We start from the raw sequence: 53,638 nt of genomic DNA on the forward strand, positions 1-53,638 counted from the left end.
TATGGACACTCAGTATATGCAGAGAATTGCTGAGGAATTTAAGCAATTTGAGACAATCTTCCTGAGACAAATTGGAGAGAAGCATTTTCGCGCTAGAATATTTACAGTAGAAGAGGAATTGGACTTTGCTGGACATCCGATTTTGGGAGCGGTATCAATCATTCATGAAGAACTGTGTTCAGATGAAAGTAGCATAACCGCAGTCTTTGAGTTAAACAATAAAACACTGCAAGCAGAATCGATAAAAAAAGGTGACTATTTCCAAGCCACGATGAATCAGGGCGTTCCTGAGTTTTTGGGGTCTGTTGAGGGTGAATTGAGGAACATATTCTTGCAGGCGTTGAATCTTACAGTCGACAATCTTCATTCAACGTTACCAATAGAGGTTGTTTCAACAGGGTTGCCGTATTTGATTGTCCCTCTCGCTTCGGGGTTGGAACAGGCAAAGATCAGCGTCAGAAACTTAGAGGAACAGCTAAACAAAATTCAAGCGAAGTTTGTTTATTTGTTTGATGTAGACAGAATGGAAGGTCGCACTTGGGACAATTTTGGAGCTGTAGAAGATGTGGCAACCGGCAGCGCCGCCGGACCGACTGGAGCTTATCTTTACAAATGGAATATCTGCAAAGAAACAGGGGAAATCATTATTAATCAAGGCGGTTTTGTGGGAAGACCCAGCAAGATAAAAGTTTTTACGGACCCATCCACAAGAGAGATTAAAGTGGCGGGAGACGTTAAGATAATTGCAAAAGGGCTGCTTTTAATATAAAGGTGAAAACCCCTGTTTAAGGAAAAAACTCCTTTTACAACCACTTCTAGTACGTTATAATACAATTATCAGACAGCTTGATCCACTTATCAAAAGATACATATTGATATTGGAGGTATGGTCATGGTCAATCGCAATAGAAAAATGATTTTCACAGCCCTCAGCACAGCTCTAGTCGTGACTATGTTGCTTGTAAGCAGCACAGTCTATGCCCAAAGTGCTGAGCCGAAGACAGCAGGAGATAAGAAGGTTGAAGTTATTAAAGGTTAATGAAATAACATACTATCTGCGAAGACAGCATTGAGTCTTACAATTGTGAAGTGCATCCAGTAATGGCTGTTCATTTGAATGAGGAATAAGAAAAAGAGAAACGGCTGAAGTCCTTGATAAAAAGGGTTTTAGCCGTTTCTGTTAATGAAGGGAGTGTCAAACCATGAATGTAGAATTGGTCATGCAGGAGCTTGAAGCTCTCGGCAAGGTACGACTCAAGAAAATGTACTTGTCTAACGGAGCGCACGAACCGCTTTTTGGCGTGGCGACAGGCGCTATGAAGCCAATTGCCAAGAAAATCAAAATCAATCAACCTTTGGCTGAGCAGCTTTACGCCACAGGAAACTACGACGCCATGTACTTTGCTGGCATCATTGCAGATCCGAAAGCGATGACCGAGGCGGATTATGAGCGGTGGATGGATGGGGCTTATTTTTATATGCTATCCGACTACGTGGTTGCGGTAACTTTGGCGGAATCCGATATTGCGCAAGAAGTTGCCGATAAATGGATCGCAAGCGGCGAAGAGCTCAGAATGTCAGCGGGATGGAGTTGTTATTGTTGGCTTTTGGGCAGTCGGAAGGACGTTGAGTTTGCCGAAAGCAAAATCGCTAACATGTTGGAGATTGTGCAAAAGACGATTCACAATTCTCCCGAACGAACGAAATCTTCGATGAATAATTTTATGTACACAGTAGGGGTATCCTATCTGCCGCTCCATGATAAGGCAGTCGAGACCGCAAAGGCAGTAGGCCAAGTAGAAGTTAAACGGGACAAGAAAAAAAGCAGTATCTTACACGCTTCCGAAAGTATTCAAAAGGCGGTTGAAAAAGAGCAACTCGGTTTCAAACGAAAATATGTAAGATGTTAGACGTTTTACTTGAACTGGACAACCAGGCATACTAAGATGCACAGGTTCATAACAAATCGGATTATGTAGCAGCCCGAACGTCTTTAGCGTTTGGTTTTTTTCTGTATTTGTGTGATATTTTGCATTGCAATCAAGAATTGTTCCCACTTTGTACACAAATTTTGGCGTCTTTTGTAAATATTTATCAAAAAGTCTGGTAAATTAGTGTAAAATACCGTAACATAGTGGGGGCTATTTTTTTGGGGAATTTTCATTCACAAGGTTATTAAGGTGGGAATACTGAATTTTCATAATACATATAAGGGAGAGAATTAATTAACAATGAAAAAGATATTAACATTTGTACTAGCTATTTCTATGGTTGCTATCCTTGCGGCATGTGGTGGGAGTGACAAATTAACAGATTATAAGAGTAAAGACAGCAAGTTTCAAGTAAGTGCCACTAGTGGTTGGAAAGATTCGAAAGGCCAATTACATCCAGAGAGTGACCTTGAAATCTATAATCCTCAAAAAGAAAAATATTTCATGACACTACTCGAATCAAAAGAGGATTTCAAAGATGGTTCACTACAAAAGTATTATGATTTAGTTACCCCAGATTTCGTTTCTTCAATAGACGCTCCAAAACAAGGAGATGTAAAAGAAGTTACGATTAATGGTAATAAGGCGCTACAATTTACGCTTGAAGGTACTTCAGGCGGTGTAAATGTTGCTTATTTAATCACAATCATCGAAACACCTACACATTATGGACAATTGATGGCTTGGACGCTTAAGAGCAATTGGGATAAATATAAAGACGAATATACGACTTTAGTCAACAGTTTTAAAGAAGCAAATTAATCCTTGACCTTTTGACCTGTATAGTTTAGAAATACCCCATTAGCAAGACACGTAATTATTAATAATAGCCTTTATTTAGGGGCTGTCCTATACGTCACTAAAAAATAAAAGCAGGTGGAGATAAACGCACGTTTAAACTCCATCTGCTTTTTTGTTTTTTGGGGTAATTGAAAGTAGTTAGGCGGATGTCCGCTGCTTATAATAGATTGTGGGCTAATTTACTATGGCAGCTATATATTTGGCTTGAACAATATGTTTGCGTTTAATGGGCAGTGTAGTAAAGCGAATGCAGTTAAGATACCCACAAAGTGAATAGATGATGAAAATTTTGGTATAAAAAAGACGCTAAAAACAGCCAGATTCAGGGTACTCATCCAAAAGTGTTCAACAGTCCTCACTCAACACATGTGGAATCGGTGGCTTTGTTGGAGAGGGATGGTACAGAGCGGTAAAAATCTAGTAGTGGAGCGAGTTTGGGGAGTAGTACAGATGAAATGTAAATGTGAAACGGAAGCGTGAAAATGGTAGAGTTGACTGATTGTTGACAAATTAAATAGATTAATAGTGAGATTCCTGATTCTTGAATCGAGTTCAATATTAGGACAGGGGTTCGCCCCCCTCATCTCCCTAAGTATTGTGAGAGAGAGCATCCATAAGGGTACTTTTTGTTATATATCTGGAGTTATTGTAGGGTTCGTTGTGGTTATAACACATTGATATGGCTGATCTTATGGTATAAACTGTTAACAAATGGCGAGGTCCGAAAATAAGTCTGGGAGAAGGCTTTCGGACACTTGGGTACATTGTGGGACATGCCGTATACCACACTGGCAGAGATGAGGAATGATATAGAAAGGTTGGTCGTATTAGGTGGCATCAAAAAAAAACGGGAGGAAGGCTAAAGAAAACATTCAGAAAACAAATAACACTGAATACATTTCTTTAACGATAACAGGTTTGTCAGCGTTTTTTGCACTTTTGGCGGTTATAATATCGATTTGGAGCTGGAATGTTTCTGAAAGAAGCTACAGGCTAGCTGAGAAACAAGATCTAGAAAAAAAGACTGCAATATGGATTGGGGAATACTATAAAGACAAAAAGGAAATCAAGTTCACCTCATCTGCCGATGAGATTAAGCTGCAGATTGGGAATGTAATTTTCCCTAAGGAAATGGAAAAAGGCAAGAGCTACATTCAGCCGCCCAATTTTACATATCCAACAACACTACTTGAGGTTTCATTGTCCGATTATGTGAACAAGAGCGTGCCACGAAGTCCAGATCACATTAGTGTCGCGGAAATGCACATACCGTTAGTTGTTCAATCACAATATATCGCTGCAGGTAATACTTATAGTGTTCAATCAATATATCGATTAATTTTTTTGTCCACAGTGTCTCATCAAGAATTTAAAATGCCTACAGTGGAAATACAAGGCATTATTTTTAATAGACATTTAGACATTAACGAGGATGCAGCTAAGGTGTTAGAGTTGGAATGGAAACGTATTAAGTCCGAAGCAAAATAAGTTCATCTAATATAGTCATTCGGGTGACAACTGTGGCTACACCCATAGGAACCTATGTGGTGTTATCTTCGGACAGGGGTTCGACTCAGTTATTATCGGTAGTAGGGAACATTCCAAAATATTTACATGTCCTTTACCTTTTGATAAGAAGGTTGTAAATAAACTTAAGTCATTAAATATTAATTGGGATAGAGTTGAAAGGGGAGAACAATCTGCACTTAAAACAATATCTGATTCTACAAGAACACACCGTGAAATCACATCAGAAGAGGTTGAATGGCTCTTATCAGTGTGTCAGAATAGAGGGTAAATAAAAAGCATCTCTTGAAGAAAGAGATGCTTTTTATTTGATAGTGATTGTATAAACATTATAAATTCTACTTGAAAACTTCTACCTTTAGGAAATCTGTTTATTTGCAAATTGAACCATATTAAACGGTGATTAATGAAAACAACGTTTGTATATCAAATATAATACTTAACCCGTTATAAATGAGTACAAAAAAATACCCCCATCCATCATCCTTAATATCGCCCAGCATTTCCACTAATGATTTGAAAAATCCAAAGAATTTACCGATGAAATATGAAAGATAAAACCCAATTAGAGTAAATCCAATTGACATGAGCCGTGTTATTGCATTTTTAGCCTCATCAAGTAAATGTGTTAAACCTACCATCGAAAGGGCTTCTCTTTTTTCCGCTGAGAATAGAGAGGAGGAGTTAATTGTATTTAAAGCTTCATTCAATTTTTGCGAAAGACTCACTGATAACGTGATATTAGTTACTGTAAATAAAATACACAATACAAGGATAAATTTAGTAGCACCTGAAAGATTTTCAAACCATCTTCTTAGATTTTCGTACCAGCTTCTTAGAGTTTCCATAGTCCACCTTATTAGTTTTGGTTTTTTTGAATGTGCCTTACCTGCTGCCGGCGCATAGTGGCATTTTTGACGACTCCAAGAAGTATCTAACCCGAGCCGAATGGTTGAGATGAAAATACCATTTGGTAAAGTTTCTTGTTTGACCGTTCTGTAATCCTCATCTGTAAGGAGTTCTTTGGTCAACTTCTTCAACCGGAAATTTTCCAATGATTCTATCTAAATAAAAATCAAAATATTGATTTTTAAAATCTTCTATTTTTTTCTTTATGATTTAAGTGGTTTAAACTTAATTTCGATACATTAGCATTAATTTGATATCCTGAATTTTGACCAATGAATAAGATAATATTCTTTTCATCAGGTTTCATTAAAGGGTTCAGGTAACTGAAAATCATTTATATCATATGAATGTATTTTTATCTCCTTTCCATTTCTTTTTTGTGTTTTTACCTTTTTATATAATTCTGTCATCTGAGATTTGTATAGGTGTTCGTTCTTATTTTTTACTATTCTTAATTTCGTTGATAAACTTAATTGTTTTGTCATAAATTGTAAGAAATCGATTTAAGGGCTTCTATCTTCGCTTGCATTTTCTTCTCCTTACTTTAGTGTTTTTTTCAGTATTAAAATATAAATTCTCTAAATTATAAGTATTATCCTCTACAATATCTTTGTTCAAATTGCAGGAAGCGTACCAGTTTTTAGATAGTTTTTTAATGCGGTGGCAACAATAGGTTCTTTTAAATTAATAAATTCATTGTTGCGTTTATTGTATGACTGTACATACTCATTTAAAAATAGATTAATTTTATGCATTGTTTGAGGTGTTCTTGCGGTTACTGATTTTTGTGATTGAAGAAACAAGGAATAGATACTGCTTAGAAATTCAACTATATGTTCACCGTCCTTATAGTGAACATTTTTTTGTACCCAGTATCCTTCAACAAACAAGAGGTTTATTAAATTAGATTTTAGTGCCGACAATATTTCTTTTTTTCTTTCAATATTGTAATTCAGCCATGTGACGATAACTGCAGTAAGTTTCTCAATTTGATTATTCAAAATGATATTTAAATGTTCATCACTTATTTCACCTAAAATGCATTGGAGTCCATGATACTGTTTTAATATTTCTGAAATTGAAATGATGAAATCATGAATTCTATTAACCTCTATTGTTGCAAATACTTCATCAAATATTTGAAAGATTTCTAAATACTGAACCACTAAGGAATGTACTTCTTCAGACTTGCGATTTGTTTCAAAGAAATCTCTTTTATTTTAACTCCTTTTCATCATGTAAGTGTTTCCAACATTTATCTTCATTATCATAACGAAAGTAGAATGGAATACCTTCTCCATCGTTTATGTTATGAAAATATTGTTCATCAGTTTTCTTCAAAACACTCCCCTCGCCTCCATAAATCAAAACCACAACCTCAAGGTGGTTTTTTGCTGTTCTACCTATTTAAAATCGAAGAGGAATATATGAAAAAGCGCTACTCCACAGAATATATGGCTCGAAATTGAAGAGCTTTCAGATGGTTTCGACGTATTGTTTGAGAAGATGTTCTTATTCAAAATCAAACCCGTCATGGTTAAAGACTACGTAAAGTCCAGAAATTATGAGTGGGACTCCGTAGCTGGATCCTGAAGGAAGGAATCGTTTTTTTTTTGGAGAGGGTCAGGATATGTACTTCTCGCTTCACCTCGACTTTGAACTCTCTCAGCTCCTTTCCACGCTTGCATATTGCCCTGTTTATATTTCTAAAACAGTTCATCCTGAAATTGTCCCAATCTACTTCTTTAGCCTCTTCTCAGGCTTGATCAAGGCATTTCGATCTCTCCTCAATCCTCTATCCTATCGTTTCCCCTCCCTCCAGCGGCAAACTATAATTACTTTTTTGGCTCTGATTATCCCCGTCTAAGCTTCTTTTTTTGTCCTGTTCTTGTGTAAACTTTAATTGCTAAAAAATTGGCGAAATGGGGGAGGATGGACTTAGAATCCTTGTGTCTGTAAGGCGGTTGGAGGTAAGGGAAGGGTGACATGTGTGGGACGACTAATTTGGACTTTGACACCTATGACTTGATTCTACGTCGACAGGAGCATGGTGTAAACCTATTAAGTTGTGAACTATAACAGTCAATAAGTTAAGTTCAGATCGATGCTTCAGAGGTAAGATCTCCATTACCAAGCGCCTTTCGGATTAATCCGAAAGACGCTTCTTTTGCATTCAAAACGCAAATTTCTCCTAGCAACGAGGGAACGCCGACAGAGGTAATTGCAGATCTGGGGGTACTTCTCGTCATATAGCCTATTGCAATTTAGACCATTAAAATACAAACGATCGTTTGTTTATTGCCGGAGACATTTCTTTTACTGTTAATACAAGAAGTTGCAGGGGGGATTACTTATGAAGAAAGGCACGATTAGCTACGAATTCGGAGTCAATGTTCATAGGATAAGGACCGAAGTTATGGACCTGACTCAGGAAAAACTAGCTGAACTAAGCGGGTTAAGCTCCGTTTACATCGGTGAGATAGAACGTGGGATGAGGAACGTAAGCTTGGAAATTGCAGAGAAGATTGCTGATGGACTTTCCATCGATCTATGTGAGCTTATAAAGTATGATAGACCAAATCAGGAGGACGATGAATGATTCCATTTAAGAATCCAGAGAAAGTTGATGATGTATTTTGCAAGGTGCTCACACCGAACGATGATAGCGGTCGCCATGGTGTTCTGATTCCTGTGTTTGCGTATCGTCTATTCCCTGATTTTATTGGATATGATCCACTGAGTGCTACCAACTACGAAGCATCTATTACAACTCACTGGGATGAATCTGAAGGATGGTCTCAGAAGGACAGCAAATGGAAACATTATCATCGCTACCCAGAACGGCGAATGACATCATTGTCGCCTGAGTTGCTCAATACCAAGCCTAAAAATTCATTGCTAATAGTTGGTAAATACAAGGATTTGTACGAGTATGAATGCATAATCATTCATCCAACGGATCCTTGGTATCTTCCAATTGGAACAGGATTATTCCATTTTGACCTTGATCAGGAGAAGGTCAGCGGCTTATCCGCAATCTTCCCCTACAGTGAGCTTGTTGGCAAAATAGATGGACCATCGGTACTGGATGAATTAGTCGCCAAGGTGAAGGAGATTTCCAATCGAGGATTTGTTCCTTCCATGAGATCCGGTGATACAGGGGTCGGTTTCACGTTTGAGTCACTACTGGGGATCAAAGCGAACTCTGGAAAGGAACCCGATTACAATGGCATTGAAATCAAGTGCTCACGTTCTAATAAACCAAAGAATAAACGAACAGCCCAAACGGGTAAACAAACGCTGTTCGCACTTGTCCCTAATTGGGGAGTAGCAGGGGATCGAAAAGGTCTTGTACAGAGCTATGGTTACTGGGACGAAAGCAGAGAAAGAACTGCGCTTTACTGTACAATAAAAATTGCTGAGAACAACTTAGGCTGGAAGCTTGAGGTTGTAGAATCCGAGGGTAAGATCTACGTATGTAAACACGGTGAACGTATTGTCCAATATGAGATGTCGGACCTAGAAGCTGCATTGGAAAGCAAACATAAGGAAAGTATCTTTATAACTGCCCATGCGACGAAACTAGCATCAGGTGAAGAAGCATTCCATTACGATAGCCTCGTTCACGCTAAGGAGGTCTTGTTCAAGGAATTCATTGCATTGATAAAAGAAAACGTCATTGGTTTAGACTTTGCTATCCATATGAAAGAAGGTAAAGCTAGGGACCATGGATTCCTCTGGCGTCTAGAAAATAAAAAACATCTCCTACGACTTTTCAAGTATGTAGTTGAGCTGTATTAAAAACAGGGGAGCGTTGGTATTACACCAGTTGAGCCCTTTGAAATATTATGATAGCTCGTCTGATCTCAGCGGCGAAAGTTACGATGTGGTTCATGAACTGAGAAAGCAGTTGTCGCAGAGATTTTCTGTGATTCCTGCTTTTCACTTTATTTAAGCATCTCTACGATTCAGTATCAACTTCATCAAGAGGATTTAATATCAAATTTTATAAATGAATCTAAAATATCACTCGATTGGACTAACGGATCTTAAAATTGTGAATACCCCCTTCAATCACTTTAGCGGTGAGAAGGGGGTGTTTTATTAATTATGTTGTTGACAGTTGGAGGGCAGTTTCATTTAATTGTATTGCTTTCATTATCTCTAGTGCAATTGCTCTAGCTAATAAAGGCGGGACAGCATTACCAACTTGGGTATATTGCGGAACCTCTACTTTTCTTCTTGGACCACCAGTAGTTCTCTTGCCAAGAAAAATAAAACTATCATCAAATGACTGGATTCTAGCCATCTCCCTAACAGTTGGGATTCGATGTTCAAATGGAGTTAAGAAATCGTCAGGTAATGTGACCATAGTAGGTGCAACGCTATATCTATTCAATCTGAATCTGTTGCTTTTTTTAGTTAATAATGCATCTAGAAACTCATCGCTGATATTACCAGTTTTAAATAGATCGATAATTTGTTGTGCTGTATAATCAGTTAGCTTTCTTTCACATTCTTTTAATAATGAAGGATATTGTCTAAGATCTATTCCTTCGCTTTTAATCCTTTTGACTAGTACCGCAGAAGATTCTCCTTCTCTAAAAAGAGAAAACCTCTCCGTAATTAATTCATTATGTCTTGATTGATCATGATTATATATCTCACCATTGTAGTCAACTGACTTTCCGGAAAATGTTTTTGTACGGCCTCTATGAGATTCAGTTTGATATTTTGATAATTTGTTTAAATTAAGTTTACTGTTCTGATTAACAATCAGATCACTTATAGCATCCAATACAGTGACCTTTTCTGTTTCATTGGGTGTAGTTGACGTGGGATAGGTTGGTGGTTTAACTGTATTTAGATATCCAATAAAAATTACCCTACGTCTTCTTTGCGGTACTCCGAAGTCAGAGGAATCTAACACTTGGGGAGGAAGAGTATTGTACCCAATTTTAGAGAATTCGTTTCTTAGTATTTCGGGAACTAAACTGTTATCAGGATATGCTGTACCTTTTACTCCAACAAAACCATCTAATCTGCTATCGTTAAAGCCCTCCACATTCTCCATAACAACATAGCTTGGTCTCAAATCATTAATAATTCTTAAATACTCTTTAAATAGTGTATTGCGAGGATCATCCTTTTTTCGTAGCCCAGCGCGGCTAAACCCTTGACATGGAGGGCCGCCAAAAATTGCGTCTATTTTTGGGAAGGGTTTATTTTGAAACATTTTAAGGTTTTGAATTGATTTTATTATTTCGCTTGATGGGAGTTCACGAATATCAGTTCTTTTAAAGAAAGTGTTTACACCTTGGATAAGACCAAGTTGATCGTGTCTATTTCTATAAGTTCTTTCAACATCTTCATTAATATCACTGGAAAATAGGATATGAAATCCTGCTTGTAAAATGCCTTCGCTCATCCCTCCAGCACCACAAAATAAATCTATAGCAAATGGTTTCATACAGTGCACCTCTTCATTCAAAACTAGGTTATCTTTATTATGACTGAATCTTAAATAAAAGTCCAGGTGTTCATTACGAATATATGTTCTATTATATAGCATTGAATATATCAATGGATAGAGTTATTGCAAAAATTATTGAACGATGTCGTAAATAGGCATTATAGGTGCTAATATAGATCAAATACAACAGGAAAAATAAGGTAATCCTAATGAATTCATACTGTTTACCTATGAGGAAGAGCAAATAAAAATTCAAATGATATTCAGTAGTATTGTAGGAATGAATTTACCTGAATCAGAATGAATGACTTTAACAATGCCAGAAATAAGCATCATTGATACCTCGGGTCTCTTAAGAACGATCTTAAAAGAAAATGATATCGTTAACTATGATATTTTGCTTCAGGGAACTGAATACAAAATTTTGAAGGATTCTCATGTATTATTGAACTCTAATATAGTAAATATGAATAGGAGCGTTTATAGGCAAAATATAAAAACTTGGTGATTCGAGAATCTGGATATATGAATTTAAAAAGTATATTCATCCGGTACATTGATATATTTGCTGCATTTCAAGGAAATCTTGTGGTTGTCCAGCTTATCACGAGAAAATATGCAATTGATGTGGATGGAGACGAAGTAAAGGTTACCACTGATCCGGATGGTAGTAAGCTTACTATTTCGGATGATGGTGAGGGTATGGGTGTAAAGATATAAGAAAAAAATAGGTGGTCATTGGGACATATGACAAATGGGTTAATAATTCAACAGATAAGGACCGACCATTGAACTACTGAAGGTTAGATGACATAATTTTTTTTGAAAGACATTAATATACAAATGATGACAAATGATAATTAATGTGAGAAGATAATATTGTAGAAGTCCTTGAACTCCGCGCAAGAAAATGTAAATTTCTTGTGGACTCTTAAATGGGTACTATTCTAGTTAAATGGTGTTACAATGCCACTAAAGACCTGCATGCAGGTATTATTATTACTCTTCGAGGACTTCTACAAATTATTCCTTTATATGAGGTCTTTCATGTCATTATTTGAATTATTCAAAGTAAAAATGGATAAAGATAACTTGAAAATTTTTTATAATACCAAAATTGCACATAAAGCAAGTGCTGGGATTGATAAGATTAATAGAACTACTTTTGAAAGAGAAAACATATTTAATGAAAATATTGACATAATACATAGGAAATCTCTAAAAGGAACCTATAAATTTTCTCCGTATATGGAGAAACTCATTTTGAAAGGTAGAGATAAGAATCCTAGAGTTATATCTATTCCTACAATCAGAGATAAAATTACATTAGGAATATTAAAAGATATATTATCATTTAAATACTCTTCCGAATTATCAAACAAACTTACACACAGTATTGTTGAGGATATAAAGAACGCTGTTTCAAACAAGAACTATCAATATTTTATAAAACTTGATATTAAAGGTTTTTACGATCACATAAATCGTACTATATTGTTAGATAAAATCAAAAAAAAGATAAAGAGAAAAGAGTTACTCCAATTACTACAAGATGCAATCGAAAATCCAACAAAAGCTAATCTGGCAAAGCAAAAGGCAGTTAGTACTAAACTCGGTATCCCTCAGGGTATTTCTATTTCCAATATCCTAGCTAATATCTATTTAAATAGTTTGGATAAAAAATTTGAAAGATTTAAAAACATATCATATTTCAGATATGTAGATGATATATTAATCCTTTGTAATAGAAATAACGTTGAAAGAATTTATCGATTGATAGATATGGAATTGATCGATAAATTACAATTGGGTTTAAATGAGAAAGAGGATAAAGGAGATATTAAGTCCGGATTTGATTATCTTGGATATAGATTTACTTTAATCAATAAAACCAAAATGAAGTATGGATTTACTGTTCAAGATAAGAATAGAATGAAACTAGAGAACTCATTAATTCGCATATTTTCTGAATATAAGGGGAATGAAAATAGCGAAGTTTTTATATGGAAAATTAATCTTAGAATCACAGGTTTTATTATTGATCAAAATAAATATGGATGGCTCTTCTTTTATTCTCAGATAGATGATATTTCAGTTTTATATCATCTGGATAGTTTGATTGAGAAATTGTGTGTGAAACATAATATTCACGAAGAGCTTCAAAAAAATATTAAGAAGTTTGTAAAAGCATATCATGAAATAATAAAAACAAGAGGGAATTCTAGTTATATTCCTAAAGCTAGAGACTTTACAGCCGCTGAACAGAGAAGGATATTACAAAATATATTTGGCTATAAACAGCAATTAATTGATCAAATGAATGATGAGGAAATTCTAAAACTATTCAGAACTAAACTGTTTCTATCAGTAAAAGACCTTGAAAAAGATGTTCAAACATTCTCTTAATAAATGAGGTAGAGACATGGATGATATTTTAAAAAATGAAATAGATTATCTGTTAAAAGAGCGAGTATGGAAAACAAAGAAATCAAGGATGGAAGCTGAAGCAAGACTAATTCAAAATAATTTAATTGCAGATATTTTAGTGAATTATTATACTTTCGCAGTGATAGTGTATTCTATATTAGCGTTAGTTCTTGATTCAGGAAATAGTTATTCAAAGAATATAACAATAAGTACACTAGTTTTATCGATTGGTTTATTTGGAATAACATTATTTTTATCATCTGTAGGATTTAAGCAAAAAGCAACTCAATTTAAAGATTCTTATCATAAACTCGATTTATTAGAAATTGACATAAATCATTTGTTACGATCTGCCCAATTTAAAAGCAAGAAACAAATAATAGATGAATTGTATGTACTTGAGCAAAAATATATATACATACTATCTTTAACAGATAATCATCACACTATTGATCATGATAGAATAGTAATTATGAGAAAGTTAAAAGGACTTTCACAGTATCTCAAGAATAAATTTTATGCAAAGAAAATATTAAAATGGTTATTAATTGTCTTTCTTTTTATATTTCCATTTTTATTAGCTTTAATAGTAGAACTATTTTAAATGAACTTTAAAAAATAATAAAAAAATTTGCGCGAAGCACTCGCAAACAGTTGAGTTATACTTTTCTGTTTGTAAGCTGCTTTTTTTTAGGAGGAGATTAATAGTGAGATATCAAAAGGTTAGTACTATTGAACAATTAGAAAGTTGCATGAGAAATCAAATTGATGTGGATGTTTGGTTTGGAGGGGAGATAGATTTAACATCAAAAATATTAAGTTTTAATGAGTATTCAATTACCTTTAAAGAAGGCATATATTTGAGAAATAATATTGATTTAAGAGCTAGAGGCAATTATTTCTTATTGATATAAATAATTGTAAACTAATTAGTGGTTATCAAAGTAAATATATAGATTATTTTAAGGATTTTGTTTTAATTTGTTTGAAAGATGACATTGAGTCTATGTGGTGAAGTAGATTTTGATGAAATTTATAAAATTTTGAAGGTAATTATCGGGTGATGTTGAATACTCATAATTATAGTTCATTTAAATAAATTGTGGGTGCTAAATGGAACAAAATATTAATGATTTTTTTGATGTTGTTGTTGTGTCAACAGAGAAATTTGCGAGTTATTGCAAGAATCAGGGATATTAAATTGAGATTAGAGAAGTATTAGAAACCGTTGTTGATTTTAATGTTACTTCTAAAGGTAAGAGTGTGACTTTTCAATTTTTTACACAGAATTCTAAGGATGATACTTTAGATATCAGTCTTGAAATTAAAGTAATAACCTCATCTGGTTCTAATGATTTGGCCAATTTACTTACAGAAAATTTACGAACAATGATGGTGGTTTGAAAATTAAATTATAAAATCACTCAAAAAAAAGCACTCCTATGGAATAAACTTCTTAGGTAAGTGCTTTTTATTATATTTGAAGGATAGGTGAATTGGTGATTTAAGCGTGAGAGTAAAAGATTGGTATTATAATCGTAACAACTTCATTTTTATATTGTTTGATGAAGGTAGTTGGTCACTGTTTCGACTTCCTTTTGTAACCCACTTGCATTGATTTCAACATGGTATTGGAACTCCTTACCATTAATAAATACGGTCGGCACCATCTTCGCCTGACGTTTAACGGGCTTCTGCAATAATTTTTATACTTAAGTCAATGTTATCTGGTTGTTCTTGTAAACCATACTCTTCGGTTAACATTTTTTTAATCGAATGGCTGCCGGATTCGTGCCACTGGCTTTGTTTGGCGAATAAATCCTTCATCAGCACGTAGACTTGCTGTGGATTCTTATAGTCTAAAAATGCGTTCGCTAGTGTGCCATATAATAGCATTTCGCGCGGTTTGTCATAATGTTTAATCACGTATTGAACTTGCCCGTTCTTAATATAAGGGGGCAATGATTCATCAGCTGCTTCAAAGAATGTTGCACAATACGGGCACACCAGGTTCAAAAAAACTTCTACTTTTACAGGCGCATTGTCCTTGCCATAGCTTAAAAATGCATTTTCGATTACTGTGTCGTGTTCAATCCTCCCTTACTTGATGTTGTTTGGAATAATGGATTTAATAGCAGCTGTTTCATCGTCCGGAAGACAAGATTGAGTTAAAGCGGATGGTTCGCAAATCAGAATGAGATGTGATAGTATTGCTACAAAGTAAAGCACGAAAGCTGATCGTATAATTCAAAGAGGTGTTCCTTAGTGACAAATAGTAAAGTAAATCCGTTGGCACCAGAACAACGTGAAGAACTACTCAGAGCATTGAAAGCCCGTTTTGAGAAAAACATGAACCGACATGATGGTCTAGAATGGGCTAAAGTACAAGAAAAACTAGAAGCTAGCACCGAAAAACTGTGGTCACTCAATGAAATGGATAGAACCGGCGGTGAACCGGATGTTGTTGGCTATGATCATAAGACGGACGAGTACATTTTTTATGATTGCTCTGTGGAAAGTCCTAAAGGCCGTAGAAGTATTTGCTACGACCATGAAGCGTTGGAGTCAAGGAAAGCGCATAAACCGGACAATAGCGCTATGAATATGGCTGCTACCATGGGCATTGAACTTTTAACTGAAGAACAATATAGGGAGCTGCAGAAACTAGGACATTTCGATACGAAAACATCAAGCTGGATAAAAACACCTTCCGAGATTAGAAAACTCGGCGGTGCCATCTTTGCTGATTATCGTTATGGCAGTATTTTCGTATATCATAACGGTGCGGAATCTTACTATGGTGCAAGAGGGTTCCGTGGCTCGCTACGTGTCTAAATTTTGAATATAAATAGAATTACGGTCAAGGAAGTGTTAAAGAATGAATTTTGAAATGGTTATGCAGGAACTTGAAGCTCTCGGAAAGGAACGAACCAAGAAAATTTACATATCCAATGGCGCGCACGAACCCCTTTTTGGCGTAGCTACAGGCTCAATGAAGCCCATTTTCAGAAAAACCAAAATCAATCAATCTTTGGCTGAGGAGCTTTACGCTACAGGGAACTACGACGCCATGTACTTTGCCGGAATCATTGCAGATCCCAAAGCGATGACTCAAGCGGATTTTGAGCGTTGGATCGATGCGGCTTATTTTTATATGCTGTCCGATTATGTGGTTGCAGTAACCTTGGCAGAAGCAGATATTGCACAAGAAGTGGCTGATAAATGGATCGCAAGCGGTGAAGAACTGAGAATGTCAGCGGGTTGGAGCTGTTATTGCTGGCTTTTGGGGAATCGCCCGGACAGTGAATTCTCCGAAACCAAAATTGCCAGTATGCTTGAAAAAGTGAAAAATACGATTCATAACTCTCCCGAACGAGCGAAATATGCGATGAGTAATTTTATTTACACAGTGGGAGTATCCTATTGTCCGCTGCATGATAAGGCGGTCGAGATCGCGAAGACAGTAGGCCCGGTAGAAGTCAAAAAGGACTCGAAGAAGAGCAGTTTCCTACGAGCTTCCGAAAATATCCAAAAGGCAGTAGAAAAAGGGCAGATTGGTTTCAAACGCAAACATGTAAGATGTTAGAAGTAAGGTTGCGCAAATAAACAAACGCTTGGGCTATGATGTGCCCAAGCGTTTGTTGTTTCACGAAAACACATGCAGCTCCGCCATTTTAGATAAGTAAAGCTTCATATTTTGCCGAATTTCTTCAAGCTCTGAGAAAGATACATTGAGATCGGTGTGATAGTTGAAAGTAGGGAATGTTTCACGGAAAATAAAATAACGTTCAGGCTGTTTAACATTTACTTGTCCGTTCCATTCAGCGGCACTTTTGAGACTCGGAAGACTTAGTGTATTTTGTCTCAATTTAAGCTGTACTTCGTGAGAAAGCATGTAGTCAATAAATGTTTGTGCAGCTTGCTTATGCTTGGAGTTCTTATTAATCGCAAGTCCGATAACAATTACTAATGTTTTAGGTGATCCATGATACGGCAGAGGTGAAATATCATATGAGAAATCAACATCTTCGATCATATTCAACAGAAAGTACGATGTTATAATCATAGATACCTTTTGTTGACGAAACAGCATATCTACATCTTGATCATTTTCGGACAGAAATGGCGGAAACACTTCTTCACTTAGATCAATTAGCGTCTGGAAGCTATCTTTAAGTGTTGTTTTATCAAGCTCCAGACTGATGTTAGTCTCTTTGCCGCGATTGAAAACTACATTGTTCTGCAATAAGAAGATAGGCCAACGATTATCGGATAGCAAATGGAAGAAGAAACCATATCTATCACTGCCTGTTGCTAAACGATGAGCAGCCTTTTTGACGGTATCCCATGTCCAACTGCTGTCTGGCTCTGGAACATTATTTTCAGAAAAATGCTTTTTATTGTAGCAAAGAATAACCGGAGAGAACATGAAAGGCTGTACGTATAAATCCCCATCATGCATAAATGGCTCAGTTAATTTTGGATAAACGCCTTCTTTTATAACTTGGGGATCTAGTATGCTTGGCGGCGCTTTAAAGTTCGTGAATAGCTCGATGTTCTGATTATTTATGGTCATGACATCGATGTTATCGGATTCCATGTAGTCTTTCATCGTAGGATTTGTATGAGAATAAGGCATAGGTATCATATTGATCCGTATAAGAGGATGTTGTTTGTGAAATTCATCAACTAAATCGTTAATTTGTGCCTCTTTGATCATGGATGGGTAGTAACCAAATTTAATTGTGATCCCTGCTGGGGATTTTAGAATACGATTTCCTACTCGTGGAATTTTTTCTATAAAGTTTTCAGAAGCTAATAGCTCCAATCCTTTGCGGACTGAATTTTTACTTAGCTCAAACCGATCAGCAAGATCAGACTCGGACGGCAAAAAGCTTCCTTCTTCCCATATATTTGTTATGATTTCGTTTCTTAAAGTGATCATCATATCCTCGTAGCGACTCCGGAAAGTAGAACGCTTCGGTCTAGAATTCATTTCCAAACACCTCAATTGAAAAATAATCCTTCAATGGTTAATTATATCATATGTAATTCATAACGATGGAAATATTAATATAAACATCAGACAACTTGAAAGCGCGTTCATTTTGCATTGACAGTATTTTCCTGACTAGATTATAATCAGTTATGAACTAGATATGCAACACAATATATGAATAATGTCCTGAAAAAATCGATTATTTTGCTAATTTGATGTAAAAAGGAGGGAAATGTCGATATTTATAATTTTTTGGAAGAAATCTTAATTGCTTATCTAGGTCATTGCAAAATGAAATGAGTTGGTATGTTGATGTTTGCAGAATGGAATATAGATGGGAAATTTGAGTAGAAAGAAGGGAATTTAAACAATGAAATTTAAGCGTCTAATAATACCCGTTCTCATTATGTGTCTCTTATTAAACGTTCCTATGTATGCGCTTGCAAAGGAAGATACTGAGACAAAATTAGCAACAATCCAATTAGAATATAAGGGTAAATCCGTAATTATAGGTAAAGAGGTTACGGTTGATGTTGTTGTTAGTAATGTTACTGATTTATATGGTGTCCAGCTTCAAGTTCATTATGACACTTCGAAGTTTGCATTGAAGAGTGCGAGCGCTAATAGTAAATTTGATGATTTCAACGGGATTACAATGGAGCCTGATGAAGGAACTGTTTCGCTGCCGTTATTGCGTAAGAATTTGTCGTCCCTTAATTCGAATAACTCCTCATTTACAATAGCAAAGTTGGAATTTACTGCACTGAGCGCTGGTGAAGCAGACCTATCGATACAAGGGCTTAAAGCTGTTTCAAGCAAGACCTATGTAAACGAGAACGGATTTAAAGATTTGGTGGAACTGGATATAACTATTGGCAAGGATATAGCTATTCAAATTATAAACCCATCCACGTCGCCTGGTACTGACATATCAACTGGCTCTGATACATCAGCAGGTATTTCATCTATTTTAAATCAAAGTTTAAAGGATTTGGAGAAGAAGCTCGCAGCAAACAATCCTGAGCAAGCAATGATACAATTGTCGAGTCTTCTCTCGAGTGGTACAAGTAAATTTTCAAATGCTGAGATTAAAAAACTGGAAGAGTTAATGAGTCAGCTTCAACAACAATTAGAGAATAGTGTAGTGAGTACGCTGGATTCATCTACGAATACTTTGAAGCTTGAAAGCAGTTCCCTTGCAAAAGCTGTAAAAGCGTTAGAAAATCTATCGCTATTAGCAGCACGTAATAAATTGAATTTGCCATCGGGTAAGGAAATTCACGTGAAGCTTCTTAATAATGAATCTTCATCGCTACATATTTCGGCTGAACAAGCTAAGCTGCTGAATCAGAATAAAGTATCGCTATTGCTTGAGAGAGCTCAAGGGTCTGTCATGATTCCATCTGATGTACTTATGGCTGATAAGCCAACCGTAATTCAATTAACTGCTGCTACCGTACAAGGAGAACAGCAAACTGATGCTCATTTACAATTTGTTACTGGACTGAATTTTCAAATTCTAACGACAACTGGGGAGAATGCTACAATTCCTCAATCTCCTGGACAGTTTCAGTTATCGCTTAATTATGATGCTTCCAGTTCAAATGCTCATAAGCTAGGAGTTTATGTTTGGAATAAGACTACTTCTACTTGGGACTATGTGCGTAGTGCTAAGCAAGAGAATGGTAAGTTTGAGTTTGTGACTGATAAACCGGGTATTTACGCAGTTATGGAGTACTCAGCAAATTACACGGATATTGATAAGGTATACAAGCAAGCTAAGCTTGCGATCGAGTTGTTATCTGCGAAGCACTATATGTATGGAACAGAGGCTGGTAAGTTCTCTCCTCAACAGGAGATTACTAGAGCTGAGTTTATTGCTCTTCTAGTTCGTATTCTTGAATTACAATCTGTAGCTAATGACGGCGATTCCTTTAATGATGTTGAGTCAAATGCTTGGTATGCAGGAGAAATAAATGCTGCTAAAAAAGCAGGAATTGTTCAAGGTGACGGTTCTAATTTCAATCCTAACGGCACTCTGACTCGTGAAGCTATGGCTGTCATGCTTGTAAATGCGGGGCTGCTACAGGCGGATCCTGCAACAACGAATGAGTTTGCAGATGATGCTTCAATAAGCGATTGGGCTAAAGATGCAGTGTATAAGGCGAAAGCGAGTGGTCTTATTGTAGGAGTTGGTAGCAACACACTGCAGGCTAAATCAAGCGCAAATCGTGCGGATGTTGCTGTTATCTTGCTGAGACTGATTGAACAACAATAAGGAGTGAGTCTATTGAGAATCATGCGAATAAGGTTATCAATTTTCTTAGCTGTAGCGTTATTGATTTCTTCAATTATGGCTGGCTTGCCAGTTATTCATGCAATGGATGAGTCGGCACAGCCGAATGAAATCATAATGGTTAACCCAGGCTTCGAAGAAGAGGTTAGCGAGGACGGAAGTATTCCGGGTTGGACTCCGAATTATACGCCAGTGGTTGATTCTGTTTCACATAGTATCAGCACAGAAGCAAATAGTGGCAGCCAAAGCTTGAATTTATTTGATAATTCAAATGAAGGGACTGTTGAACTCGTAAGTGATCAATACGAAGTTCAACCAGGAAATCTATATACGCTGAGTGCTTGGATTAATCCAAATGAGCCAGTAGGTAGAGTGGATGGATCAGTTGGAGGCTCTATTCACCTTCGATTCTATGATGAGAATCGTGTTGAGATAGAAGAAAGCCGTGGAGAGAAAGATTGTAATGATAACAGTGTACAAGGAAAATTCACACAAATTTCAACACCAAATATGATGGCGCCAGACAATGCGAAGTATGTATCGGCAGCTGTATTAATAACAGAATCTTGGACGGGTGATACGTATTTTGATGATGTAATGATTACTTATGAATCACCAGCGTCAGAACCAGAGCCAACGCCGACACCAGAATCTACACCAATACCAACACCAATGGCGTCACCAACACCACCAACAACGCTAACAGAATCGACTCCGAGCTCAGGTGAAATCACAATGATTAACCCTGGCTTTGAAGATGCGGTTGGTGAGAATGGTGAAATTCCAGGATGGACTCCGAATTATACACCTATCCCTAATTCGGTCAGTCATAGTGTTAGCACTAAACAAGCTAAAAACGGTAGCCAAAGCTTGAATTTATTTGATAATTCGAATACCACAGGAACTGTTGAACTTGTAAGTGATAAATATGCGGTAGAGTCGGGACAAATCTATACACTGAGTGCTTGGATTAATCCAAATGTGCCAGCGGGCTGGAAGGCTGGTTCAGTAGGAGGATCGATTCAACTTCGCTTTTATGATGAGAGTTCCAAGGAGATAACCGCTAGTCGTGGAGTTAAACATTATAGTGATACCAATGCTCAGGGAAAGTTTACACAGGTTTATTTAGAAAATATTAAAGCTCCAGAAAATGCGAAATATGTATCAATAGCTTTATTAATAACTCCAGTTTGGACGGGTGATACGTATTTTGATGATTTGACCCTCACTTATAAATCAGAAGTGATTGTTGAACCGGAAGAGGATTTAACGGAAAAGGTAATCTCTTCTAATGGCATTAAGGAAATCGTTAGTATTCCGGTTCCTAATGCTGGTTTTGAAAGAAACTTGAATGTCGATGGAACCATTCAAAGCTGGAAAGCATGGGGGCCTTCGACGGATATGTTGAAGTATGAGCGTTCATCCCAGAAAGCGTATACAGGCAAATATAGCCTGAAAATTACGGACTCTTTAGATACGAATCACGTTGTTCTTGAGAGCATGCCTTTAGCTGTAAAGCCAGGTGTTGAATATACAGCTTCTGCAATGATGAATATCGAAGATCCTAATACTACTGGGGCTACTTTCCTTCTTCGTTTCTTCAATGCACAAAATACTCAAGTTGGTACTGATGTATTACAGCACTATAAAAGTCCAATAAACGAATGGTATAAAGCCGAATTGAAGGGACTTGCTCCTGATGGTGCTAAATATGCCAAAATATTAACATTGGTGAATGTAGCTAATAAAGCAGTTGTTTATTACGATGATGTAATGTTCACATATGAGCGTGATTTGATGAATCTGGACATCACTGCACCAGAGTTTGCAGCACATAATCAAACGTTCACTGTACAATTGGGTGCTACTAATGCAAGCTCGCTTACAGGGGCTGAATTAAATTTAGCTTTTGACACCAATGCTCTTGAGTTTGTAGAGGCAGCAGTCCACTCCGATTTCAGTACAACGGATAATACAACCTTATCGTCCAATGTGAATAATGGCGTGCTTGCGATTCAAGTATCCAAGAATGGAAATGAGATTGTAAACGGAAATGTAGGTATTGTGAATGTGAAATTCAAGGCTAAAGGAGATAAGGGCAATACTGTTTTATCTCTGAAGGCTGGCTCTATTTTGAAAACAGTTAAAAATGGTGCAGTAGAGAGCACGACATACCCGAGTGACCTAAGAGCACGTATAACCATCATGCAGTATGCGGAAGATGTGAATCATGATGGTATTGTGAATCTTGTGGATCTTTTACTTGTTGCAAAAAATGTAGGGGTGCAGCTGGACAGCATTACAAAGTCCTATGATTTGAATAACGATGGGAAGATTGATGCTGCAGATGTTGATTTGCTTTTACAGGCACTCACTACTAATTAGCGCTAGATCGGGAAATAAGCCTGATACATCATTTTTAATAGGAGGTTTACAATGCGTAGTATACGAAAAAAGTATATCCTGTTGGTAATTATATGGAGTGTAGTTACTGCTCTTGCTTTTACTTCTGTACCAACTGAAGTAAGCGCGAGTGAGAACGATAAAGTTACTTTTAAAGGAAGAGCCTTCGGAGAACCGACAAAGATCGATACGCCTATTATGAAAGCGGGTATTTCGGGCGGTGTTGTGGGTAAAGAAAATGGCCAACCGATATATTATACCACCGTTAATGCGGAGCTTGCTTTGTTTCAGGTGGTAGATATTAAGACGAATACACTACTTTACAGCTTGCCAATGCAAGGGGTTCAGCAGGTTTGGGCACATGCCATCGCGCCTGACGGAACTGTATATATCGGTGGAATTCGGACATCTGGTCAAACCAGAGGGATTCTGTGGAGTTACTCGCCTACTACGCATAAGCTTACAGAAATCGGTGAGCCTATTGCAGGGGAAAAGTCAATTTGGAGTTTAACGACGGATGATCAGGGCAATGTATATGGAGGTACGTTCCAAGCGGGTAAGGTGTTCAAATATGATCCAGTAACCAAAAGCTTTACTGATTACGGATCTATGGTTGCAGGTCAGGAATATGTTCGATCGATTGCTTATCATGATGGATATATTTATGCGGGGACTGGTACGGTCGGAGATGTTATTAAACTGGGCGTAACGGAGTCTACCAAAGGTTACAAACAGAGTATTGGTGCTAAAGTGCCTGAATTGCTAAAAGTTGACTCAGCAGCACAAGTCCCTTTTGCCTATGATATGGCTGTTGTTGGTGATTACTTGTTTGTAAAGTTCCAAGGTGGCGATCATTATACGTTGTTGTTCTATGATCTGAAAAATCAGGTATGGTTGGATCATGTTGTTGGCAAAGATACAGCAAACGGCGGAACTGGAGTGGGGGTATTCAGCTTTGCTCAATTAGCTTCTCGAGATAACAAAGTATATATCCCTGCTAATGGGCATTTAACAGAACTCGATCTAACGACTTTTAAAGCGACTCCATTAATTAAATATGGAACCTCATTGCGTGGGGCGGGTTGGGTAGAGTTTGATGACTTGGAAGGATTCAAAGGCCAATCGTTAGTTTCTATGAAAGCTAATGGGGATATTGCAATTTTTAATATTGCTGACAAGAAGGTACACAACAATCTGTCCGTGCTGCAAGGCGCGCCGAATCCTATTCATAATATCGAGGTTGGTCCTGACGGGAATTTGTATATGACCGCATATCCTGCGGGTTTAGGAGCTATTTATAACCCACGCACAGGTAAAAGAATAAATATGGTCGCTGAACAAGCTGAAGGGATGATAGCCTATGGGAAGGATATGTATCTAGGTTTATATCCTGGTGGTCATATTTACAAAATTGATACGACGCTTAGCACGCCGGTTCCTACTCCCGTTTTTACAATTGGTGAAGACCAGGATCGTCCTTATATTATGAAAACTATGGAAGATCGTATTATGATAGGGACCATTCCGGGATACGGTCAGCTTGGCGGTGCGCTCACTATTTATGATCCTGCTACTGGACAATATGAAGTGCATCGCAATGTTGTAAACAACCAAAGTATTGTAGGTCTGGCTTATAAAGACGGTTACATTTATGGCTCAACCACTATACACGGAGGACTTGGCATTACAGCTACGGAAAAGTCGGCGAAGATGTTTGTATGGGATGTGGCGAATAAACGCAAGGTGACGGAATTCACGTTGGATATTCCAGGCCTTAGCAATCCAGCTATGATCAGCGGCTTGTCTGTAGGTCCTGATGGAAACATCTGGGGTGGTGTAAATGGTACCCTCTTCCAAATGGATCCGAACAATTATGATATTATTAATTATAAAAAAATCTACTCGGATATTAGCAACACTTACGGCATGTGGCGTCCTTACCATACACATTGGGGCAAAGATGGCTTACTGTACATGGATTTAGCTGATCGTATTACTGTAATCGATCCTAAGAATATGGATTTTGTTCGCTTGTTTGAAGGCAGCATGGAAGTGAAGTTTATGACGATTGCTGAGGATGCGAACGGTAATGAGAATATATACTTCGCAGATGCAACAGACATGGGCAGCTTGCAAATGATTGCTGTATCTGATGTGGGATATGAACATGCAGGCAAATTAAAATTAACTGGACCTGCTGCAGCTAAATTGAATGAGACGATTACTGTTAATCTTGAGCTTGATCAGGCAAGTAAACTGTATGGATTTAAGGCAAAGCTTCATATTGATCCAACGCAATGGGTAATTAAAAGTGTTACCGGTTCTGATCAATGGATTGCAGGAGGTACCTTGAAGTGGGCTGTGAATGGCAGTGACGTGACGATTGTAGGGACTCAAATGAAAGATAATAGTTTCGACGGCAGTCATATAGCAGCGCAAATTCAGTTAATGGCTAAGAAGAATAATGTTAATGCAAACTTGAAGTTGTTAGGCCAGTCAGAAACGATTCGCATTGATGGAGATGTCACGGGAGTTACGCATCGTCTGGGTAGCGATACGAGCTTGCTAGTCCACATTGGCGCTCTTATGGAAGGGGATTTCAACGGGGATGGCGTAGTTAATAGAGATGACCTGCTCCTGCTTGCTAAGTATCTAGGCGTGAAGGTAGATGACAGCAATCGTCATATGGATTTGAATGGAGATAATGAGATCGACATTACCGATCTTGGTATAGTTGGACTTGAAGCGCTAAAATAGAGACACAGCTAGCTAAGTAGTAACCATAAGCGGAACTGTGGTAAAGCTTTGAGTGTTTGATATGAGATTTAAAGTCAGAGGCGCCTTGCAGAAATGCGAGGCGTTATTTTTGTATTATAGAATTTATAACTTCCGTATCATAAATTCTAAGTAATACCTACATATGTGGAATGGAATTACGTTCAACCCCCTGAAACAAAAACAGTTCGGGGGGGTTGCTTCGTAATATAACGCTCGGATCATCAGCTCAAAGCCTGCTCAACTTCCTCTTTTAACCCACTTGCATCGATTTCAACAGGGTATTGGAACTCCTTGCCATTAATAAATACGGTCGGAACCATCTTCACATTGCGTTTAATGGCTTCTTCTATAATTTTTAAACTTAAGTCAATGTTATCAGGTTGTTCTTGTAAACCATACTCTTCGGTTAACATCTTCTTAATCGAATGGCTGTCGGATTCGTGCCATTGGCTTTGTTTGGCGAATAAATCTTTCATCAGCACGTAGACTCGTTGTGGATCCTTATAGTCGAAAAATGCGTTTGCTAGTGTGCCGTATAATAGCATTTCACGTGGCTTATCATAATGTTTAATTACGTATTGTACTTGTCCTTTCTCAATATAAGAGGTCAATGATTCATCAGCTGCTTCAAAGAATGTTGCACAATACGGGCATGCCAGGTTCAAGAAAACTTCTACTTTTACAGGTGCATTATCCTTGCCATAGCTTAAAAATGCATTTTCGATTACTTGAGTCATGTTAAACATCCTCCTTTACTTGATGTTGCTTGGAATGATGGATTTGTCGATATGAACGGCGTCTTTGATGTTAACTTTTGCATCCAGCAGTCCAGCTTCAACGAATTTGTCGGCCAATTGTTGCTGGCTTGTAATGATACTATCGTCAATCTGCTGAACACCGAATGTACGGCGGTCAATGGCTTTTTGAAGAGGAGCTATGTCTAACCCTAATTCAGAGGATAAGATTTTCGAAATCTCTTGTTTATTTGCATTGGCCCACTGATCGGCATTGTGCAATTCTTGAAGAATGATCGACACGACTTCCGGTTTTTTATCCAAAAGGTCTTTGGTCGCAAAATAGAACGTCCGATTCTCTGAATTACCGGAGCCATTGACAATGGTACGCGTTTTTACTGTATTTTCTACAATCGCCAAGTAGGGATCCCATGTACCATATACGTCGAACTCGCCTTTTGTAAAAGCAGCTAAGCCTTCCGCCGCATCTTTATAAAACTTAATGTTTACTTCGTTCAAAGCAATACCGGCTTTCTCTAAGGCAACTAGGAGCAAGTAATGTTGATTGCCTCCTTTGGTTACCCCGATCGTTTTCCCTTTCAAGTCATTTACGCTTTGAATCTCGGAATCTGCTTTGGCAACTAATGCAACGCCTTCCGGATATGGGGATTCAGATGCTACATAGTTTAGTGGATGTCCGCCGGCTTGCATGAATACAGCGTTACCGTCAGATGCATGACCGAAGTCAATATTATTCGTATTTAAAGCTTCCAATAACACCGTGCCAGTGGAGAAGACTTTCCATTCAACTTTATATCCTTTCTCGCTTAATGCTTTATCTAAGTTCCCGTGTTCTTTTAAAATGTTAAGTGTATTTCCTTTTTGATAACCGATGGTGATGACTTCTTTAGGATTACTTGCAGGTGCGCTAGTAGAACCTTTTCCACAAGCAGTTAGAACCAAAGCGAATAGGGCAACTAGAGTAAATAATAATGTCTTTTTCATGTTCTACACTCCTAGAATTTGATTTAATATTTTGGTCTCATAATAAGTAAACTTATCGTTACGTTCCCGAGGTCTTGGCAAGTCAATGGGTTCATCCAACTGAATGACACCCCGGTCGATCACGATAACGCGATCCGCTAAACGTACGGCTTCCGTTACATCATGGGTAACAAGAAGAGAGGTGAATTTCTGTTGCTGCCAGAGCTCTTCAATGAGGTTCTGCATTTCAATTCGGGTTAACGCGTCAAGTGCCCCAAGTGGTTCATCAAAAAGCAAAATATCCGGATTGCTTGCTAATGCCCTGGCTAAGGCAATGCGTTGTTTTTGTCCGCCTGACAGCTGATCGGGCCAATCCTGTTGTTTATCGATCAATCCAACCTTCTCCAAAGACTCCTTAGCAACACTTGGATTAACTGCGCCAAGTTCAATGTTTTTTATAATATTTTTCCAAGGTAGTAATCTGTCATCTTGGAACATGATCCGGATTTTCGGATCGTTCGCATCTTTATCGGAAAAATGTAATTCGCCTCTTGTAATTTGCTCCAGCTTGGCAATGATTCGAAGCAAAGTACTCTTACCACAGCCGCTTCGTCCAACGATGGCCGTAAAACTTCCTTGTTCAATAGATAAATCAATATTATGTAATACTTCATTATCGCCATAGCTTTTGCTGACATTGTTCAGTTCAATATTGATCATGGCGTCCCCCAAAAAATGATTTGGCTAGTTATTTCTTACGGTAAACAGGATTCCACTTTAAAAAGTGGTGTTCAAACAGCTTCGCAATGACATCGGATAGCTTTCCTAGTATCGCGTATAGAACAATGGTTAGCACGACAATGTCCATTTGCATGAATTCACGGGCACTCGTTGCCATAAAGCCAATCCCTGAATCAGCGCCAATCGTCTCTGCGACAATTAATGACATCCACATGACACCCAGGGCATATCGAATACCTACTAGAATGGAAGACAAGGAGCCTGGCAAAATAATGTTCACAAACAATTTCCACTTGGATAACCCATAAACGGTTCCCATCTCAATAAGTTTGCGGTCTACATTCTGAATGCCGCTAAAAGTGTTTATATATACAGGAAACATGACACCAAGCGCAACGAGAAATATTTTGGCAGATTCACCGATTCCAAACCATAGGATGACAAGTGGAATCAGCGCCAAATGAGGAATGGTACGGATCATTTGCATCGTTGTATCCGTTGTTCTTTCAAAAAACTTAATCGTTCCATTTAATAGGCCTAGTATAAAACCGATGATGCCCCCTATGAAAAATCCGATTAAAGCACGTTGTGTACTAATTAGGACATGTTCTTGTAATTTACCGGAACTCGTTAATTGAATCGCAGCGTCTACAACTTTCAATGGCGTTGGCAGAATGGAAGAACTAATAATCTCGAATTGCCCTAGTATTTGCCAAAATACAATCATAATGATAGGGAGAAGCCATGGAATAAGTTGATTGCTATACCATCTAGTTATTTTTGTCATCTTCTAATCTCCAGACAATTGTAAGAATAATTAATATTATAACAAGTTGTGTCTGATTATATGGTATTCCGATCTGTTTTGTCAACAATAAAAGTTGACGAACACACATCACATATGAGAAACGGTTTATCTAATATGGTGAGTGCATATTGTCCATCTTCCGCAGATAACGCACGATAACCAATTTGGTAAGAACCGGTGACAGCGAGAGCTTTATGTTATCAAGGGGGGAGTTACCTTCCAATAACGATAGCATGACAGCCGCTATTATTGCATAGGAAGCATATTAATATCTATGAGCTATCCTTTTAGAGGTGGCTCTTTCTGTTCTCATTAGCTCAGTATTAATTTTTTATGAACTGGAATGTACGCACAAAAATAAGGTGGGGGAAAAAGTTAGCAACAAAAAAATCACCACTTCTGTGACGATTCAGTATTTTGGCATAATTTAAGCAAGGGGGTCATTTCCAATCCCTTACAATATTATTATTAACGACAGGAAAACATAAGTCTATATCTTTCCGGAAAAAACCAGTATCCTTACTTTAGGTTGAGTTAGTACATAATTCCAATTCTAAATAAGGAGTGTACAATTCTATGGGCGAATACTATTGGGATACGCAAATTGAATACCTTCGTAATTCAAGAGACCTATTTTACAATGATGATTACATCGAATTTTTAGTAAAGACAGTTTGGAAAATCGAAACCCCTGTACATCTGATTGATTTCGGTTGTGGCTATGGTTATTTAGGATTGAAACTGCTTCCGTTGTTGCCAAAGGGCTCGACTTATACTGGAATCGACTTAGGGGATAAGTTGCTTAATGAAGCTCGAGAACTTTTTGCTCGGCTCCCATACAAGACAACATTTCTGCAAGGAGACATTCAGGAAATTACCTTGGAAAGAAAGTACGATATTGCCCTATGCCATGCCTTTTTACTTCATGTTCCAAACCCGATGGTCATCCTGAAAAAGATGATGGATTGTGTTGTGGATACAGGAAAAATCATTACTTTTGAACCTCACTGGATTTCAAGCTCATCAAATTTCAACTTACATGGACATGACCAATCTAGATTTGTTCAGTTAGGGTTCCTTCAAAAACTCTACGAGCAAGATGCCGCTCGGAGCGGCAAAGACGGCAATATAGGCATGAAGATACCCATATATCTAAGTCAATTAGGTTTGAAGGATATCGAATGTAGAGTTTCGGATAAGGTGAATTTCCTTCATCCCAATATGGAGGTCGATAGCAAAAATAGGTTGTATACTCGTTTACTAGAGAGCGGTTATGCGGATACTCCTAATGAGGATAGGAATATCTTTATTAACAAACTCATTGAACGTGGAGCCACTGTTAATGAAGCCGAGATTCAGTATGAGAATGAACTTTTTCTTTCGAAGGAATTTAATCTAGATTCGTACTTAACTTATGCTTCCAACATGAAAATCACTTTTGGAAGTGTGGCAAGATAAAAAGCTGAATAACATCGGTTCATCGCTAGAGCAAACACTATTCTTTCGGACACTTACATGTTTGTTATCACTGTCTACTCGTCACATGTGGAGTGTACAGTGTTGCTAATATGGCGGGGGCAGATTAATCCTAAGCCCTTTGCTTTTTAAAGGCACGAAGTAGTTCTTACGTGTCTTTTTTTGCTTCAGAGATTGCTTCAATACGCATCGAGAAAAAATCGTAAAAACGTCTTGACATTGGAGTCAACTCCAATGTTATTCTGAATTCATGGAAAAACTTTATTCTATACAAGAGGTTTCGCAGATACTTGGGATATCGAAGGATACGCTTCGGTATTATGACCGAATTGGTATCGTCTCGCCATCCCGGGAAGAGAATAAGTACCGCAGGTATTCGAAAGACGACCTCATAGACTTGATGAATATTCAGATTATGCAGTATGTGGACTTTTCTCTTGACGAAATTAGAGGCACGCTTAATATCCGCAAGATGGACAATATCGACCCTGTTTACTGCGAAGAGGTTTCTGCGTTTCTCGATGCCAAAAACGCAGAAACGCGCAAGAAGATTGCCCATCTGGAAAAGGTCAGCCAGCTGCTCAACATAGCAGCTGAAACGTTAAGGAACTTTAATATCGAAAGCGACCGACGGTTGGCAAAGATCGTCCGCGAAATTTACATGGATATCCGAGGGGGCGAGCCAAAATATTTCAAGGAAGGTTGTGATGACCATCAAGGTTAGGAATTATTATTATTTGATTGCAGGAGTTCTTGCGGTGCTGTTTGCCTTCACTCACGCATGGAACGGGCAATCCGCTGTGCTGCCGACACTCGATACTAGTCTGATTTCTGTGGATACCCAGACGGTTTTCACGTATGTTTGGCACATTATCACGGCGGAAAATCTGGTTTTCGGCATCGCATTCATTTTCATGTCACTCATAAGTGAGCGATCGAAGATCCGGTTTGCCGCATGGATGATCACGGCGATCATGATCGTCCGGCTGATGGTCATTCTTGGGGTAACGGCAGTGGTTGACGTTTCGGGGCTTATGAATACGTTTATTGATTCTATTGCAATCGTAATCTATGTCGCCCTTATCATGCTGGGCACAAGAATAGAGAAAAATAATACAGAGGTCAGGGGTTCGAACCCCCTTGGATTCACCAAATAAGTCATATAACGCAACCTATTAAGGGTTGCGTTATTTATTCTTACATCGGTCTTTTTTTGTACATGGAGGTAATTTGCTCTGCAATATATTCAGAACTAAATTGGATACCGTCCTTAATCCACCACATAATAATCCCCAGTAGTGATGCTGCCATAATATCAGTAGAAACAGTATTCTTCGTTGATTCAATGCTTCTCGCGTTTCTTCGCATTGCTACCGTATTTTTTAATAATTTAAACAAGTAATCTTTGAATCCTTTATGCTCAAAGAATATGACAAAAAACTTCCGATACTCATAAATATAATCTAGAAATGTAATCAATTGCTCTTGCTCATTGCTGCTTTGTGTTTGTAATAACGGGTTAATTTTTATCGACAGGTCATCAAATATTTCGTGTGAGATTTGGCGTAACAGGTCGTTAATATCCTGATAATGTAAATAAAACGTTGCGCGATTTAATTCTGCACGGTTCGCAATTTTTTGAACGGTTAACTGAGATATATCCGGATTTTCAGCTAATAAGGAATAAACGGCATTCTTAAGCATCTTTTTCGAGCGAATTGCACGTGGATCTTCTTTTTTATGTATAGACATTTGAACCCTCTATTATCGATAATTTTGTACTTCATCAACTAATTAACCAGTTTTGTCGATTAGTTGACATTTATTGAGAAATTGTAAATAGGCATTTCTATTAAAGGCTGTTATGATTTATTTTATTGACTATATGTCGATAAAGCAATGAAAAGAGGTCATAATATATGCCGCAAGAGAGTAAGGAAGTAAATAAAGGAATACTTTTAACCATATTAATTGTTGGCTGTTTCTTATCGACATTAAATCAAACATTATTAAATGTCGCTTTAAGTAATTTAATGAATGTGTTTGATGTCTCAACAACAACTGTACAATGGATTTCAACAGGCTTTATGCTTGTTAACGGGGTACTGATTCCAATTACAGCGTTTTTAATGAAACGTTTTACAACGCGTCAATTATTCATTAGTGCCATGCTATTTTTATTAATCGGGTCCATTATTTGTGCATCGGCACCCGTATTTAGTATGTTACTAGTCGGACGTATGATTCAGGCGGCTGGTGCTGGGATTATTATGCCGCTGATGATGAGTGTCATTTTGGTCGTTTTCCCATTAGAAAAACGAGGCAGTGCCATGGGGTTAATTGGATTAGCGATGATTTTCGCCCCTGCAATTGGCCCGACACTTGCTGGATTTGTTATAGAATACCACTCTTGGCGTTGGTTATTTATCGGTATATCAATCCTTGTCGTATTCGTCATTATATTGGCGATGAAGTATTTAATGAATGTATCACAAACATCGAAGGCAAAGCTGGATGTGCTAAGTGTTATTTTATCTACCGTTGGATTTGGCCTTATTTTATACGGCTTCAGTACCGCTGGTAGCAAAGGCTGGGGATCTTCAGTCGTTGTGCTTTCATTAGCGATAGGTATAGTCGTTACAGCTCTATTTTGTATTCGACAAATTCGATCAGCTGACCCACTATTAAATTTATCTGTTTTTAAAAATAAAGTATTTACGCTTACCTCTCTTATTAATGTACTAGTAACGATGATGATGTACGCGGATATGATTTTATTGCCAATCTATTTGCAGAATGGTCGGGGCTTTACGGCATTTGATGCCGGACTTTTATTATTACCAGGTGCGCTTGTGAATGCCTTCATGTCACCGGTTACAGGTAAATTATATGACCGCTTTGGTGCGAAACCAGTATTTATTATTGGATTGGTGCTTATTATTCCATCGATGTGGGCTGTAACGGATCTAACAGAATCGACAACATATATGTTTTTAATGATACGAATCATTTTCCTTCGGATTGGTTTGAGCTTCATAACCATGCCACTAAATACGGCGGGACTTAACGCCTTGCCAAAACATCTTGGTACACACGGCTCAGCGGTGAATAATACAGTTCGCCAAATTGCTGGTGCGATCGGTACTGCTGTCGTGATTACGGTTTATACAGCGCAGGTAACTAGCCATGCAGGAGCAATTGCACAAGCAAATCCATCTGCCAATGCGGACACAATTAAATCGCTTGCTTCAATTTTAGGTTCAAGTGATGCCTATTACTTCATGACATTTTTAGCAATTATCGCACTTGTTATGACTTTATTTATGCCAAAGAAAAAGAAGGAGACTATTGAAGAAACTTCCTAAGTAGTTGTCAGTAATGAACAGCCTCTATTAACCGTATAGTAAGTGAGTGCTGAGTAATAACGCCCCAACAGTTCCGCGGAAGACGGAAAAGTCGGGGCGTTATTGTGCTAAGCAAGGATTGGGCGGAGGCGAGGGCTGCCGTTAGAATTACTTATGCGAAGCCGGAATGGCTGCCATCGTAGCATAGCTGTCCTTCAAAATATAGAGGAGTGGTTTTTCGGCTTGATTAGTGGCATCGTAAGCCGATACTAAGGCATATTGGCTGCCTTGCAGGTCTACATCCAGCTCCGTAACCCGATCGGCTTCGAGACTGATCTCCTTCGTCAATTGCTGATCGTCGCCGTTTAGCACCCTGATCTTCATCGCCGAAGGGGAGTACAGAGTCAGATGCAAAGTATTGTATTTTTGTCCAAAGTTGAATTTCAGGTAAGGCGATCCCTCATACCAACCCAAACCCACGTTTTCCGCCGTAAAGGCGTAGGCTCCGTCATACTGATGATTTCCGAAAACAAGTTGCTTTTTGTCGACCACATCGTAAAACTTCTCGCTCCAATTATCCACTTTCACCTCTTTGGAATACAACGTGAGGTTGCTGCTTTCGCGCAATCCGATGGTTTGCGTGGAGCCTTCCCATGTAATCGGAATGTCCAAGGCGTTGGCAATTACCCGAAGAGGCAAATAGGTCGTATCGTTATACGAAATCGGAAGCACTTCCTTGCCTTTGTCGTCGAGAGGGCTCCAAGGCTTGCCGTCCAGACGGAATTTAATCCCTGAGTTGAGGTATGCTTTGATCTCGGTGAGATTGCTGGCTGCGAACGCTCCGGCCGAAAGCGAGAGTAGGGCGGTGATGACGAGTAACAGAATAACGCGTGTCTTCTTCATCCATTATCTTCCTCCAAGGTTTATGATCGAATCATCATGAAGGAGCATAACAGGATAAGCGCTTCAAAAGCGCTTCAAAGACGGCAACGGGAAGGGCTTTATTCGCTTCAATGCCTAGGCAGTTTGACCGTAAAGGTTGAACCTTGTTTTAGTTCGCTTATAACCTCAATTGTACCCCCGCATAAGTTAATAATACGATTGACTAAAGGAAGACCGAGTCCGTTGCCTTCAGCAGCCCTGGCATGATCGGCTTGATAGAACTTTTCAAATATGTGCTTCTTCACATTTTTCTCCATTCCGATACCGTTATCGGATATGACTACCGTTATGCTGTTATGTTGTGACACAAGAGTAACCGATATTTCTCCGCCCTCCTGCGTAAATTTTATCGCATTTCCCAGTAGATTCAACCACACTTGCATCATAAGCTCTTCGTTGCCTGTATACAGAATCTTCTCAAGCTCAAGGTTGAGGATCATATGTTTTGGTTCCCACATGGATTCCAGTAGCAATAAGGCTTGCCTTATTTGCTCGTCTAATCGAAACTCTCTTTTTTCGGAGATCACTTCTTGATTTTCAAGTTTGGATATTTTCAGGATATTGCCAGATAGAGTAGATAATTGCCGCGCACTATCGATAATCATCGCTGTATATTCTCCATGCTCTTCTTCTGTGATGTTCCTGTCTTGTAACAGAGTGGCGTAGCCTTCAATGGATGCAATAGGTGTCTTAAATTCATGTGATACGTTAACTACAAAATCATCTCGAAGCGTTTCAATGCTGCGCAGTTCTTGAACCATTAGATTGAAGTGATGAGCCACTTCATTGATTTCATTGACTCGATGAGATTCATTCAAATGAATATCGAAATTTCCCTTTGCGATTTCTTTGGCAGCTTTACTGAAATCAGTGATCGGTGATAATATTCTCTTTCCTACCATGATCGTTATGATGGTGCCGATGACAACGCTGAGCAGCATAATAACGATAATGGGTCCATAGGGATTACTTCCGTGTGTAGGAACATTGCCGTATCTTAGATACAAAAACGCTAACGAAGCCATTATTAAGGAAGATGAGAGCATAATTAAAAATACCGATGATACAAAATACCACCAGAGACTTTTGAAAATTCTCTTGTTCATGTCGGCTTCACCGCCTTATAACCAAGCCCTCTTACGGTGACGATCTCAAAATCGGTATTTGCCTTAAAGCGCTCTCGCAAGCGGTTAATATGCACGACCACCGTATGTTCATCAGATTCAGAATCCATTCCCCATATTGTATCCATTAGCTGCTGCTTGGTGAAGATCTTATTCGGGTAAGACAATAATTTGTACAATAAATAAAATTCTTTCTGTGGGAGAAGAATGCTGTCTCCATGCTGAGATACGGTTAAGGAATCATAATCTAATAAGGTATTCCCACATTCGATTTGGTGATCGCTCACAATCTTGGCACGGCGAAGAAGTGCTCCAACCCGCAAGATCATCTCATTAACATCAATTGGCTTCACCATGTAATCGTCTATTCCAACGAGAAACCCTCGTTGTTTGTCGGCAAAGTTCTCCTTTGCTGTTACCATTAAAATTGGAAGATTAAAGTTTGCTTCTCTAAGGGTTCTAGTAAGTTCGTAACCGTCCATATGAGGCATCATAATATCAGAGATGATCAAATCTACATATTCCTTATCTAATAGGGTGAGTGCATCTTGTCCATCTTCTGCAGGTAATGCACGATAACCATTTCTGGTAAGAACGGTGCAGAATAACTGACGCAATTTCTTGTCATCCTCGACAACAAGGATATTAAACATAAAGGTACCTCCAAAAGTATTTGTGATATGAAAAGAAAAATATAAACGGCTCCACACCAGTATACCTCATAAATATAAAGTGAATATCAACCGCTAATGTGTACCTTCAGTTTAGGTTTAGTTTATAAATGATTGATATACTTAGTTGCGTCACCAAAGAGAGAGTAAGCATCGAAAGGAGAGAAACATCAATGTTACAACTTAAAGATATCACTAAAAGTTATAAGACAGGGGACTTCACACAGGTTGCACTGGACAAAGTAAGTCTTAACTTCAGGGAGAGCGAATTTGTAGCTATCCTTGGGCAGAGCGGATCTGGTAAGACGACTTTATTAAATGTGATCGGTGGTCTTGATCAGTATGAGAGCGGAGAGCTTATTATCAACGGGCAATCCACTAAGCACTTCCAGGATGGGGAGTGGGATGCTTATCGTAATAATAGTGTAGGCTTTATTTTTCAAAGCTATAACTTGATTTCACATTTAAGTATCGTGGATAACGTTGAAATGGGGATGACACTTAGCGGGGTATCCACATCTGAGAAGAATAAGAAGGCAATGGAAGCACTCGAAAAGGTCGGGTTGAAGGACCATGTGCACAAGAAACCAAATCAGTTGTCAGGTGGACAGATGCAGCGTGTAGCGATTGCACGTGCACTAGCGAATAATCCGGATATTATTCTAGCTGATGAACCAACAGGTGCGCTGGATTCCGAGACTAGTGAACAGATTATGGATTTGATCAAGACGATCGCAGAAGACAAGCTAGTCATTATGGTTACCCATAATCCAGAATTGGCGGAGCGATATGCTGATCGTGTGATTAATTTCTCTGATGGTAAGGCGGTATCTGATAGTAATCCTCTAGCCAATCAAAAGTTAACATCAAATTATAAGCTCAAAAAAACGAGCATGAACTTTCTAACAGCATTAAAATTGTCGGGTAAAAATATTGCAACTAAGAAATGGAGAACGGGCCTAACTGCTTTTGCATCAAGTATTGGTATTATAGGTATTGCGTTAATCTTATCTTTATCGAACGGATTTGATAAGCAGATCAGTTCCTATGAAACAGGAGCGCTCTCTACTTTTCCGATTACGATCAGTCAGACTGCCATGAACGTTGATATGACACAGCATTCTTCTTTTGGTGGTACTGAACTGTCCTCCTATCCGACAGAGAAGGTATTGTTCCCGTATGATCCAACTAAGAATTCAATTCTTCACAATAATGTACTATCCACCGATTATTTAGATTATCTGGGGAAGATGGATCCAGCGCTGATCGATGGAATATCCTATACACGTACAGTGAATATGAATATGTTAAAGTTGGACGGAGATAAGGCGACGACGCTTAATAAAGGAAATATTAGTTTCTCCGCTTTTCCAAGTAAGCAGGGGAATGCCACTGGGAGTTATATAGAGCAGTACTATGATCTACTTGAGGGAAGCTTCCCAACAAAGATGACGGATCTTGTACTCATTGTGGACGAATATAATCGTTTGGACAATGTCTCACTTGATGCGCTAGGCATTAACCACGACGCAGATAGCATTGATTTTGCTGATTTGATTGGTTATGAATTGAAACTCATTAAGAACGATGACTATTACGTCAAAAACGGCGAACAATTTACTGTTAACGGCACAGCATCGAATTTGATAGATATGTATAATAGCGATAAAGCGACAACTTTAAATATTGTTGGTGTTATTCGCGCCCAGGAAGAATCCAAGATGTCTACGCTACCTGCCGGTATCGCATACTCTGATGAACTTTCAACCTATTTTATTGATGATGCGAAAAATTCAGAGATCGTAAAGGCACAACAAGAAGCAGATTTTAATGTTATAACCGGACAATTATTGTCCCAAGATACAGCAGGTGCAAGCGGAATGGCAGGAATGGGTTCAGGCACAATGCCGACAGGGGGAATGCCATCGATGATGGCTGCAGGTTCCTCTGTTGCTCCAACCAAAGATGAGATGTTAGCTTCCTTGGGTGCAACTGAGATTCCGTCTTCAATCTCGCTATATCCAGTTGATTTTGCAGCAAAAGAATCGATCACTGCTTACCTCGATGAGTGGAATACAAACTTGGATACGCAGGACAAAGTGGTATACACAGATATGGCAGCCATTGTTACGCGTATTTCGGGGGGGATTATGAATGGTATTACCCTGGTGCTTGTTGCATTTGCGGCAATATCCCTCGTGGTATCGCTTATCATGATTGGTATTATCACATATATTTCCGTGATGGAAAGAACGAAGGAGATTGGTGTTCTTCGCGCCTTGGGTGCAAGGAAGAAGGATATCACACGAGTATTTAATGCAGAGACGTTTATTATAGGTACATGCTCAGGAATACTTGGGATTGGTATTACGTATCTGTTAACGTTCCCAGTTAATGCGGTACTTTACAATCTCACAGACCTCTCCAACGTTGCTCAGCTTAATCCGATTCATGCGCTTACGCTTGGGGTTATTAGTGTAGTGCTTACGATGATTGGCGGCTTCATTCCTGCCAAGATGGCAGCGAAGAAGGATCCAGTTACAGCTTTGCGTAGCGAATAGTTAATAAGTAATAAATAGACAATGTTAAAGAAAGGTTTAACCTCGTAGAAATAGGGGGTTGAACCTTTCTTTGTGTTCAGCAATCTACGTTTGAATCTCTGGAACAAATGCAGTGTGTCTGCTGTCCCTAATGATATGCCCTTGACCAGTCGAGTAGCTCAGGCGATAATTACATCTGAGCTTCTTTGAGACCAACTGCTTCATATTTTCTTATTTTGCATCATTAATGATCCGTACAAGGAGAGATTGTGAAATGCACAAAATAATGGTCGTAGAAGATGATCCGAAAATTGCGGAGCTTCTGCTGTCTACTATAATGAAATACGGCTATGATGGGATACGAGTGAACGATTTTCAACATGTACTAGATGAGTTCCATCAAGCCAAACCGGATATGGTACTCCTGGATGTGAATTTACCTAGTTATGACGGCTATTACTGGTGCAGGCAAATCCGTAGCGCATCTATCTGCCCGGTGCTGTTCATTTCAGCTCGTGATGGTGAGATGGATCAGATCATGGCTCTTGAAAATGGGGGCGATGATTATATCACCAAGCCGTTTCACGCTGGGGTTGTGTTGGCCAAAATTCACAGCCATCTTCGCCGTGCCTATGGTGAGTATGCAACCAGACATGAAGAACTGGTTCTTGAACAAGAAGGGCTCTTACTCTACCCAGAAAGGCTGGAACTTAAGCTTGAGGATATAGTCATAACACTCACGCAAAAAGAGTCCGACATTGTAGAAAGTCTTTTCGAGCGCTATCCACGAGTTGTCAGCCGGGAGGCCCTACTTGAGAAGCTGTGGGATGATCAAACTTACGTGGATGAAAATACGCTCAACGTGAATATTACCCGCGTCAGAAAAAAATTCCAGGAGCTAGGTATCGAAGATGGTTTATTGACTGTTAGAGGTACAGGCTATCGACTAAACGTCACGTGGACGAAGGAGAGTTACGAATGAAACTCTTTCTTAGAGAACACGCTTTGCTGATTATCGTTCAGTTTTTGCAAATGGGTATCATTTTTTCGATATATTGGCTCGACGGCTATCACAATCTGATGACAGCTCTTTACTCTGTTTTTCTTGCTTTTTTCATTCTAGGCGGATACCTTGTTTACCAATATCTTAGTCGGCGACACTATTACCTCCGCCTTAGTCAGCCTCTCGAATCGCTAGACGCCTCAATTCAGACAATCGAGCAGTCACCCATCTCGGAGTCACTCCAGAAGCTTTTACATACTCAATACCGCCATTATCAGCAACAACTATACACAGTTAAGAAGCAACAAGAGGAGCATCTGACCTTCATGGACCAATGGGTGCACCAGATGAAAACACCTCTGTCAGTTATTGAACTCACCGTTCAGAATATCGACGAGCCTGAGTTTGCCAGTATTCGTGAAGAGCTGGAGAGAATGCGTTCGGGATTACATACGGTCCTCTATATGGCCCGGCTTCGCGCCTTCGAACAGGATTTTCATGTCAAACCAGTTGTTCTATCACACATAATCAACTCCGTTGTCCATGACAATAAACGACTATTTATACGCAACCAGATTTACCCCGAAGTTCGGAACTGTACACCTGACATAACGGTCGAAACAGATGAGAAATGGTTGTTTTTCATGCTTTCCCAGCTAGTCATTAATGCGATTAAATATTCTGCTGGCAAAGATACTAAAGGGAACAAGATCGTGATTTCCTATTATTTGCGTAACAGCGAAGCCGTCATTGAGGTTATAGATCGAGGGATAGGTATTCCTGTTGCGGATATCAAACGGGTATTTGATCCCTTTTTTACGGGTGAAAACGGTCGTGGCATGCGTGAATCAACTGGCATGGGGCTCTTTTTGACGAAGGAGGCTGCTGATCGTCTTGGACATGGAATTGAGCTTACCACAGAGGTCGGTAGTGGTACACAAGTACGTATTGTTTTTGCCGCCTATCAAAAGCTTACAAGCGTGTAAGAAAAGTGAAAGTGAAATCGATAGTTAGCGGCTGACTGACTACAGTATACTGATCTCACATACTATCTTTTGTCCTCTTGAAAGGAGATCTCATGTATGCTGCATGTAAGACAGGTTAGTAAAATATATGAAGGTAAAGTGGCTTATCGAGCCTTAACGGACATTGATTTAACAATTGATGACGGTGATTTTGTCGGGATTATGGGCCCTTCTGGAAGCGGTAAAACAACGCTGCTGAACTTGATTGCAACGATTGACGAACCAACAACCGGAGAAATTTTATTTGACGGTAAAACCACCAACAAGCTAAACAAAAATGAGTTAGCTATATTCCGCCGCCGTGAGCTTGGATTTGTTTTTCAGGACTTCAATCTACTCCACACCTTGACGGTTGAGGAGAATATCGTGCTGCCATTAACGCTTGATGGAAACAAGGTCAGTGTAATGAAGCATAAAGTAAAAACCATAGCAGAAAAGCTAGGAATTACAGAGATTATGAAAAAACGAATATATGAAATATCCGGGGGACAGGCTCAGCGGGCTGCTATAGCCAGAGCTATGATTCATTCCCCCAAGTTACTTCTGGCAGATGAACCAACAGGCAACCTCGATTCTAAATCAGCAAGGGATGTCATGGAATTGCTAGAGAGAATTAACCGCGAGCAGAAAGCAACGATGATGCTGGTCACTCATGATGCGGTGGCTGCCAGCTATTGCAATCGTGTTGTCTTCATTAAAGACGGTAGATTCTACACAGAAATACATCGGGGTGACAATCGTCAAACCTTCTTCCAAAAAATTATTGATACGCTTTCGCTGTTAGGGGGATATCACAATGACGTTTCGACAATTCGCATTCCGTAACGTTTCCCGTAATAAAAGGCTCTATGCGGGATATTTCCTCAGTAGTCTGTTTACTGTTATGGTTTTCTTTACCTTTTCTATTTTTGCATACCACCCTGTCCTGAGTGGAGTGAATATCCATTCAAGTGCGACGTTTGCTCTTTCTGTATCCAAGTGGATTATCTATGTATTTTCTTTCTTTTTTGTACTTTACTCCATGAGTGCATTCCTGCAGTCGCGAAAAAGGGAATTTGGGCTGATGATCATGCAGGGCATGACCACTGTTCAGCTTCGTCTGATGATTTTTTTGGAAAATATGATAATAGGTTTGTTTGCCACAATAGGTGGCATTGGTCTGGGGCTTGTGTTTGCCAAGGCTATTTTGCTAGCAGGGGAAAATGTCCTCACCATCAATCAAAAACTGTCCTTTTATATTCCTTATAAGGCTATTATCCTCACACTATTTGCATTTTTAATACTATTCATCCTCATCTCCTTTTTTATTTCGGCCGTACTGCGCAGCGGGAAGATAATTACGCTATTAAAGGGAAACAAGCAAGCAAAGAGTGAGCCTAAATCATCCGCACTTCTTTCTTTGCTAGTACCGATCCTACTGGGAACAAGCTACTTTCTTAGTTTGCGAGCTGAAGGCTTAGAGGCTATTTTTTTACTAATTCCTGTTGTTATAATGGTTTCCATCGGCACATACCTGTTGTTTACACAGCTCAGCGTCTATATCATTCGGAAGATAAAGAGTATGAAGACGATTTTTTGGCTGAAAACAAACATGCTGCTTTTTTCCGATCTTGCCTACCGTATGAAGGACAACGCGCGTTCCTTTTTTTTAGTTGCAATTATCTCTACTGTTTCGTTTTGTGCTATAGGCTCGCTTTACGGATTCCAATCCATGATCGGTGGAAATAATGCCAAGGAGAATCCCTATTTATTCACCTACCTGGCAACGAACGGTGACAGCAACGAGCAAAAGCATATTGAGCAGATTGATCGCACACTTAAAGAATCGAACCTCGCAGTTGAAAAAGGAGCTCTTAAGCTTACTTATTACTCTGCTTCCAATGGCGATAGAACGATTGTAGTGGTGAAACAATCCGATTATAACCAGTTGGCCGAGTTAATGGAAATAGACACGATACAGCTTTCAGGCGGGAAAGCAGCAGTTGTTGATTTTGGTATGTCACGTATGGGCCAATCGATGCTTAACCAACCTGTAACACTGCAATCGGGTGTTGTGATTGAAGCAAATCAAGCTGTTGTATCGCCAGCGGTATACGGTTTCAGTGGCTATTTTATTGTATCGGATGACCAATACGCAAAACTCCAGACACCTATACAAGAAAAACATTACTACGCATGGCATGGACCTCTCGGGCAAAAAGAAGCCTTAGCGGCAGGCGGAAAGCTTACTAATCAACTTCCCTATTCCAATAAATACGAGTTTTATGCTCTTGAATTACAAAATTCCATTCTAAACCAACGTTTTGGCCCCATACTGTTCATTGGTTTGTTTATCGGTATCGTGTTTTTTGTCTCCGCAGGCAGTTTTCTCTATTTCCGTTTATACAGCGATTTGGATGATGACAGACAGAAGTTCAAATCTGTTTCTAAGATGGGTCTAAGCGAAAGAGAACTTACAAAAATACTGAACCGACAAATTATCTTGCTTTTCTTTGCACCAATCGTTGTTGCTCTAGTACATGGGGCTGTAGCCCTCGCAACACTATCCAACATGTTTCAATACTCGTTGCTCAAGGAATCATTGCTCGTTCTCAGTCTATTTTTTATAGTTCAAGTCATCTACTTCTTCATCGTCCGCTTCTTCTATATTAGGCAGGTAAGAATGGCGGTTGCCTAATAGAGCAACCTCAGGTTTATATAGAAAGAGTGCTTGAGCGGGATAGTACCTCCAAAGCACTCCACACAAGTGGAATGCTGTGTGTCGCTCGTGAGAACATAGTGATTTAGAGCCACATTAACCTAATGTTTTTCTGTAAAGTTCAAGCAGTCACTTGCTTGGGCTTTTTTTTATAAGTACCCGAGTTCATGGAAGATACTTGAAACTGTAGGCACTAGAAATGCCATTGTTGTTTGCTCTTTTCATTCCAGGATTTCGCAGAAGCCGGTTTGCTGATACCGTATTTCTTGGTTGCAGTCTTAACACCAATTTTCCCACTCTCGACTTCACCATAGATAACGAGTTTCTCTGACGCACCATATTTTTTATTATTCCACCTGTCTACCGTAAGGGGAGCATATCAATTATCGGCAGCATTTTCTATTACATCCACATAGTTTGCTGAGGATATATGCAACAATGATCATTGGTGGATGAAGGAATCACTCAGATCTATAGTGTTAAGAAACCAATCATTCATTTTCTTTATTCAGCAATTGCTCTGCATAGATAATACAACGTTCTGCAAATTCCAGTGATTGATCTGTTATAGGATACAGTCCAGTTGTCTCTGACGGCATTTTTCTTACTTCCCAAAACTTATTCATTAACTCTTCATTTCCATCAAATGTATCATTGGAAACTGCAATCAACTCACAACCAATCTGATAGCCAGCTTCAGATTCAGGTAATATGCTATGCTGCTGACACCATTCAATTCTCCGTAATAGTGAAATATATTGTTGGGTGATTCGGTCGCTTTTACTAAGACTAGGAAGCACTTGTTCTAAAAAATCCTTCTCGTCATCTTCAAAATATTCAATCCATTTTTTCGAATTATGTTTGGCTGTCTGTACTAAATGTGAAATTCGTTTCCACGATAATTCTCCCTCAAGATCAAACATGTTGATGAGCGAGGTCGTATTGGAGATGCTAGTTTGGAGCGAAGAAAGTTGTTCTTGAAGATGATTATAGTGAGCTTTTAGTATTTCTCGGTAGGATAGCTTATCCAATAAATTCTGAATCTCTTCGAGTGGAAGCATGAGAGATTTTAGAAGTGTGATCTTTTCCAAAGTAAACAAGTTTTCTTCGGAATAGCAACGGCGTCCGCTTTCGTCCTTAAAGCTAGGTGTAAGGAGCCCAATTTGATCATAATAGCGAAGTGTTCTTACAGAAACATTGCTTTGTTTGGATACTTGTCCTGTTGTCCAATGACTCATGATATTCCTCCAAAAAAAATGCTTGCAGGTGACGTAGCGTCACCCAATATATTTGAATTATATCACAGAGACAAAGGGGTAAGGGAATGACTGATCACTTAACGCATTGGAAACAAAGGGATAATTGGACATGGAAAGAGTTTGTAGCTTTGCTGTTGCTAGAGTTTGTATTTGTTATCGGATTTATTAAATTTGTAGTAAAACCCGTATATGCGCAATGGCTTGGAGATGAGCTGTATTCAGGAACATTGACAGGGCTTACAATAGCAATAGTATTAATGCTGGGAGTGTATTTCATAGGGCTACGTCCTAAAAAGCTTTCTTGGAGTGAAGTGGGTTTAAGATCCTTTCCTGCGAAGGATTGGTGGCGAATTCTGTTATGGACGTTCTTGCTGATTATAGGCAGCACCATCGTAATGATCCTTACCAGCTATATCGGCAATACATTTGAAAATTCTAAGACGGAATCAATTCAGCAGAATGTTACGGTCTTCAGTGTATTCATTGCGTTTGCATCAGCAGTGATCATCTCGCCTATATACGAAGAGATATTCTATCGCGGTTTTATCTATCGCTGGCTGCGAACCCGATTAGGCATTGGTTGGGCAATGTTTTTGAGTGCGAGTCTCTTTACGATAGTCCATATTCCTACCTATAACGCGATGCCTGCGAATTTTCTTGGGGGGATCATATTTGCATGGGCGTATGAACGAACAAATTCTGTTTGGCCTGCAGTATGGGTACATGGCTTAACAAATGGACTATTTTTATTATTGACTCTGGTAATGTAACGGGAGAAAGAAAAAGAGTTACCTAATTCGTAAACAAGCACTTCGAGGCAATGACGACAAATGAGACGGGACTCATCACATGGCTAGTAGAGTTTAGGATTAGAAGAGATGAATTATAAGTGGGGCTGCCATTTGGTAGCCCTTTTTGCTCGGTTTTGTATTTACCATTTACTATATCTATATGATTGAAAGGCATTAGAAGAAAATTTGGCTTTCCTCACAAACGGCACAAAACTGAGCTAGTATATGGTTATGGTGAGTGACGTTTTATATATTCCGAAATGGACAATGGTTTGAGGACGCGAGGTTATGTACGGGGAACCGCATCACAAATAGTGGTAAAGCGCAGAGTTAAATTGAAAATTAGTAAAAATGGGATAACCCCCACAATATATGGGGGCGCCAGTTGATACTACATTAAATTAAAATATCGGATTGCGGCAAATACCACGGTAATAATCGACCCAACCGTTCGCTTGAAACAGTTCCTTCAATTCATTAACTTGCAATTTATGGTGAGCAGACCAAACAGCCGTCATGTCCCATCCCATCTTGTAATCGACCTCAATACCGGCATCAACGCACCGTTGGTATTTCTCCATCGAAATTGCCTCCACAGAGTTTTTATAGTTGATAATGTCGCTCTCAAGCCAAATCGGTCCACAACTTAGTTCTTGAATCGGTTCAGGCAGTGAAAGCATTGTTTTTGGTAAGCCTCCTGGTTTTCGAAAACGAACCAACGTCGATTTGATCCACCCGAGGACTTCGGCAGCTTCGACAATTCCACATAAGCTCAATTCATTATATATGGTTAAGCTAGTTAAATAGGTTATTCCAAGCGGGAAGAAGCAGCATCCGAATGTCTTTGATTGGAATGATGCTTTGTAATAGGTATTTTAATTATGTGATGTAAAGAATTTAGATGAAGTTTCGTTAAGTACTTAGGTGAATACAGCCACATCATCTTAATTTATTCTACCGTCAGCACTCAACACATGTGGAATGCGTAATTTTGATCGAAAGAAGGGGGTTGCCTTATCGGCTAACCCCTCTTAATAGCGTTGTTTTTCTTAACTAACCTAATCCTCACTTATCTTCTCTGCTTTAATCACGTATTGATACGCCTGTGCTTTTACAGTAGAGATATGACAAACACGATAAATGAGCGATTAATTCAATGTGTAAAAACGATTAACATCGAGTTGGAGAAACTACAATAAAGTAATCGAATAAGCTGTTTATGAGGTTGCAAGAATCCTCTCGCCCAAGGTAACATCAACATAACTTGGGTGAGGGGATTTTTATTATGAATGTTATGAAAAAATGCTGCAATCTAATGAACCTATTACAAGGTTATTACAATATATAGGTGAATGGCCATTCGGAGAGGAGTAGCTACTTGGATATCGAAGAGCTGAGTGATCTAATAAAGCAGCATGGTAAAACAATATACGGATTCTGTTATAGGCTTACGGGAAATAAGGCGGATTCGGATGATCTCTATCAGGAAACCTTCCTTAAAGCGATGGAAGTTCGTCATAAAATGGATATGAATCAAAATCCAAAGGGGTTTCTCATCTCCATTGTCATCCGATTGCGCAAAAACAAACGCCGGAAATTTGCCTGGAGGCAGAGGATTGCGCCTTCAACTGAGCTTAATGAGGCTGTGGACAAGGTCTGCTGTACGAATGAAGAAACAACGCCCGAGGAAGCTGTGTTATCCAATGAGCTTCGTAGCATGATTCAAGCTGCTATAGACAGGTTGGATGATAAACTGAGAATTCCGCTACTAATGTACTATACCGCAGAAATGTCTGTCGATGAGGTTTCGTTAGCACTGAGGATTCCACCAGGCACAGTCAAAAGCAGGCTTTTCAAGGCACGGAAGGTTATGAAAAAGATATTGGAGGTTGAATCCCCATGAATGATTCCGAAAAGTGGGATCGGCTGTTCAAGAATACCCTTGCTTCGGATATGGAACCCGAGGAGGAATTGAATCAAAGTATTATAAATCGGTTTAAGGAGAGAACTCGAGTGAAAAGTGGAAATAGAAAGCGACTTTCCGTTGTATTGTTGGTTGCCGTATTCACGCTTGTCTTGTCCATAACGGCTTATGCGGCCACACAGCTTCTCAGCTCCAAGGAGATTGCCGAACATATTGGGGATCGTAGTTTGGCCGAGGCCTTTGAAAGCAAAGAAGCCATCGAAATCAATCAAACGGTCCGTTCAGGTGACTACAACATTACATTACACGGTATCGTCTCCGGGACAGGACTGAGCAAATTCAGCAGTTCTGCTCAGGATGTTAATCCCGACAGAACGTATGCTGTTGTATCCATCGCCAGACAGGATGGCAGCCCAATGCCGGATACAAATGACTCAGAATATGGAAATAAACCGTTCTTAGTTTCGCCTCTCATTAAAGGTCAGAAGCCTTGGCAGGTAAACATTATGTCGATGAATGGGGGTTACAGCGAGATTGTACGAGACGGAATTATGTACAGATTGATTGAATGCGATGGAGTGGAGATATTTGCCGATAGAGGAGTATATATGGCTGTCAGCAGCGACAGATTCTATAACAACCAATCGTTTACTTATAACGAAGACACGGGTGAAATAAGCCCTAAAGCGGATGCTAAAGGAATCTCGGTTATATTCGATCTTCCGCTGGACAAATCCAAATCAGACTCAGCTAAGGCTGAAGCTTATTTGCAGGAGTTGTTGAAGGAACCGTCAGTCAACACCACAAATGAGAAGGTCGCTACTGATGATAAGGATGCGGAATTGACAAGCGAATTTGAACAGTTGAAGAAGAAAATACCGGATGGGACGGTCATCCCCGAATCTGTTAAAGAAGTGACTTATGATGATAAAGGCCTAATCAACTATGAGTATAATGACTGGAAAGTTAAGATATCCCCAGATCAGTTGTTTGCGGAAGGCCAAACGGGTATATCTGATGCCGTTAGCATCAGTGGGGACGAAGGGAAGTACATGGCACTTCAATTTTCCAGGGATGAACACGGTGTTATTACTGGCAAAGTAATTGATTTGAATTAGGATACTCCGGCAAAAGCCATGCTGCTTTTGCCGGTTTTTTATGAAAATCCGATTCCTTTGTTTAGATTTGTACTTTTTTCTCTAATATAAAGGAAGACACAAACAGCAATATTGCCGAAACGAACAAGGACCCAATTAATATGATCGGCAGATAAGGGTACATATAATCAAGAGATATATACTCTGGCAGTTGAAAGGACAGGTGAAAGGATAAAGTGGGATTCCTTGGGATATTATCATAATCCGAGAAAAACAAGCTGAGTAAAGGTGAGACAAGCACAGTGAATAGAAAAAAATAGACTTTCCAGCTGGATTTGAGCAAAATTACTGAAGTGATGGTAATCAAGATGAGTAAAGGACTGAGGAGTAGATATACCAAATAGTTCATACTGACTTCATAGAAAAAACTTCCTAAGAAGTGATGGTTATTAAACAATTCAGGTCTGAGCCAATAACTCTCGAGGCCAGCTGCAAGTGTGATTCCGTAGCATAACAAGAGTATTTTGAAACAAATGAGGAATGCGGAAAGTGATTTTGCACCTAATAAATAATATCGAGGTAACGGTAACATTAACCACCAACTGATCGTTTGTTTCCTCCATTCTTTAATGGATAGCTTTAACGAAACTCCTACAAATACGAATACGAAGAAGGGAGTGAGTTTTAGCAAGCCCAGGGGAGTAGTTGGCGTTCCAAACAGAAGCACTAAGGTATACCATGTGATAAATAGAAGGAACGGAAGAGAAACGGAAATCCACAGATATGCCGGTTTTCGAAATAATTTATCACCGAATAAACGATCGTTTTGCACAAGGCTCCAAAAAGAACTCATCGATAAATCCCCCTATATATAGTTTCAATTGATCCCTGTGTGGAGCGCAAGTATTCTACATCTCCTGACAATACGTTAGCCCCATTGCGGATAAAAACAGCATGATCGAATAATCCTTCTGTCTCGTGAATCTCATGTGTACTAATAATAAGGGTGCAGGGAGATTCGATCATATAGTCAATAATGGCCTGAATGATTTGCTCTTTAGATATGAGATCAATACCTGAGAAAGGTTCATCCAATAGGACAAGTTTTGTATTTCGTGCAAGACATAACACAAGATACAAACGTGATTCCTGTCCTTTGGATAATGTATTTACTTTTTGATCGGTATCGAGTTTCATAAACTGGGTAAGTTCCATCGCTTTTTCCAGGCTAAATTGAGGATACAAAACTTTAGAAAATTTGATAGCTTCCAATACGGTGTGATGCTCATACCATTTGGTGCGATCAGACAAAATCGTAATGTCTTGATTTTGTTTCCAATTGGTTCTTTCACCAAAAACTCTGGCCTCCCCATGATCAGGTTGGGTCAAGCCTGCAATGATCTTCAGTAATGTGGACTTGCCCGCTCCGTTCTGTCCAAGAAGACCTGTTATCTTGCCCTCAGGGAATGAAGCTGTAAATTGATCAAGAACAAGCTTTTGTTTATAACGTTTAACAAGTTCCTTGCATTCGACAGCACCAGATTCGGTGACTAATGAATTAACCTTACAAGTTGTCACTTCCAATCAGCCTCCTCAATCAATGTTATGGCGGATTCTTTCGTAATTCCAATGCTTTTGATAGACGTAATAAAGCTGTCAACTGCTTGAGTTGCAAGGTAATGTTGAAGTTCCTCCACTTTCTGCTGTGAAGAGGTTACAAAAGTTCCATGCCCCCTTCGAGTTTCAAACAGATTATCCCTCTCCAGTTCTTGATAAGCTCTCATAACTGTATTGGGGTTAACCTTTAGCCCCTTAGCTAGATCACGGACAGAAAGCATTCTTGTACCCAACTGGATATGCCCCTGTGCAATGTCGATACGAAATTGGTTGATAATCTGCTCATACAGCGGCTTACTGTAATCCAACTGGAACGTGAGGTCGCCAACTTGAAATTGTTCCATTTCACATCCCCCTCACCGACTTATAAGACCCTTTATGAATTGTATTATACATCTTAATACACTTAAGTCAAGTGATAACTAAATATTCTGATTTTTTTATCTTCTTTAGTGCCCTGGCTCGATCACCCATGGTAGACAAGCATATGTAAATAAAACTTGATCTAGATGTAATCTAAATGATACTTTATGTATAATAAACTTTACAAATTGGTTAATTAAGGATAATTAAGTGTTACAAGGAAACGATCGTTTCGAATAAAACGAATTCGAGGTGGATAAATGAAAGCCATTGTGTACACAAGGTACGGTTCCCCCGATGTTCTTGAACTGAAACAGGTAGCAAAGCCTATTCCGAAAGACAATGAAATCTTAGTTAAAGTAAAAGCCACAACTGTAACAGTAGCCGATATTCGGTCGCGGAGTTTTACAGTTCCGCCTGCTTTTTGGCTACCTGCACGTATAACACTTGGTTTGAGACAACCCAAAAAAGAGATATTGGGAATGGAGTTAGCCGGTGAAGTAGAGTCAATCGGAAAAAAAGTAAAAAGGTTTAAGGAAGGAGACCAAGTTTTTGCAGCATCCTTAGCTGGATTTGGTGCTTATGCCGAATATAAGTGTTTGGAGGAAGATGGACCTGTAGCTATTAAGCCTTCCAATATAGCGTATGGAGAAGCTGCTGCCATTCCTATTGGAGCTCGTACAGCATTGTACTATCTTAGGAAAGCAGGTATAAAGAGCGGTCAATCCGTTTTAGTCTATGGTGCTTCAGGAAGTGTAGGAAGTTATGCAGTTCAGATTGCTAAATATCTTGGAGCAAACGTTACAGGGGTATGCAGTACGACGAATTTGGAATTAGCGAAATCTCTAGGAGCTGACAAAGTAATTGATTATACGGTAGAGGATTTATCAAGAATAGACGAAACATATGATGTCATCTTTGAAGCGGTAAACAAGAGTTCCTTCTCAGCTTGTATGAAATTGTTAAAGAACAACGGTACCTATATCAATGTTACGGAACCGCTGCCGAGTGTTCAAATGCTATGGACTAAATTAACGAGTAGAAAGAAACTTTTATTAAGCCGAAATTCACCTGAAACTGCAGAAGCATTAAACTTTCTTAAAGAACTTGTTGAGATAGGGAAGTTAAAAGTGGTCATTGACAGATATTATTCGTTTGATGAGATTGTGGAAGCTCATAGATATGTCGAGAAAGGACACAAGAAGGGAAATGTCGTTATAAATGTGGAACATAATAGCGGTCGAAATAGATAGAAGTTGCCGATATGTTCCACTTCCACATTTCCTTTTTCCCACCGTCATATAATGTCAAAAATGACTTGCTGCGGAGGTGATATGGAAAATGGATAATGTGATAAGCAAAATCGATGCGGAAATTCATCGGTTGAGAACAAACCTTATTCAGCAGCAACAACCGGACGGATCTTGGCATTTTTGTTTTGAGAATGGGATCGTTATAGACGCGTATGTGATCATTCTGTTCAGGACTTTGAATATCCGCAATGAGGATTTGATCCGGCGGCTGCATGATCGAATTCTCGCCGCGCAGTTGCAAGGTGGTTGCTGGAAATTGTATGCCGATGAAGAAGGAGGAAACTTATCCGCTTCGGTTGAAGCTTATTATGCTCTGCTCTTTTCCGGGTACAGCCATTCCAGAGACGAACCGATTCAGCGGGCCAAACGTTACATACAATCCAAAGGCGGGCTTGAGCATATTAAGAAAAGCCCTTCTCGCCGCTACCGGGCAAAGAAAATGGCCGGCATCCATATCCTCTATTCCGCTGGAAGTGCTGCTTTTTCCTGCTTATTTCCCTCTTAACCTTTTTGATTTCTCAGGATATTCGAGAGTTCATATAATCCCAATGCTGATCATGGCCGACCGTAAATTTTCCATGAAGACAGCCCATACGCCCGATCTATCCGATCTCATTGTCCGCTCCATAGACCAAGAGGAGTTCGACCAACGCCAAGATTTCGAACACCGGGAACATCAAAAATTTCAGGACAACATCCAGGCAGGCTTAAACCGCCTTATCGGCACGCCCCGTTCTATCTATGAAGCCGCTACCGACAAGGCAGAACAGTTTATGCTTTCGCGGATTGAAGCGGACGGATCGCTATACAGCTATGGCAGCAGCACGATTTTAATGATTTTCGCCCTTCTTGCGTTAGATTATGATCCAAAGCACTCCCTTATCTCGCATGCCATTGATGCCTTAACCGCAATGCAATGCCGCTCCGATCATCAAACAACGATTCAAGATTCACCTTCTACTATCTGGGATACCGCCCTGCTTGCATATGCGCTGCAAGAAGCCAGGATTGCCGGCAATCATCCGGTTATTCAGCGTACCGCCGATTACTTGCGATCCAAACACCAGCATAAAAAAGCCGATTGGAGCATCCATAATCCGGATACCTCACCCGGGGGATGGGGATTCTCGGAAACCAATACCATCAACCCTGATGTGGACGATACCACTGCAGCTTTACGAGCAATCAAAAACCTCACCCATACCGATCCTTCGTACCAAGATTCATGGAATCGTGGACTAAACTGGGTGCAGTCCATGCAAAATAACGACGGCGGTTGGCCAGCATTCGAAAAAAACACGGATAACAAAATGTTGACCTGGCTTCCCATAGACGGCGCCAAATCGGCTGCCATTGATCCGTCGGGGGCCGATCTTACAGGACGGACTTTGGAGTATCTGGGGAACTTCGCTGGACTTACAATTCGTCATGAATTCATCAAACGCTGGACACAATGGCTGATTAGCCATCAGGAGAAGGACGGATCATGGTACGGAAGATGGGGAGTTTGTTATATCTATGGCACATGGGCCGCATTAACAGGTTTAACGGCGGTCGGCCTTCCGACGAACCATAAAACA

Annotated in this window: 46 protein-coding genes and 2 pseudogenes; 31 read left to right on the forward strand and 17 right to left on the reverse strand. The window is 39.2% G+C overall.

All coding sequences use genetic code 11. From position 1 onward, the window contains the following. The 5 genes from E0485_RS18835 to E0485_RS18850 all read left to right on the forward strand — a co-directional run. Nucleotides 1–769: PhzF family phenazine biosynthesis protein (locus tag E0485_RS18835; RefSeq protein ID WP_132419628.1), on the forward strand; the 769-nt coding region annotated here is incomplete at its 5' end. Nucleotides 770–892: 123 nt separating this feature from the next. Then, entirely contained in the window at nucleotides 893–1,039 is a 147-nt protein-coding gene (locus E0485_RS25190; protein ID WP_165921228.1) for a hypothetical protein, read from the forward strand. 163 nt (nucleotides 1,040–1,202) lie between these two features. Then, nucleotides 1,203–1,910 (forward strand): DNA alkylation repair protein, encoded by a 708-nt coding sequence (locus tag E0485_RS18840; RefSeq protein WP_132419629.1) that lies wholly within the window; start codon nucleotides 1,203–1,205, stop codon nucleotides 1,908–1,910. Nucleotides 1,911–2,231: 321 nt separating this feature from the next. Further along, a complete protein-coding gene (locus tag E0485_RS18845) occupies nucleotides 2,232–2,753 on the forward strand; it encodes a hypothetical protein (RefSeq protein ID WP_132419630.1) in 522 nt (173 codons plus the stop codon). An 870-nt stretch (nucleotides 2,754–3,623) separates the two neighbouring features. Continuing rightward, the gene (locus E0485_RS18850) at nucleotides 3,624–4,280 is read left to right on the forward strand and encodes a hypothetical protein (protein WP_132419631.1); all 657 of its coding nucleotides are present in this window, start codon (nucleotides 3,624–3,626) and stop codon (nucleotides 4,278–4,280) included. Between the two features lie 431 nt (nucleotides 4,281–4,711). On the opposite strand, the gene E0485_RS18855 is transcribed toward E0485_RS18850, so the two are convergent. Together E0485_RS18855 and E0485_RS18860 are read right to left on the reverse strand one after the other, a co-directional pair. Further along, complete coding sequence (locus E0485_RS18855; protein ID WP_132419632.1) at nucleotides 4,712–5,359, reverse strand: hypothetical protein; 648 nt, start codon at nucleotides 5,357–5,359, stop codon at nucleotides 4,712–4,714. Nucleotides 5,360–5,842: 483 nt separating this feature from the next. Further along, the gene (locus E0485_RS18860) at nucleotides 5,843–6,394 is read right to left on the reverse strand and encodes a hypothetical protein (protein ID WP_132419633.1); all 552 of its coding nucleotides are present in this window, start codon (nucleotides 6,392–6,394) and stop codon (nucleotides 5,843–5,845) included. A 1,187-nt stretch (nucleotides 6,395–7,581) separates the two neighbouring features. On the opposite strand from E0485_RS18860, the gene E0485_RS18865 reads away from it, so the two are divergent. Together E0485_RS18865 and E0485_RS18870 are read left to right on the forward strand one after the other, a co-directional pair. Further along, nucleotides 7,582–7,827 (forward strand): helix-turn-helix domain-containing protein, encoded by a 246-nt coding sequence (locus tag E0485_RS18865; RefSeq protein WP_132419634.1) that lies wholly within the window; start codon nucleotides 7,582–7,584, stop codon nucleotides 7,825–7,827. Beyond that, entirely contained in the window at nucleotides 7,824–9,029 is a 1,206-nt protein-coding gene (locus E0485_RS18870) for an MvaI/BcnI family restriction endonuclease (protein ID WP_132419635.1), read from the forward strand. The genes E0485_RS18865 and E0485_RS18870 overlap by 4 nt, the downstream gene beginning before the upstream one ends. A gap of 307 nt (nucleotides 9,030–9,336) precedes the next feature. On the opposite strand, the gene E0485_RS18875 is transcribed toward E0485_RS18870, so the two are convergent. Further along, complete coding sequence (locus E0485_RS18875; protein WP_132419636.1) at nucleotides 9,337–10,698, reverse strand: DNA cytosine methyltransferase; 1,362 nt, start codon at nucleotides 10,696–10,698, stop codon at nucleotides 9,337–9,339. A 528-nt stretch (nucleotides 10,699–11,226) separates the two neighbouring features. Here E0485_RS18875 and E0485_RS18880 point away from each other — a divergent pair. From E0485_RS18880 to E0485_RS18895, 4 genes are all read left to right on the forward strand, one after another. Further along, complete coding sequence (locus E0485_RS18880) at nucleotides 11,227–11,421, forward strand: hypothetical protein (protein ID WP_132419637.1); 195 nt, start codon at nucleotides 11,227–11,229, stop codon at nucleotides 11,419–11,421. A gap of 327 nt (nucleotides 11,422–11,748) precedes the next feature. Next, the gene (locus E0485_RS18885; RefSeq protein ID WP_165921229.1) at nucleotides 11,749–13,107 is read left to right on the forward strand and encodes a reverse transcriptase domain-containing protein; all 1,359 of its coding nucleotides are present in this window, start codon (nucleotides 11,749–11,751) and stop codon (nucleotides 13,105–13,107) included. 16 nt (nucleotides 13,108–13,123) lie between these two features. After that, nucleotides 13,124–13,732: an SLATT domain-containing protein gene (locus E0485_RS18890; protein ID WP_132419639.1), complete on the forward strand. Its 609-nt coding sequence runs from the start codon at nucleotides 13,124–13,126 to the stop codon at nucleotides 13,730–13,732. A gap of 103 nt (nucleotides 13,733–13,835) precedes the next feature. Further along, a complete protein-coding gene (locus tag E0485_RS18895) occupies nucleotides 13,836–14,042 on the forward strand; it encodes a hypothetical protein (RefSeq protein ID WP_132419640.1) in 207 nt (68 codons plus the stop codon). A gap of 769 nt (nucleotides 14,043–14,811) precedes the next feature. On the opposite strand, the gene E0485_RS25545 is transcribed toward E0485_RS18895, so the two are convergent. Beyond that, complete coding sequence (locus tag E0485_RS25545; RefSeq protein ID WP_235857631.1) at nucleotides 14,812–15,135, reverse strand: thioredoxin domain-containing protein; 324 nt, start codon at nucleotides 15,133–15,135, stop codon at nucleotides 14,812–14,814. 258 nt (nucleotides 15,136–15,393) lie between these two features. Between E0485_RS25545 and E0485_RS18905 the strand changes: the two genes are divergently transcribed. Beyond that, nucleotides 15,394–15,963: a DUF4256 domain-containing protein gene (locus E0485_RS18905; RefSeq protein WP_132419641.1), complete on the forward strand. Its 570-nt coding sequence runs from the start codon at nucleotides 15,394–15,396 to the stop codon at nucleotides 15,961–15,963. 43 nt (nucleotides 15,964–16,006) lie between these two features. After that, the gene (locus E0485_RS18910) at nucleotides 16,007–16,714 is read left to right on the forward strand and encodes a DNA alkylation repair protein (protein WP_132419642.1); all 708 of its coding nucleotides are present in this window, start codon (nucleotides 16,007–16,009) and stop codon (nucleotides 16,712–16,714) included. 60 nt (nucleotides 16,715–16,774) lie between these two features. On the opposite strand, the gene E0485_RS18915 is transcribed toward E0485_RS18910, so the two are convergent. After that, entirely contained in the window at nucleotides 16,775–18,124 is a 1,350-nt protein-coding gene (locus E0485_RS18915; RefSeq protein WP_132419643.1) for an extracellular solute-binding protein, read from the reverse strand. Between the two features lie 373 nt (nucleotides 18,125–18,497). On the opposite strand from E0485_RS18915, the gene E0485_RS18920 reads away from it, so the two are divergent. Genes E0485_RS18920 through E0485_RS18930 form a run of 3 tightly spaced genes read left to right on the forward strand, consistent with a single transcriptional unit; the run spans nucleotide 18,498 to nucleotide 25,583 of the window. Then, nucleotides 18,498–20,405 carry an S-layer homology domain-containing protein gene (locus E0485_RS18920; protein ID WP_132419644.1) on the forward strand — a complete coding sequence of 636 codons (1,908 nt, stop codon included), beginning with the start codon at nucleotides 18,498–18,500 and terminating at the stop codon, nucleotides 20,403–20,405. A 21-nt stretch (nucleotides 20,406–20,426) separates the two neighbouring features. Continuing rightward, entirely contained in the window at nucleotides 20,427–22,808 is a 2,382-nt protein-coding gene (locus E0485_RS18925; RefSeq protein WP_235857632.1) for a carbohydrate binding domain-containing protein, read from the forward strand. Nucleotides 22,809–22,859: 51 nt separating this feature from the next. Continuing rightward, on the forward strand, nucleotides 22,860–25,583 hold the full coding sequence (locus E0485_RS18930; RefSeq protein WP_132419646.1) for a dockerin type I domain-containing protein: 2,724 nt from the start codon (nucleotides 22,860–22,862) through the stop codon (nucleotides 25,581–25,583). Between the two features lie 242 nt (nucleotides 25,584–25,825). On the opposite strand, the gene E0485_RS18935 is transcribed toward E0485_RS18930, so the two are convergent. Genes E0485_RS18935 through E0485_RS18950 form a run of 4 tightly spaced genes read right to left on the reverse strand, consistent with a single transcriptional unit; the run spans nucleotide 25,826 to nucleotide 28,850 of the window. Then, a complete protein-coding gene (locus tag E0485_RS18935) occupies nucleotides 25,826–26,341 on the reverse strand; it encodes a thioredoxin domain-containing protein (protein ID WP_132419647.1) in 516 nt (171 codons plus the stop codon). Nucleotides 26,342–26,356: 15 nt separating this feature from the next. After that, nucleotides 26,357–27,343 carry an aliphatic sulfonate ABC transporter substrate-binding protein gene (locus tag E0485_RS18940; protein ID WP_132419648.1) on the reverse strand — a complete coding sequence of 329 codons (987 nt, stop codon included), beginning with the start codon at nucleotides 27,341–27,343 and terminating at the stop codon, nucleotides 26,357–26,359. A gap of 3 nt (nucleotides 27,344–27,346) precedes the next feature. Continuing rightward, the gene (locus tag E0485_RS18945) at nucleotides 27,347–28,042 is read right to left on the reverse strand and encodes an ABC transporter ATP-binding protein (protein WP_132419649.1); all 696 of its coding nucleotides are present in this window, start codon (nucleotides 28,040–28,042) and stop codon (nucleotides 27,347–27,349) included. 28 nt (nucleotides 28,043–28,070) lie between these two features. Next, on the reverse strand, nucleotides 28,071–28,850 hold the full coding sequence (locus E0485_RS18950; protein WP_132419650.1) for an ABC transporter permease subunit: 780 nt from the start codon (nucleotides 28,848–28,850) through the stop codon (nucleotides 28,071–28,073). Between the two features lie 597 nt (nucleotides 28,851–29,447). Between E0485_RS18950 and E0485_RS18955 the strand changes: the two genes are divergently transcribed. From E0485_RS18955 to E0485_RS18965, 3 genes are all read left to right on the forward strand, one after another. Next, nucleotides 29,448–30,329 (forward strand): methyltransferase domain-containing protein, encoded by an 882-nt coding sequence (locus E0485_RS18955; protein ID WP_132419651.1) that lies wholly within the window; start codon nucleotides 29,448–29,450, stop codon nucleotides 30,327–30,329. A gap of 268 nt (nucleotides 30,330–30,597) precedes the next feature. Continuing rightward, the gene (locus E0485_RS18960; RefSeq protein WP_132419652.1) at nucleotides 30,598–31,071 is read left to right on the forward strand and encodes a MerR family transcriptional regulator; all 474 of its coding nucleotides are present in this window, start codon (nucleotides 30,598–30,600) and stop codon (nucleotides 31,069–31,071) included. Next, nucleotides 31,055–31,504 carry a hypothetical protein gene (locus tag E0485_RS18965; RefSeq protein ID WP_207911016.1) on the forward strand — a complete coding sequence of 150 codons (450 nt, stop codon included), beginning with the start codon at nucleotides 31,055–31,057 and terminating at the stop codon, nucleotides 31,502–31,504. Before E0485_RS18960 ends, E0485_RS18965 begins: the two co-directional genes overlap by 17 nt. A gap of 40 nt (nucleotides 31,505–31,544) precedes the next feature. Here E0485_RS18965 and E0485_RS18970 read toward each other — a convergent pair whose 3' ends face one another. Beyond that, the gene (locus E0485_RS18970; RefSeq protein ID WP_132419653.1) at nucleotides 31,545–32,099 is read right to left on the reverse strand and encodes a TetR/AcrR family transcriptional regulator; all 555 of its coding nucleotides are present in this window, start codon (nucleotides 32,097–32,099) and stop codon (nucleotides 31,545–31,547) included. A gap of 167 nt (nucleotides 32,100–32,266) precedes the next feature. On the opposite strand from E0485_RS18970, the gene E0485_RS18975 reads away from it, so the two are divergent. After that, entirely contained in the window at nucleotides 32,267–33,712 is a 1,446-nt protein-coding gene (locus E0485_RS18975; RefSeq protein ID WP_132419654.1) for a DHA2 family efflux MFS transporter permease subunit, read from the forward strand. A 147-nt stretch (nucleotides 33,713–33,859) separates the two neighbouring features. Here E0485_RS18975 and E0485_RS18980 read toward each other — a convergent pair whose 3' ends face one another. The 3 genes from E0485_RS18980 to E0485_RS18990 all read right to left on the reverse strand — a co-directional run bounded on the left by E0485_RS18980 (nucleotide 33,860) and on the right by E0485_RS18990 (nucleotide 36,410). After that, nucleotides 33,860–34,594 carry a stalk domain-containing protein gene (locus E0485_RS18980; RefSeq protein WP_132419655.1) on the reverse strand — a complete coding sequence of 245 codons (735 nt, stop codon included), beginning with the start codon at nucleotides 34,592–34,594 and terminating at the stop codon, nucleotides 33,860–33,862. 107 nt (nucleotides 34,595–34,701) lie between these two features. Beyond that, nucleotides 34,702–35,739, reverse strand: coding sequence for a HAMP domain-containing sensor histidine kinase (locus E0485_RS18985; RefSeq protein ID WP_132419656.1), 1,038 nt, complete (start codon nucleotides 35,737–35,739; stop codon nucleotides 34,702–34,704). Next, nucleotides 35,736–36,410, reverse strand: coding sequence for a response regulator transcription factor (locus E0485_RS18990; RefSeq protein ID WP_132419657.1), 675 nt, complete (start codon nucleotides 36,408–36,410; stop codon nucleotides 35,736–35,738). Before E0485_RS18990 ends, E0485_RS18985 begins: the two co-directional genes overlap by 4 nt. A gap of 191 nt (nucleotides 36,411–36,601) precedes the next feature. On the opposite strand from E0485_RS18990, the gene E0485_RS18995 reads away from it, so the two are divergent. The 5 genes from E0485_RS18995 (at nucleotide 36,602) to E0485_RS19015 (ending at nucleotide 43,673) form a co-directional block, all read left to right on the forward strand. After that, complete coding sequence (locus tag E0485_RS18995; protein ID WP_132419658.1) at nucleotides 36,602–38,989, forward strand: ABC transporter ATP-binding protein/permease; 2,388 nt, start codon at nucleotides 36,602–36,604, stop codon at nucleotides 38,987–38,989. Between the two features lie 253 nt (nucleotides 38,990–39,242). Continuing rightward, nucleotides 39,243–39,950, forward strand: a complete 708-nt coding sequence (locus E0485_RS19000) for a response regulator transcription factor (protein ID WP_132419659.1) — start codon at nucleotides 39,243–39,245, stop codon at nucleotides 39,948–39,950. Next, nucleotides 39,947–40,957 (forward strand): sensor histidine kinase, encoded by a 1,011-nt coding sequence (locus E0485_RS19005; protein ID WP_132419660.1) that lies wholly within the window; start codon nucleotides 39,947–39,949, stop codon nucleotides 40,955–40,957. Before E0485_RS19000 ends, E0485_RS19005 begins: the two co-directional genes overlap by 4 nt. Before the next feature lie 96 nt (nucleotides 40,958–41,053). Beyond that, nucleotides 41,054–41,821, forward strand: coding sequence for an ABC transporter ATP-binding protein (locus E0485_RS19010; protein ID WP_132419661.1), 768 nt, complete (start codon nucleotides 41,054–41,056; stop codon nucleotides 41,819–41,821). Further along, nucleotides 41,793–43,673, forward strand: coding sequence for an FtsX-like permease family protein (locus tag E0485_RS19015; protein WP_132419662.1), 1,881 nt, complete (start codon nucleotides 41,793–41,795; stop codon nucleotides 43,671–43,673). The genes E0485_RS19010 and E0485_RS19015 overlap by 29 nt, the downstream gene beginning before the upstream one ends. 512 nt (nucleotides 43,674–44,185) lie before the next feature. Here the strand turns inward: E0485_RS19015 and E0485_RS19020 are convergent. Then, nucleotides 44,186–44,932: a MerR family transcriptional regulator gene (locus tag E0485_RS19020; RefSeq protein WP_076323509.1), complete on the reverse strand. Its 747-nt coding sequence runs from the start codon at nucleotides 44,930–44,932 to the stop codon at nucleotides 44,186–44,188. An 86-nt stretch (nucleotides 44,933–45,018) separates the two neighbouring features. On the opposite strand from E0485_RS19020, the gene E0485_RS19025 reads away from it, so the two are divergent. Beyond that, nucleotides 45,019–45,723 (forward strand): CPBP family intramembrane glutamic endopeptidase, encoded by a 705-nt coding sequence (locus E0485_RS19025; RefSeq protein WP_053489874.1) that lies wholly within the window; start codon nucleotides 45,019–45,021, stop codon nucleotides 45,721–45,723. Between the two features lie 422 nt (nucleotides 45,724–46,145). Here the strand turns inward: E0485_RS19025 and E0485_RS19030 are convergent, their stop codons facing one another. Beyond that, complete coding sequence (locus E0485_RS19030; RefSeq protein WP_132419663.1) at nucleotides 46,146–46,424, reverse strand: hypothetical protein; 279 nt, start codon at nucleotides 46,422–46,424, stop codon at nucleotides 46,146–46,148. A gap of 698 nt (nucleotides 46,425–47,122) precedes the next feature. Here E0485_RS19030 and E0485_RS19035 point away from each other — a divergent pair. Then, nucleotides 47,123–47,647 (forward strand): RNA polymerase sigma factor, encoded by a 525-nt coding sequence (locus E0485_RS19035; RefSeq protein ID WP_132419664.1) that lies wholly within the window; start codon nucleotides 47,123–47,125, stop codon nucleotides 47,645–47,647. After that, entirely contained in the window at nucleotides 47,644–48,786 is a 1,143-nt protein-coding gene (locus tag E0485_RS19040) for a hypothetical protein (RefSeq protein WP_132419665.1), read from the forward strand. The genes E0485_RS19035 and E0485_RS19040 overlap by 4 nt, the downstream gene beginning before the upstream one ends. Before the next feature lie 828 nt (nucleotides 48,787–49,614). On the opposite strand, the gene E0485_RS19050 is transcribed toward E0485_RS19040, so the two are convergent. After that, nucleotides 49,615–50,343: an ATP-binding cassette domain-containing protein gene (locus E0485_RS19050; protein WP_132419667.1), complete on the reverse strand. Its 729-nt coding sequence runs from the start codon at nucleotides 50,341–50,343 to the stop codon at nucleotides 49,615–49,617. After that, nucleotides 50,340–50,726, reverse strand: coding sequence for a GntR family transcriptional regulator (locus tag E0485_RS19055; RefSeq protein WP_132419668.1), 387 nt, complete (start codon nucleotides 50,724–50,726; stop codon nucleotides 50,340–50,342). Before E0485_RS19055 ends, E0485_RS19050 begins: the two co-directional genes overlap by 4 nt. 279 nt (nucleotides 50,727–51,005) lie before the next feature. Here E0485_RS19055 and E0485_RS19060 point away from each other — a divergent pair, with 279 nt between their 5' ends. From E0485_RS19060 to E0485_RS25815, 3 genes and pseudogenes are all read left to right on the forward strand, one after another. Next, nucleotides 51,006–51,998 (forward strand): NAD(P)-dependent alcohol dehydrogenase, encoded by a 993-nt coding sequence (locus tag E0485_RS19060; RefSeq protein ID WP_132419669.1) that lies wholly within the window; start codon nucleotides 51,006–51,008, stop codon nucleotides 51,996–51,998. 88 nt (nucleotides 51,999–52,086) lie between these two features. Beyond that, a pseudogene (locus E0485_RS25810) lies at nucleotides 52,087–52,924 on the forward strand (squalene--hopene cyclase); the annotation flags it as partial. 45 nt (nucleotides 52,925–52,969) lie between these two features. Continuing rightward, nucleotides 52,970–53,638, forward strand: a pseudogene (locus tag E0485_RS25815) (prenyltransferase/squalene oxidase repeat-containing protein); the annotation flags it as partial.

Source organism: Paenibacillus albiflavus (assembly GCF_004344915.1).
GTDB lineage: Bacteria > Bacillota > Bacilli > Paenibacillales > NBRC-103111 > Paenibacillus_AM > Paenibacillus_AM albiflavus.

Bases quoted from the DNA above. Each gene is read 5' to 3' on its own strand.
- E0485_RS18990 (WP_132419657.1), bottom strand. From the start codon at position 36,410: ATGTTTAATATCCTTGTTGTCGAGGATGACAAGAAATTGCGTCAGTTA.
- E0485_RS19040 (WP_132419665.1), top strand. From the start codon at position 47,644: ATGAATGATTCCGAAAAGTGGGATCGGCTGTTCAAGAATACCCTTGCT.
- E0485_RS19020 (WP_076323509.1), bottom strand. From the start codon at position 44,932: ATGAGTCATTGGACAACAGGACAAGTATCCAAACAAAGCAATGTTTCT.
- E0485_RS19000 (WP_132419659.1), top strand. From the start codon at position 39,243: ATGCACAAAATAATGGTCGTAGAAGATGATCCGAAAATTGCGGAGCTT.
- E0485_RS25190 (WP_165921228.1), top strand. From the start codon at position 893: ATGGTCAATCGCAATAGAAAAATGATTTTCACAGCCCTCAGCACAGCT.
- E0485_RS18970 (WP_132419653.1), bottom strand. From the start codon at position 32,099: ATGTCTATACATAAAAAAGAAGATCCACGTGCAATTCGCTCGAAAAAG.
- E0485_RS18975 (WP_132419654.1), top strand. From the start codon at position 32,267: ATGCCGCAAGAGAGTAAGGAAGTAAATAAAGGAATACTTTTAACCATA.
- E0485_RS18960 (WP_132419652.1), top strand. From the start codon at position 30,598: ATGGAAAAACTTTATTCTATACAAGAGGTTTCGCAGATACTTGGGATA.
- E0485_RS18920 (WP_132419644.1), top strand. From the start codon at position 18,498: ATGAAATTTAAGCGTCTAATAATACCCGTTCTCATTATGTGTCTCTTA.
- E0485_RS19025 (WP_053489874.1), top strand. From the start codon at position 45,019: ATGACTGATCACTTAACGCATTGGAAACAAAGGGATAATTGGACATGG.
- E0485_RS18845 (WP_132419630.1), top strand. From the start codon at position 2,232: ATGAAAAAGATATTAACATTTGTACTAGCTATTTCTATGGTTGCTATC.
- E0485_RS18840 (WP_132419629.1), top strand. From the start codon at position 1,203: ATGAATGTAGAATTGGTCATGCAGGAGCTTGAAGCTCTCGGCAAGGTA.
- E0485_RS18885 (WP_165921229.1), top strand. From the start codon at position 11,749: ATGTCATTATTTGAATTATTCAAAGTAAAAATGGATAAAGATAACTTG.
- E0485_RS19060 (WP_132419669.1), top strand. From the start codon at position 51,006: ATGAAAGCCATTGTGTACACAAGGTACGGTTCCCCCGATGTTCTTGAA.
- E0485_RS19005 (WP_132419660.1), top strand. From the start codon at position 39,947: ATGAAACTCTTTCTTAGAGAACACGCTTTGCTGATTATCGTTCAGTTT.
- E0485_RS18930 (WP_132419646.1), top strand. From the start codon at position 22,860: ATGCGTAGTATACGAAAAAAGTATATCCTGTTGGTAATTATATGGAGT.
- E0485_RS18980 (WP_132419655.1), bottom strand. From the start codon at position 34,594: ATGAAGAAGACACGCGTTATTCTGTTACTCGTCATCACCGCCCTACTC.
- E0485_RS18935 (WP_132419647.1), bottom strand. From the start codon at position 26,341: ATGACTCAAGTAATCGAAAATGCATTTTTAAGCTATGGCAAGGATAAT.
- E0485_RS18890 (WP_132419639.1), top strand. From the start codon at position 13,124: ATGGATGATATTTTAAAAAATGAAATAGATTATCTGTTAAAAGAGCGA.
- E0485_RS18880 (WP_132419637.1), top strand. From the start codon at position 11,227: ATGAATTTAAAAAGTATATTCATCCGGTACATTGATATATTTGCTGCA.
- E0485_RS18870 (WP_132419635.1), top strand. From the start codon at position 7,824: ATGATTCCATTTAAGAATCCAGAGAAAGTTGATGATGTATTTTGCAAG.
- E0485_RS19015 (WP_132419662.1), top strand. From the start codon at position 41,793: ATGACGTTTCGACAATTCGCATTCCGTAACGTTTCCCGTAATAAAAGG.
- E0485_RS18995 (WP_132419658.1), top strand. From the start codon at position 36,602: ATGTTACAACTTAAAGATATCACTAAAAGTTATAAGACAGGGGACTTC.
- E0485_RS18875 (WP_132419636.1), bottom strand. From the start codon at position 10,698: ATGAAACCATTTGCTATAGATTTATTTTGTGGTGCTGGAGGGATGAGC.
- E0485_RS19030 (WP_132419663.1), bottom strand. From the start codon at position 46,424: ATGCTTTCACTGCCTGAACCGATTCAAGAACTAAGTTGTGGACCGATT.
- E0485_RS18955 (WP_132419651.1), top strand. From the start codon at position 29,448: ATGGGCGAATACTATTGGGATACGCAAATTGAATACCTTCGTAATTCA.
- E0485_RS18950 (WP_132419650.1), bottom strand. From the start codon at position 28,850: ATGACAAAAATAACTAGATGGTATAGCAATCAACTTATTCCATGGCTT.
- E0485_RS18945 (WP_132419649.1), bottom strand. From the start codon at position 28,042: ATGATCAATATTGAACTGAACAATGTCAGCAAAAGCTATGGCGATAAT.
- E0485_RS19055 (WP_132419668.1), bottom strand. From the start codon at position 50,726: ATGGAACAATTTCAAGTTGGCGACCTCACGTTCCAGTTGGATTACAGT.
- E0485_RS18965 (WP_207911016.1), top strand. From the start codon at position 31,055: ATGACCATCAAGGTTAGGAATTATTATTATTTGATTGCAGGAGTTCTT.
- E0485_RS18915 (WP_132419643.1), bottom strand. From the start codon at position 18,124: ATGAATTCTAGACCGAAGCGTTCTACTTTCCGGAGTCGCTACGAGGAT.
- E0485_RS18865 (WP_132419634.1), top strand. From the start codon at position 7,582: ATGAAGAAAGGCACGATTAGCTACGAATTCGGAGTCAATGTTCATAGG.
- E0485_RS19010 (WP_132419661.1), top strand. From the start codon at position 41,054: ATGCTGCATGTAAGACAGGTTAGTAAAATATATGAAGGTAAAGTGGCT.
- E0485_RS18910 (WP_132419642.1), top strand. From the start codon at position 16,007: ATGAATTTTGAAATGGTTATGCAGGAACTTGAAGCTCTCGGAAAGGAA.
- E0485_RS18940 (WP_132419648.1), bottom strand. From the start codon at position 27,343: ATGAAAAAGACATTATTATTTACTCTAGTTGCCCTATTCGCTTTGGTT.
- E0485_RS18985 (WP_132419656.1), bottom strand. From the start codon at position 35,739: ATGAACAAGAGAATTTTCAAAAGTCTCTGGTGGTATTTTGTATCATCG.
- E0485_RS18925 (WP_235857632.1), top strand. From the start codon at position 20,427: ATGCGAATAAGGTTATCAATTTTCTTAGCTGTAGCGTTATTGATTTCT.